53 protein-coding genes and 1 pseudogene (1 of these 54 running past the window's edge) are annotated in these 57,428 nt (G+C 65.7%); 23 read left to right on the top strand and 31 right to left on the bottom strand.

The window, feature by feature from the left end; translation table 11 throughout:
* Both DAT37_RS21425 and DAT37_RS21420 read right to left on the bottom strand, forming a co-directional pair.
* A protein-coding gene (locus tag DAT37_RS21425; RefSeq protein ID WP_109526617.1) for an SDR family NAD(P)-dependent oxidoreductase crosses the window boundary here: on the bottom strand, positions 1 to 182 show its 5' portion. Its footprint begins 565 nt before the window's first position; 182 of the gene's 747 nt are visible here — the first part of the coding sequence; the start codon lies at positions 180 to 182; the stop codon falls past the left edge of the window.
* A 109-nt stretch (positions 183 to 291) separates the two neighbouring features.
* Entirely contained in the window at positions 292 to 1,518 is a 1,227-nt protein-coding gene (locus DAT37_RS21420) for an ABC transporter substrate-binding protein (protein WP_109526616.1), read from the bottom strand.
* 326 nt (positions 1,519 to 1,844) lie between these two features.
* On the opposite strand from DAT37_RS21420, the gene DAT37_RS21415 reads away from it, so the two are divergent.
* Both DAT37_RS21415 and DAT37_RS21410 read left to right on the top strand, forming a co-directional pair.
* Complete coding sequence (locus DAT37_RS21415; protein ID WP_109526615.1) at positions 1,845 to 4,592, top strand: ABC transporter permease subunit; 2,748 nt, start codon at positions 1,845 to 1,847, stop codon at positions 4,590 to 4,592.
* Positions 4,589 to 5,317 (top strand): ABC transporter ATP-binding protein, encoded by a 729-nt coding sequence (locus tag DAT37_RS21410; protein ID WP_109526614.1) that lies wholly within the window; start codon positions 4,589 to 4,591, stop codon positions 5,315 to 5,317. Before DAT37_RS21415 ends, DAT37_RS21410 begins: the two co-directional genes overlap by 4 nt.
* A gap of 131 nt (positions 5,318 to 5,448) precedes the next feature.
* On the opposite strand, the gene DAT37_RS21405 is transcribed toward DAT37_RS21410, so the two are convergent.
* The 4 genes and pseudogenes from DAT37_RS21405 to DAT37_RS46440 all read right to left on the bottom strand — a co-directional run.
* Positions 5,449 to 5,964 (bottom strand): ferredoxin--NADP reductase domain-containing protein, encoded by a 516-nt coding sequence (locus tag DAT37_RS21405; protein WP_109526613.1) that lies wholly within the window; start codon positions 5,962 to 5,964, stop codon positions 5,449 to 5,451.
* A 510-nt stretch (positions 5,965 to 6,474) separates the two neighbouring features.
* Entirely contained in the window at positions 6,475 to 7,239 is a 765-nt protein-coding gene (locus DAT37_RS21400) for a FadR/GntR family transcriptional regulator (RefSeq protein WP_109526612.1), read from the bottom strand.
* Between the two features lie 43 nt (positions 7,240 to 7,282).
* Complete coding sequence (locus DAT37_RS21395) at positions 7,283 to 7,993, bottom strand: TetR/AcrR family transcriptional regulator (RefSeq protein WP_109526611.1); 711 nt, start codon at positions 7,991 to 7,993, stop codon at positions 7,283 to 7,285.
* A gap of 316 nt (positions 7,994 to 8,309) precedes the next feature.
* Positions 8,310 to 8,545: pseudogene (locus DAT37_RS46440) on the bottom strand (protein kinase); the annotation flags it as partial.
* Between the two features lie 230 nt (positions 8,546 to 8,775).
* Between DAT37_RS46440 and DAT37_RS21390 the strand changes: the two are divergent.
* Positions 8,776 to 9,957, top strand: coding sequence for a cytochrome P450 (locus tag DAT37_RS21390; RefSeq protein WP_232839911.1), 1,182 nt, complete (start codon positions 8,776 to 8,778; stop codon positions 9,955 to 9,957).
* A 496-nt stretch (positions 9,958 to 10,453) separates the two neighbouring features.
* Here the strand turns inward: DAT37_RS21390 and DAT37_RS21385 are convergent, their stop codons facing one another.
* Positions 10,454 to 11,590, bottom strand: a complete 1,137-nt coding sequence (locus DAT37_RS21385) for an acyl-CoA dehydrogenase family protein (RefSeq protein ID WP_109526609.1) — start codon at positions 11,588 to 11,590, stop codon at positions 10,454 to 10,456.
* A 102-nt stretch (positions 11,591 to 11,692) separates the two neighbouring features.
* Here DAT37_RS21385 and DAT37_RS21380 point away from each other — a divergent pair, with 102 nt between their 5' ends.
* Positions 11,693 to 12,277 carry a TetR/AcrR family transcriptional regulator gene (locus tag DAT37_RS21380; RefSeq protein WP_109526608.1) on the top strand — a complete coding sequence of 195 codons (585 nt, stop codon included), beginning with the start codon at positions 11,693 to 11,695 and terminating at the stop codon, positions 12,275 to 12,277.
* Positions 12,278 to 12,306: 29 nt separating this feature from the next.
* Here the strand turns inward: DAT37_RS21380 and DAT37_RS21375 are convergent, their stop codons facing one another.
* Positions 12,307 to 12,918, bottom strand: a complete 612-nt coding sequence (locus DAT37_RS21375) for a TetR/AcrR family transcriptional regulator (RefSeq protein ID WP_157978601.1) — start codon at positions 12,916 to 12,918, stop codon at positions 12,307 to 12,309.
* Positions 12,919 to 13,064: 146 nt separating this feature from the next.
* On the opposite strand from DAT37_RS21375, the gene DAT37_RS21370 reads away from it, so the two are divergent.
* Entirely contained in the window at positions 13,065 to 13,724 is a 660-nt protein-coding gene (locus DAT37_RS21370; protein WP_109526606.1) for a hypothetical protein, read from the top strand.
* 70 nt (positions 13,725 to 13,794) lie between these two features.
* On the opposite strand, the gene DAT37_RS21365 is transcribed toward DAT37_RS21370, so the two are convergent.
* On the bottom strand, positions 13,795 to 14,250 hold the full coding sequence (locus tag DAT37_RS21365) for a MaoC family dehydratase (RefSeq protein WP_109526605.1): 456 nt from the start codon (positions 14,248 to 14,250) through the stop codon (positions 13,795 to 13,797).
* An 88-nt stretch (positions 14,251 to 14,338) separates the two neighbouring features.
* On the bottom strand, positions 14,339 to 15,553 hold the full coding sequence (locus tag DAT37_RS21360) for an amidohydrolase family protein (protein WP_109526604.1): 1,215 nt from the start codon (positions 15,551 to 15,553) through the stop codon (positions 14,339 to 14,341).
* Between the two features lie 274 nt (positions 15,554 to 15,827).
* Here DAT37_RS21360 and DAT37_RS21355 point away from each other — a divergent pair, with 274 nt between their 5' ends.
* The 5 genes from DAT37_RS21355 to DAT37_RS21335 are packed head-to-tail and all read left to right on the top strand — an operon-like array spanning position 15,828 to position 19,814.
* Positions 15,828 to 16,508: an SDR family oxidoreductase gene (locus DAT37_RS21355; protein ID WP_109526603.1), complete on the top strand. Its 681-nt coding sequence runs from the start codon at positions 15,828 to 15,830 to the stop codon at positions 16,506 to 16,508.
* Positions 16,509 to 16,563: 55 nt separating this feature from the next.
* A complete protein-coding gene (locus tag DAT37_RS21350; RefSeq protein ID WP_109526602.1) occupies positions 16,564 to 17,349 on the top strand; it encodes an enoyl-CoA hydratase/isomerase family protein in 786 nt (261 codons plus the stop codon).
* A complete protein-coding gene (locus DAT37_RS45585; protein WP_109526601.1) occupies positions 17,346 to 17,753 on the top strand; it encodes a Zn-ribbon domain-containing OB-fold protein in 408 nt (135 codons plus the stop codon). The genes DAT37_RS21350 and DAT37_RS45585 overlap by 4 nt, the downstream gene beginning before the upstream one ends.
* The gene (locus DAT37_RS21340) at positions 17,750 to 18,940 is read left to right on the top strand and encodes a thiolase family protein (RefSeq protein WP_109526600.1); all 1,191 of its coding nucleotides are present in this window, start codon (positions 17,750 to 17,752) and stop codon (positions 18,938 to 18,940) included. The genes DAT37_RS45585 and DAT37_RS21340 overlap by 4 nt, the downstream gene beginning before the upstream one ends.
* A gap of 37 nt (positions 18,941 to 18,977) precedes the next feature.
* Positions 18,978 to 19,814 (top strand): mycofactocin-coupled SDR family oxidoreductase, encoded by an 837-nt coding sequence (locus tag DAT37_RS21335; protein ID WP_109526599.1) that lies wholly within the window; start codon positions 18,978 to 18,980, stop codon positions 19,812 to 19,814.
* A gap of 66 nt (positions 19,815 to 19,880) precedes the next feature.
* On the opposite strand, the gene DAT37_RS21330 is transcribed toward DAT37_RS21335, so the two are convergent.
* Genes DAT37_RS21330 through DAT37_RS21320 form a run of 3 tightly spaced genes read right to left on the bottom strand, consistent with a single transcriptional unit; the run spans position 19,881 to position 22,379 of the window.
* Positions 19,881 to 20,186, bottom strand: a complete 306-nt coding sequence (locus DAT37_RS21330) for a hypothetical protein (RefSeq protein WP_109526598.1) — start codon at positions 20,184 to 20,186, stop codon at positions 19,881 to 19,883.
* A 35-nt stretch (positions 20,187 to 20,221) separates the two neighbouring features.
* The gene (locus DAT37_RS21325) at positions 20,222 to 21,364 is read right to left on the bottom strand and encodes an acyl-CoA dehydrogenase family protein (protein WP_109526597.1); all 1,143 of its coding nucleotides are present in this window, start codon (positions 21,362 to 21,364) and stop codon (positions 20,222 to 20,224) included.
* A 46-nt stretch (positions 21,365 to 21,410) separates the two neighbouring features.
* Positions 21,411 to 22,379 carry a VOC family protein gene (locus DAT37_RS21320; protein WP_109526596.1) on the bottom strand — a complete coding sequence of 323 codons (969 nt, stop codon included), beginning with the start codon at positions 22,377 to 22,379 and terminating at the stop codon, positions 21,411 to 21,413.
* A 166-nt stretch (positions 22,380 to 22,545) separates the two neighbouring features.
* Here DAT37_RS21320 and DAT37_RS21315 point away from each other — a divergent pair, with 166 nt between their 5' ends.
* Positions 22,546 to 23,721, top strand: coding sequence for a thiolase family protein (locus DAT37_RS21315; protein WP_109526595.1), 1,176 nt, complete (start codon positions 22,546 to 22,548; stop codon positions 23,719 to 23,721).
* A 91-nt stretch (positions 23,722 to 23,812) separates the two neighbouring features.
* On the opposite strand, the gene DAT37_RS21310 is transcribed toward DAT37_RS21315, so the two are convergent.
* On the bottom strand, positions 23,813 to 24,592 hold the full coding sequence (locus DAT37_RS21310; RefSeq protein WP_109526594.1) for a FadR/GntR family transcriptional regulator: 780 nt from the start codon (positions 24,590 to 24,592) through the stop codon (positions 23,813 to 23,815).
* A gap of 112 nt (positions 24,593 to 24,704) precedes the next feature.
* Between DAT37_RS21310 and DAT37_RS21305 the strand changes: the two genes are divergently transcribed.
* From DAT37_RS21305 to DAT37_RS21290, 4 genes are all read left to right on the top strand, one after another.
* Positions 24,705 to 25,901, top strand: coding sequence for an OB-fold domain-containing protein (locus tag DAT37_RS21305; protein WP_109526593.1), 1,197 nt, complete (start codon positions 24,705 to 24,707; stop codon positions 25,899 to 25,901).
* On the top strand, positions 25,898 to 27,058 hold the full coding sequence (locus tag DAT37_RS21300; RefSeq protein ID WP_109526592.1) for a thiolase C-terminal domain-containing protein: 1,161 nt from the start codon (positions 25,898 to 25,900) through the stop codon (positions 27,056 to 27,058). Before DAT37_RS21305 ends, DAT37_RS21300 begins: the two co-directional genes overlap by 4 nt.
* On the top strand, positions 27,051 to 27,926 hold the full coding sequence (locus tag DAT37_RS21295; RefSeq protein WP_109526591.1) for an acyl-CoA thioesterase: 876 nt from the start codon (positions 27,051 to 27,053) through the stop codon (positions 27,924 to 27,926). Before DAT37_RS21300 ends, DAT37_RS21295 begins: the two co-directional genes overlap by 8 nt.
* A 162-nt stretch (positions 27,927 to 28,088) precedes the next feature.
* The gene (locus tag DAT37_RS21290; RefSeq protein ID WP_109526590.1) at positions 28,089 to 29,300 is read left to right on the top strand and encodes a CaiB/BaiF CoA transferase family protein; all 1,212 of its coding nucleotides are present in this window, start codon (positions 28,089 to 28,091) and stop codon (positions 29,298 to 29,300) included.
* Positions 29,301 to 29,353: 53 nt separating this feature from the next.
* Here DAT37_RS21290 and DAT37_RS21285 read toward each other — a convergent pair whose 3' ends face one another.
* The 7 genes from DAT37_RS21285 to DAT37_RS21255 form a co-directional block, all read right to left on the bottom strand.
* Positions 29,354 to 29,974, bottom strand: coding sequence for a cysteine hydrolase (locus DAT37_RS21285; protein WP_109526589.1), 621 nt, complete (start codon positions 29,972 to 29,974; stop codon positions 29,354 to 29,356).
* Between the two features lie 3 nt (positions 29,975 to 29,977).
* A complete protein-coding gene (locus tag DAT37_RS21280; protein WP_109526588.1) occupies positions 29,978 to 31,165 on the bottom strand; it encodes an acetyl-CoA hydrolase/transferase C-terminal domain-containing protein in 1,188 nt (395 codons plus the stop codon).
* Positions 31,166 to 31,168: 3 nt separating this feature from the next.
* The gene (locus DAT37_RS21275) at positions 31,169 to 32,350 is read right to left on the bottom strand and encodes an acyl-CoA dehydrogenase family protein (protein WP_109526587.1); all 1,182 of its coding nucleotides are present in this window, start codon (positions 32,348 to 32,350) and stop codon (positions 31,169 to 31,171) included.
* Positions 32,335 to 33,087: an enoyl-CoA hydratase-related protein gene (locus DAT37_RS21270; protein ID WP_109526586.1), complete on the bottom strand. Its 753-nt coding sequence runs from the start codon at positions 33,085 to 33,087 to the stop codon at positions 32,335 to 32,337. Before DAT37_RS21270 ends, DAT37_RS21275 begins: the two co-directional genes overlap by 16 nt.
* The gene (locus DAT37_RS21265) at positions 33,084 to 33,383 is read right to left on the bottom strand and encodes a hypothetical protein (RefSeq protein ID WP_198654378.1); all 300 of its coding nucleotides are present in this window, start codon (positions 33,381 to 33,383) and stop codon (positions 33,084 to 33,086) included. Before DAT37_RS21265 ends, DAT37_RS21270 begins: the two co-directional genes overlap by 4 nt.
* A 3-nt stretch (positions 33,384 to 33,386) precedes the next feature.
* Positions 33,387 to 34,568 (bottom strand): amidohydrolase family protein, encoded by a 1,182-nt coding sequence (locus DAT37_RS21260; RefSeq protein WP_109526585.1) that lies wholly within the window; start codon positions 34,566 to 34,568, stop codon positions 33,387 to 33,389.
* 98 nt (positions 34,569 to 34,666) lie between these two features.
* Complete coding sequence (locus DAT37_RS21255; RefSeq protein ID WP_109526584.1) at positions 34,667 to 36,175, bottom strand: class I adenylate-forming enzyme family protein; 1,509 nt, start codon at positions 36,173 to 36,175, stop codon at positions 34,667 to 34,669.
* Positions 36,176 to 36,298: 123 nt separating this feature from the next.
* Between DAT37_RS21255 and DAT37_RS21250 the strand changes: the two genes are divergently transcribed.
* On the top strand, positions 36,299 to 37,468 hold the full coding sequence (locus DAT37_RS21250) for an acyl-CoA dehydrogenase family protein (RefSeq protein WP_109526583.1): 1,170 nt from the start codon (positions 36,299 to 36,301) through the stop codon (positions 37,466 to 37,468).
* Positions 37,468 to 38,442, top strand: coding sequence for an acyl-CoA dehydrogenase family protein (locus tag DAT37_RS21245; RefSeq protein WP_109526582.1), 975 nt, complete (start codon positions 37,468 to 37,470; stop codon positions 38,440 to 38,442). The genes DAT37_RS21250 and DAT37_RS21245 overlap by 1 nt, the downstream gene beginning before the upstream one ends.
* 73 nt (positions 38,443 to 38,515) lie before the next feature.
* On the opposite strand, the gene DAT37_RS21240 is transcribed toward DAT37_RS21245, so the two are convergent.
* From DAT37_RS21240 to DAT37_RS21230, 3 genes are all read right to left on the bottom strand, one after another.
* Entirely contained in the window at positions 38,516 to 39,658 is a 1,143-nt protein-coding gene (locus DAT37_RS21240) for a thiolase family protein (protein WP_232839910.1), read from the bottom strand.
* A 23-nt stretch (positions 39,659 to 39,681) separates the two neighbouring features.
* The gene (locus DAT37_RS21235; RefSeq protein ID WP_109526581.1) at positions 39,682 to 40,110 is read right to left on the bottom strand and encodes a Zn-ribbon domain-containing OB-fold protein; all 429 of its coding nucleotides are present in this window, start codon (positions 40,108 to 40,110) and stop codon (positions 39,682 to 39,684) included.
* Positions 40,111 to 40,182: 72 nt separating this feature from the next.
* The gene (locus tag DAT37_RS21230; protein ID WP_109526580.1) at positions 40,183 to 41,310 is read right to left on the bottom strand and encodes an acyl-CoA dehydrogenase family protein; all 1,128 of its coding nucleotides are present in this window, start codon (positions 41,308 to 41,310) and stop codon (positions 40,183 to 40,185) included.
* 352 nt (positions 41,311 to 41,662) lie between these two features.
* On the opposite strand from DAT37_RS21230, the gene DAT37_RS21225 reads away from it, so the two are divergent.
* On the top strand, positions 41,663 to 43,966 hold the full coding sequence (locus DAT37_RS21225) for an ATP-binding protein (RefSeq protein ID WP_109526579.1): 2,304 nt from the start codon (positions 41,663 to 41,665) through the stop codon (positions 43,964 to 43,966).
* Between the two features lie 57 nt (positions 43,967 to 44,023).
* Here DAT37_RS21225 and DAT37_RS21220 read toward each other — a convergent pair whose 3' ends face one another.
* Together DAT37_RS21220 and DAT37_RS21215 are read right to left on the bottom strand one after the other, a co-directional pair.
* The gene (locus DAT37_RS21220) at positions 44,024 to 45,088 is read right to left on the bottom strand and encodes an acyl-CoA dehydrogenase family protein (protein ID WP_109526578.1); all 1,065 of its coding nucleotides are present in this window, start codon (positions 45,086 to 45,088) and stop codon (positions 44,024 to 44,026) included.
* Entirely contained in the window at positions 45,085 to 46,245 is a 1,161-nt protein-coding gene (locus DAT37_RS21215; RefSeq protein ID WP_232839909.1) for an acyl-CoA dehydrogenase family protein, read from the bottom strand. Before DAT37_RS21215 ends, DAT37_RS21220 begins: the two co-directional genes overlap by 4 nt.
* A 127-nt stretch (positions 46,246 to 46,372) precedes the next feature.
* On the opposite strand from DAT37_RS21215, the gene DAT37_RS21210 reads away from it, so the two are divergent.
* Together DAT37_RS21210 and DAT37_RS21205 are read left to right on the top strand one after the other, a co-directional pair.
* Complete coding sequence (locus DAT37_RS21210) at positions 46,373 to 46,858, top strand: MaoC family dehydratase (protein WP_109526576.1); 486 nt, start codon at positions 46,373 to 46,375, stop codon at positions 46,856 to 46,858.
* A 111-nt stretch (positions 46,859 to 46,969) separates the two neighbouring features.
* Entirely contained in the window at positions 46,970 to 49,228 is a 2,259-nt protein-coding gene (locus tag DAT37_RS21205) for an acyl-CoA dehydrogenase (RefSeq protein WP_109526575.1), read from the top strand.
* A 79-nt stretch (positions 49,229 to 49,307) separates the two neighbouring features.
* On the opposite strand, the gene DAT37_RS21200 is transcribed toward DAT37_RS21205, so the two are convergent.
* The 4 genes from DAT37_RS21200 to DAT37_RS21185 all read right to left on the bottom strand — a co-directional run bounded on the left by DAT37_RS21200 (position 49,308) and on the right by DAT37_RS21185 (position 53,034).
* On the bottom strand, positions 49,308 to 50,093 hold the full coding sequence (locus DAT37_RS21200) for an SDR family oxidoreductase (RefSeq protein WP_109526574.1): 786 nt from the start codon (positions 50,091 to 50,093) through the stop codon (positions 49,308 to 49,310).
* Between the two features lie 70 nt (positions 50,094 to 50,163).
* On the bottom strand, positions 50,164 to 50,925 hold the full coding sequence (locus DAT37_RS21195) for a FadR/GntR family transcriptional regulator (protein WP_109526573.1): 762 nt from the start codon (positions 50,923 to 50,925) through the stop codon (positions 50,164 to 50,166).
* Between the two features lie 157 nt (positions 50,926 to 51,082).
* The gene (locus DAT37_RS21190) at positions 51,083 to 52,018 is read right to left on the bottom strand and encodes an SDR family NAD(P)-dependent oxidoreductase (protein ID WP_109526572.1); all 936 of its coding nucleotides are present in this window, start codon (positions 52,016 to 52,018) and stop codon (positions 51,083 to 51,085) included.
* 95 nt (positions 52,019 to 52,113) lie between these two features.
* A complete protein-coding gene (locus DAT37_RS21185) occupies positions 52,114 to 53,034 on the bottom strand; it encodes a TIGR03619 family F420-dependent LLM class oxidoreductase (RefSeq protein WP_109526571.1) in 921 nt (306 codons plus the stop codon).
* A 151-nt stretch (positions 53,035 to 53,185) separates the two neighbouring features.
* On the opposite strand from DAT37_RS21185, the gene DAT37_RS21180 reads away from it, so the two are divergent.
* Positions 53,186 to 54,046, top strand: coding sequence for an acyl-CoA thioesterase (locus DAT37_RS21180; RefSeq protein WP_157978600.1), 861 nt, complete (start codon positions 53,186 to 53,188; stop codon positions 54,044 to 54,046).
* Between the two features lie 88 nt (positions 54,047 to 54,134).
* Here DAT37_RS21180 and DAT37_RS21175 read toward each other — a convergent pair whose 3' ends face one another.
* Positions 54,135 to 55,703 carry a class I adenylate-forming enzyme family protein gene (locus DAT37_RS21175; RefSeq protein WP_232839908.1) on the bottom strand — a complete coding sequence of 523 codons (1,569 nt, stop codon included), beginning with the start codon at positions 55,701 to 55,703 and terminating at the stop codon, positions 54,135 to 54,137.
* Positions 55,704 to 55,822: 119 nt separating this feature from the next.
* Here DAT37_RS21175 and DAT37_RS21170 point away from each other — a divergent pair, with 119 nt between their 5' ends.
* Complete coding sequence (locus DAT37_RS21170) at positions 55,823 to 56,407, top strand: DoxX family protein (protein ID WP_109526568.1); 585 nt, start codon at positions 55,823 to 55,825, stop codon at positions 56,405 to 56,407.
* A 600-nt stretch (positions 56,408 to 57,007) separates the two neighbouring features.
* Positions 57,008 to 57,256 carry a hypothetical protein gene (locus DAT37_RS21160; RefSeq protein WP_157978599.1) on the top strand — a complete coding sequence of 83 codons (249 nt, stop codon included), beginning with the start codon at positions 57,008 to 57,010 and terminating at the stop codon, positions 57,254 to 57,256.
* Positions 57,257 to 57,428 lie beyond the last annotated feature (172 nt).

Genomic DNA, 57,428 nt, shown 5'->3' with positions numbered 1-57,428 from the left:
GCGTGCTGGAAGGTCGCGATCCCGCCGGTCTCGACGATCTCGTCGACGACACGCCGACCTCCATCGTCGGCGACGTCGGCGACCACGACCTTCGCCCCTTCCGCCGCGAGTTTCTTCGCGGTCGCCGCGCCGATGCCCGAGCCCGCGCCGGTGACGATGGCGACTTTTTCCTTCAGGAGCATCTGCTACCTCCTTCGATGCAGTGCCGCGAACATGTGGGCCGCCCGCGACAACGGCCGACCCATATGTCACAGTTCATCTTTCTGGCGAATGCGATTCGAGACGCGCGTCTTACCGACTCGGCAGGTACAGCGCCGGGTCGTACGGGATCCGCTGGAAATTCGTCAGCGTTCCGTCTTCGGTGGCCTCGGCGATCAGACCGTCCGGGTTGCACACCGCGGGCGCGATCGGGATCTGCTTGCCGTTGCATTGCATTTTCGCGCCGGCAGACAGTGGGTGGTCGACCGGGGGCGCGCTCTGCAGTCCTACCAGAACCGCCGCGGGAGTGGTCTCGGTGATGGCTGCCGCGTTCAGCGCTCGCACCAGTCCGAGCATCGGGGCATAGCCCGACGCTGCGGTCGCACCATACTTCGCGCCGTCACCGTACTTGTCGAGAACCGCGGCGAAGAGTCGGCCGTCGGGAGCGTCCTCGGTCAGGTCGGTGCCGGTCACGACCGTAGTACCCGCGTAGCCACCCGGAATGGACCTGGCGCTGCCGGGCGCGATGCAGCGATCGATGATCATCAACGCCGCCTTGGGATTCACCGTCTTGATGGCCTTCAGCGCACTGGTGCAGAAGGTCTCGTCGCCGAACGCGTAGTAGAGTCCCGGTTTCTTCGTGTCGGCCGCGCTGATCTGCGGGGTCATATCGGCCACCCCGGGCGGGATGGGTACGACCTCCAACTCGATCCCCGACTGTCCGAAGACGAGCCCTCCCATCTGACGAGCGGGCCCTTCGGCTCCCGGCACACCGATGACGACGAGCGCCGCCCGCTGGATGCCCTTCTTCTTGGCCTCGACGGCCGCCGAGCCGAAGTAGGCCATCGCGTTGCCCATCGAGAACACCCCTGGCGTGGTCAGGGTCGCCGGCGTGCTGCCACCCAGCATGAACAGCGGAATCTTCGCCTGCGAGAGGACCGCGACGGTCTGATCGGCCCCGCCGAGCAGGCCTTCGACCACAGCGGACACATTCGCCTGGACCATCTGGTTCGCACAATCGGTGGTCTTGGCCGGATTCGCCTGCGCTTCACAGACTTTCAGTGCGATCGGGTGACCCGCGATACCTCCGAGATATTCGTTGGCATAGTCGGCGGCCGCCCGGATCCCCTTGATCTCGTCGGTCGCATCGATCGCGGCGGACTTCCCTTCGCTGATGACACCGATCGTTATCGGTGTGCCGGTCGCCTTGTTCGAGGCGCCGAGCACCGCGGTGTCGACAACCTCGGATGGCTCGTCGGAAGACGAACTACAGCCGACCAGCGCGGCCGCCACCGCGCCGACCACTCCGACGAGTGCCATCGACCTGACCGTTGTCCCGGTCACTCCACTACTTCGATACCGCACCGTAACTCCTTCGGTTCTGGACGCTTGGTCACCACATGCCCACCGCACCTCCGACGCCCCGGCCCCACCTGCCGGTGATGTCTTGCGCACATGACAAAACGGCCGCGATTCGAGTCCGAGCGTTGGGCCGACCCCCGAAGTCCGGAGGTTCAGGACGTGATAGGAGGTCGATGGTGCGGAAAGTGTGACAGATAGCACTTAAGCTGTCTAGAGTGACTCACACCCGCCCCTGGCGACGAACGATTTCAGCTCGACCCCCGTGAGAACGAGGATCCAACCGCATGACCCAACACCCAGCTTTTCTACTTCTCGGCCTCGGCAACGGAGCGGTATTCGGCGCTCTGGCACTGGCGGTAGTCCTGACATACCGCAGTTCCGGCGTGGTCAATTTCGCCAGCGGCTCGATCGCGCTCTATGGCGCCTACACCTACGCATTCCTCCGCCAAGGCAAATTCCTGGTGCTCGTGCCCGGCCTGCCGACGAGCCTGGATCTCGGCGGCGAACTGGCGATGTGGCCAGCGGTGATCGCCGCGACGGCTATCTCGGCGCTACTGGGCCTCGCGCTCTACGTCGTCGTTTTCAGACCGTTGCGTACCGCGCCGGCGGTGGCGAAAGCCGTTGCGGCTCTGGGAATATCTCTCGTAATTACCGGACTGGTTGCACTACGGCTCGGCACCTCGCCCGTGAATGTCGATCCGATATTCTCCACCACCGTCTGGCAAGCGGGCGGTGTGAATATCTCATCCGATCGCGTGTATTTCGCGGCGACTGTTCTGACAATCGCGATCGCGATCGCGCTGATATTCCGCTACACACGATTCGGATTGGCCACCAGGGCCGCCGCCGAGACCGAACAAGGCGCCTACGTCAGCGGTATCTCCCCCGACCGGATCGCGGCCTACAACTGGATGCTCAGTTCCGCGGCGGCAGGACTCGCCGGCGTTCTGATCGCGACCATCGTGCCGCTGGTGCCTGTCGCCTACACCCTGTTCATCGTGCCCGCGCTGGCCGCGGCCATCGTGGCACGATTCGAGTCGGTCGTGGTGGCCGTCGTGGCCGGAATCGTCATCGGCGCACTGCAATCCGAAGCCGGATATCTTCAGTTGACTTCCGACTGGCTCCCTTCGGCGGGCCTTCCGGAGCTCGTTCCGCTGATCCTCATCCTGGTCGTTCTACTCATCCGCGCGCGACCGCTTCCGAACCGCGGGGCGATCATCCTGCGCAGCCTCGGCCGGGCGCCACGCCCGAATCACGTCGCCCTTACTACCGCGGTGACCACTCTCGCCATGGTCGCCGCGATCCTCGCGACGCACGATCGCTACCGCAACGGTCTCATCACCACCATGATCATGGCGATCATCGCCCTATCGATCGTCGTGGTGACCGGCTACGCGGGTCAGGTGTCGTTGGCGCAGTCGACCATCGCGGGCGTCGCCGCCTTCAGTGTCGGCCCGATCACCACATCCTGGCACTTGCCGTTCCCGCTGGCGCCGATCGTGGCGGCGCTGCTGGCCACCGCGCTCGGCGTGGTGATCGGACTGCCCGCCCTCAGGATTCGCGGCCTGACGGTCGCGGTGGTCACCCTCGCCATGGCATACGCGCTGGAGGCGCTCTGGTTCCGCAATCTGGACCTGGTGGGCACTTCCGGCGTTTCGACACCTGCGCCGACCCTCTTCGGCTGGGACCTGGGTATCGGTGCGGGCCATGACTACCCTCGACCGCAGTTCGCACTGCTGTGCCTGGCGGTACTGATCGCAACCGCGGTCGCCGTGGCATTGTTGCGGCGCAGCGGACTCGGCTCACAGATGCTCGCGGTGCGCGCCAACGAACGTTCGGCCGCCGCGGCCGGTGTCAACGTCGTCTCGGTCAAGATCCTCGCCTTCGCGATAGCCGCGTTCATCGCCGGCCTCGGTGGCGCGCTGTTGGCCTACCAACAGCAAACGGTCACCGCCAGCGGGTTCGGCGCACTGGACGGTTTGATCTTCTTCGGCACCGTCTACCTGGCAGGGGTCACCTCCATCTCCGGCGGAACGGTGGCGGGCATCACCGCGACCGGCGGCATCCTGTACATCGCCATCGATGAGGTGGTCGCGGTGGACAGTTGGTACACGGTGATCGCCAGCCTTCTGCTCGTACTGACGGTCATCGTGAATCCGGAGGGAATCGTCGGGCCAGTACACGCGGCGCTCGCCGGACGCCGAGCCCACGGCATCGCGGAGGTGGGACGCTCCAGCGATACCGGAGTCTCCCCGGTTTCGTCTTCGAGCGCGGTGATCGACTCGGCGACGCCGACAGCACTGGCCCTGGGGAAGGTCGGAGTCCACTACGGCGGCGTCGTCGCCGTGGACAACGCCGACGTGGCTGTACCCGAGGGTGCCATCGTCGGGATAATCGGACCGAACGGCGCGGGCAAGACCACCCTCATCGACGCGATCACCGGGTTCGCCACACACAGTGGCGAGGTCACCCTGTTCGGTGACCACATCGCGAAACTAGCGCCCCATCAGCGAGTACGCGCCGGGCTCGGCCGCACCTTCCAAGCGACCGAACTCTATGACGACCTCAGCGTCAGTGAGAACATCAAGGTCGGGCTCACCGCTCGCGGATCCGGTCATCCCGAGCCCGCAGCGGAACACCTCGACACGCTGTTGCGCCTGCTCACCCTGGACTCGGTCCGCAACCGTACCGCGGGCGAATTGTCGCAGGGGCAACGACAGCTCGTCTCCATCGCGCGGGCGCTGGCAGGCTCACCTCGGGTACTGCTGCTCGACGAACCCGCGGGCGGGCTCGACACCCACGAGAGTCAGTGGCTGGGCACGCAGCTTCGCGGAATCCGGGACAGCGGTGTCACCATCGCGATCGTCGACCACGACACGCACCTGCTGTTCGGGCTCTGCGATCTGATCTACGTACTCGACTTCGGCCGGGTGATCGCCTCGGGCACTCCCGTCGAAATCCGGAACAATCCCGTCGTCGCGGCCGCCTATCTCGGCTCCGTCGCGGCGGACGCGACACTCAGCAAAGGATGAACGCGGTGACGACCACCTCCGCACTGCAATGCACCGGCCTCGACGCCGGATACGGCTCCGTCACGGTCACCAGAGGGATCGACCTGGCCGTGGCGCCCGGGTCGGTGCTGGCCGTTCTCGGACCGAACGGAGCGGGCAAGACCACTCTGATGCTGACTCTGGCCGGGCTGCTGCCACGATTGGCCGGTGATGTCCGTGTGCACGGAACGGCCCTGCGCGACGCCAGACCCGCGGCGGCGAACAAGGCGGGGGTGATCCTGGTCCCCGACAGCAGGGCGCTGTTCACGACGCTGACCGTCCGGGAGAATCTGAAAGTCGCTCGGAGATCCGACAGCATGAGCGTCGATGACGCCATGGACTTGTTCCCCGCGCTACGCAAGCGGCTCGACGTCACCGCGGGCGCGCTCTCCGGTGGCGAGCAACAGATGCTCGCCGTCGCGCGCGGCCTGGTGCAGCGCCCACGAGTGCTACTGATCGACGAGATGAGTATGGGACTGGCACCGGTCATCGTCGAGGAACTGGTTCCGGTTGTCCGCCGGATCGCCGACGAGAGTGGCGCTGCCGTCGTCATCGTCGAACAGCACGTCGGTCTCGCCATCGAACTCGCGGACGAAGCGGTAGTGCTCGTCCACGGCGAGGTGACACTGCGTGGCCGCTCGACCGAACTGGCGGGCGACCGCGGCAGGCTCGAATCGGCGTATCTCGGTGCGGTCCCGGCGAATTGAATCCGATGCCTGATACCACGAGCGTGGTATCAGGCATCGCCTCAGTCGACGGCTGTCCGCGCCCGCCCTCCGTACCCGGCGACGGCGAGCATTCGTCGATCGAGACGTTTGACTCGCGGAGGGCCGGCTGCTCACCGCGCGCGCGTTCGGCAGAGTCGATGGCCAGCCCCTTCGAAGGGAATACATGCGGCCGCCAGGTTCGCGAGCAGCTCATCGATCGCGTGGGCGTCCTCGATGACGCGCCCCGCTCCGCCAGCGGCGAGGTCGTCGAGTAGAGCTGCGAAGGTCTCCGCCGCGCAGGGCCGATTGGTGCCGATCACACCGTTGGGTCCACGTTTCGCCCAGCCGGTGACATACCACGCCGCCGATCGGTCTGCCCTCGCATCGATGACCCGGCCGTTCTCAGCGGGCACGATTCCCCGGTCCGTGTCGAACGCGACACCTGGAATCTCCGAGCACCGACAACCGACCGAACGGAGTACCAGGCCGGTCTCGACGAACTCGCCGACCGACGCCCCGGAGACGATCGGGATGCCCTCGACTCGTTCCTCGCCGACGACTTCGACCGGAGACTGCAGGTAGCGGAAGACGATTCGCTTGTTCGACGCCTTGCGCGGACGTCGCGCGTAGTCCCGCGCCAGCTGCAAATTTCTCCGACACCGGGGCGTCGGCGACAGAACCCGGCCTGAGTTCGGATCTTCACCCGGGATTCCCAGCCGTCGACTCCGCGACGCTCCCACCGCGTACACGACGGCATGGAAGTGCCGCATCAGATGCTCGTGGGTCACCGTCGTGCCGATCTCGACGTGAGGTGACAGCGGAACCGATCCGACTCGATACGCTCGGTGAAGGATCCCACGATCGACGTCGTCGCCTGGTGGTCCGGGCGACCGCCGCCCGAATCAGCCCGAACGGCGTCGGCAGGCGTTCGAACATATCGATCACGACATCATCGTGGTCGAGCAATTCGCCCCCGCGTAACACGCTGCGGTCCCGATCCACGACGGCGACCCGGACGGCATCGGCGTACCGCGACCGCGACCCTATCGATTCTCCGACAGGTGAAGGTGGAACAGGAACAAGGAAATGTCACGGTCGGATCCGAAACATCGATGCGCTCAGGATCACCTGTTTGCCGCATTCTCGGGAAAATACTCCTACAGAAGAACGTCCAGCACCGACTCTCCGGGATCCTGGATCACGAAATTCTTGATCTGCGTCAAATGCTTCCGCCAGAAGACAACGGCCTTGTCGGCATCTTTGTCCCGAATGAGCTGCACCAGTTTCACATGCGCGCGTTGCGCGGCGGCAGCGGTGGACTCCAGGGCCGCATCGCCTCGATTCTCACCGATGAACTTCTCGACGTGACTTTCGACGACGGCGAACAGGATGTCGAGCAGCATGATCATCGTCTGATTGCCGGCGAGGCGCATCAGAAGTCGATGGAACTCCGGCTTGTGCTGCCGGCCGAACGTGATCGGATCATCACCCACCAACTCACCCGCGGCGACCATTTCGTCGAGCGCCCGCAGGTCCGCCGTCGTCCGCTTCTTGGCCAGCACAGCGACCGCCGCCGACTCCAACTGCGCCCTCGCCTCGTGTACGTCGGCGAGTGTAGTCTTACGGAACTGCAGCAGGGTGCCCGCATAGCGAGCAACAGCCTCGACGTCGGGCATGACCACCCGGGCACCGCCGCGCGCTCCCCGCCTGATCCGAATGACCTGCTCCGACTCGAGCACCCGGAATGCCTCGCGCAGTGTCGGGCGCGAAACCCCGAAATGCTCCATGAGCTCGACCTCGGAGGGCAGCGCGTCACCCTCACGCAGCTGACCGGTCACGATCTGTCGACGCAGTTGTGCCGCGACCATTTCACCAGCCTTGGGCACACGGACGACGGCTGACTGCTGCGACGTCGCGGACATGCGCGCTCCCTATCATCGAATCGATCGATACTATTAGTACCACCTATTCAGTCATTCGATTCCCATCGTCGTGCACGGCACGGTCGCGAAACATCGCGCGCTGCAGGTCCTCAGGATCCGGCGCGGGCGGAAGCAACGACGAACCCTCGCGATCGCGAGTTTCGAACGCCTGGATCATGTAGGCGACCAGGCGCCGCCACGCGTCGGGAGCGCTGTCGTGGGTCACCGCGATCACCCCCGCATTGGCCATCAGCAGTACGACGAGATCCTGCGAGGTGAAGTCGGGGCGCAGGCGGCCGGTGGCCTTGGCTCGTTCGACGAGTTCCAAGAAACCGTGGTAGGCGTGACTCCGTTGGCATTCCAAATCCCGCGCGCCCGGAAAGGTCATCGTCAGGACGTCGGCGAAACCGCGATCGGCGGCCTGCATCGAACAGACCTCCTGCACGAATCTCCGGAAACCACCCCAGGGATCGGTGTCGGACAGCGCGTCGAGTACGGCAGCCGTGTACGCGTCCATGCGGTCGGCGAAAACCGCGGCGATCAAATCGTCCCGTGTGGGAAATCGCCGAAACAAGGTAGCAATCCCAACCCCGGCCTCCCGAGCGACGGAGGCCATCGAAGCACTCAGACCTTCTCGGGCGAAGGTCCTACGGGCCGCCTCCACCACCCGTTCCCGATTGCGTTCGGCGTCCTTGCGCAACGACGACGCGCCTGCCTGTGCGGGGCGGGATGGGGCGCGCTCGAACTCGGCCATCGGCCATCGGCCCAGCCTACCGAGACGGAGCAGGCGACCGCCCCTATGCCGTACCGTGTGCTGTCCACCACGACGGCAACCGTCAACGGCCGTACGGAAACTGCTCTCGGCCACCTCGATATCTAGCTGCTCATTCGCGGCCACCCCCGTCGAAACAGTGCCCATACATCACAGTGAACGGTCCCGCCATTCGGAGATGGCCCATGGCCTCGACGAGATGCGCCGGAAACCAGACGATATGTTGTCGTCGCGGTTCACGCTGATCCAAGCGACCTGAACTCCGTCTGCGACTGTGCCTCACGCCACTGTTGGCCCCTGCCCTTTCAACACCCTCCGAAGCGGTGAAGGCGGGCGAACGGTGTGACACCGGTACAAGTGACGAAGCCGCCGGAGATATTGGCGATTTCGAAATGTCAGCTCCGGTTAGTCGTAGTCGGTCATCAGGATATTCCGAGTTTCACATCCCGGTGCAGCACGCCCGCGCGGTGGACCGCCTCCATCGCGCCCGCCACCTTCACCCCCGACCCGCACCGCCTCGCTCCACAACAGCGGGTATCCAGCGCGGGTTGTTCGCAGCGGTACACCACGCCCGCAACGAACGCCAATCACCATTCCGGCAGATGATCATCCGATTTCTACGCGATCGCTACACCTTCGGGGATGCGTCAGCGACACGTCTTGTCTAGAGTCGGCCTGTGACAACGCCACCGGCTTCGCCGTCACACCGGTATTCACCTCCGGTCTCGCAGCAATCCTCCCCGATCGCCGCCGAGGGACCACGCGTGCCGCTACATACTTCGGAGTTCGCGACCGACCCCGACCGGGTCTGCCGGGCGATGCGCGATCGCTACGGCGCGTTGGCACCTGTCGAACTGGCACCGGACGTCCCCGCGACACTGGTGATCGGCTACCGTGAGGCGCTGCGCATCCTGGACGACGCGGCACACTACGCTTCCGATCCACGAATCTGGCAACAGCAGGCTCCTGCTGACTGCCCTGTACTACCCCTGCTGCGATGGCGTCCCGTCGCGCCGCGTAGCGACGACGCGGAACACACCCGATTCCGGGGTGCGTGCACCGCGGGCCTCGACCGGGTCGACCTGCACTCGCTGCGTTCCGTCGTCGAACGCACCGCCATTCCGATGATCAACGCGTTCTGCGAATCCGGATCGGCCGACCTGCTCGGCCAGTACGCGTTCCCACTCACCTTCCGAGTGCTCAACGAACTTCTTGGGCTCCCGCCCGAGAAGGGACAGCAGGCACTCGTCGGCATGATCGCCGTTCTCAACGCCGCCGATTCCGAATCCGCTCGGCGCGGCAACGAAATATTCGAATCGATTCTGCTGGAGTTCGTTGAGCAAAAGCGATGCGATCCCGGCGACGATCTCACCTCATGGCTGATGGCGGACGTCGCGGATCTCGATGACCTGGAAATGGTCAACCAAACGGCACTGTTGTACGCAGCGGGCACAGAACCCACCTGCGGACTGATCCTGAATACACTGCTGCTCATGCTGACCGACAACCGATTCGGCGACAATGTGATCGGCGGCTCCATATCGACCCGCGACGCGATCGATGAGGTCCTGTTCACAGATCCACCGTGGGCGAATTTCAGCGTGAGATATCCTCGCCAACCGCAACTGTTCGACGATATGTGGCTGCCCGCGCACCAACCGGTCGTCATCAGCTCGGCCGCCTGCAACAACGACCCGGCGATCGCGGGCGACCGTACCGGAAACCGCGCACATCTCGCATGGGGAGCGGGACCACACACCTGCCCGGCTCAGCCACTCGCGATGATCATCGCCCACGAGGCGATCGACCAACTCCTGGATGCCCTCCCGGAGATCACGCTGGCTCAGCCGGTCGACACCCTGACCTGGCGATCAGGGCCGTTACACCGAATGCTCAACGCCCTGCCGGTCACGTTCCCCGCTTCCGCGCCGCTGCACCCGGCGTGACACGAGAATCCGGACGCCTCATACGCCACCGCTATCAGAATACTCGTCGAGGGCGTCGTCGAGTGGCTGCCTTCGTTCAGGGATTCCCGCGTCCGCGTGCCGAATTCGAGGATCTCACTCGGATATCGAGCCCCGGACGGGATATGCGAACCCCGCTCTGCGGCGCAAGCACACTGGCAGGCACGTCGGGGGGCGATCGGTGACAGTCTCGAGGATCGAAATCGGCCGCGTCAGCTGGAATTCCAGCGCTACATCGTTGAACCGGTACAGTCCAGGGCTGGTTTTGAGCGCCAAAGTCGACAGTCATGGTCAGCACCAGGTCGAGCAGTTGGTGAACCTGGTGGCCCGCATCAGGTGTCAGCAAGCTCGATTCCGTGCTCACGCGCCATCGCCGAAGTACGGGACCCATTCAGCAATGATGTAGCTGTCACAGCGCGATGTCACGCCGCCGAACGACGAACCTCCCGAATGCGGCTCCGCCGTCCGCGCGCGATCGTCAGGCCAAGGACCGGCTGATGACGAGACGTTGAATCTGGTTGGTACCTTCGAATATCTGGGTGATCTTGGCTTCTCGCATGTAACGCTCCACTCGGAAGTCGCGGGTGTAGCCGTAGCCGCCCAGCACCTGGACGGCATCGGTGGTGACTTTCATTGCCGCGTCGGTTGCCACGAGTTTCGCCACAGACGCGTGCCGTGAATACGGCAGCCCGGCGTCACGTCGACGTGCGGCGTCGAGATAAGTGGCCCGCGCGGAGTCGATCGCCGCGGCCATATCGGCGAGCAGGAATCCCAAGCCCTGATGGTCGATGATCTTCCTCCCGAAGGCCGCGCGCTCGCGCGCGTAGGCGACGGCCTCATCGAGTGCGGCCTGCCCCAGTCCGACGGCGACGGCGGCGATACCGAGGCGACCGGAATCCAGCGCGCTGAACGCGATCGGCAATCCCTGCCCCTCGGCCCCGATCCGCCGATCCTCCGGAATGAACGCGTTGTCATAATGCGCGGAGGTCGTCGGTACGGCATGCAGACCCATCTTGGCCTCCGGTTTGCCGAACGACAGGCCATCGAGATCCTTGGGCACGAGGAAGCAGGTTATGCCGCGGCTTCCGTCACCGGTGCGCGCGAAGAGATTGTAGAAGTCGGCGATGCCACCGTGAGTGATCCACGCTTTCGCCCCGTGGACTCGGTAGCCGCCGTCGGTCGCCGTGGCTTTGCACGTAAGCGCCGCGGCGTCGGAGCCCGCCTGCGGTTCGGACAGACTGTAGGCACCGATCATGTTGCCGCCCAACATCTCCGGAAGCCATCGCTGCTTCTGCTCTTCGGTGCCGAACGCCAGCAGCGGGTGACACGCGAGGCTGTGGACGCTGACGGCCACGGCAACCGCCGCCCACCGCGCCGCGATCTCCTCCAGCACTTGCAGATAAACCTCGTAGGGCTGGCCTCCGCCGCCCCATTCCTGCGGATAAGGCAGGCTGAGCAGCCCCGCTTCGCCCAATGTGGCGAACACCCCCTCGGGATAGCTCTCCGACTTCTCGCATTCGTCCACGGCCGGATCGAGAACCTTGTCGGCGATGTCGCGTGTCAGACCGATCAGGTCACGGGCTTCTTCGGTGGGCAGCAGGCGTTCAACAGCCATGGAGATCTCCTCGACTAGCTACCAGAGACAGTACTTAATTACTCAGCTCAGTACTGCGACCGTAAACAGTACTGCATGGCAGCCTCCAGTACTATTCGCGCCATGGAGCAGCCCACTCGTTCCGGCTTCGCCACCCGACGCCGTGGCGAACTCTTCGACGCGCTGCTCGAACTGTTTCTCGTGGAAGGCTTCGCCCATCTGACACTCGATGACATCGCTCGCACCCTTCGATGCTCGAAATCGACCCTCTACACACTCGCGGGCAGCAAGGAGCAACTCGTGCGCGCGGCGACCGTGTACTTCTTCCGCCGTGCCGCCGAGGACGTCGAGACCCACATCGACGCGAGAGCCGGGGCGCGCGAACGGATCACCGCCTATCTCTCGGCCGTCGGAATCACTCTGGCCACCGCTTCCGATCAATTCATGATCGACCTCGACGCCTTCGCTCCTGCCCGCGAGATCTATGAGAAGAACACCAGGATCGCGGCTCGGCGTGTGCGGCAGCTCATCGATGAAGGCGTCGCCCGGGGCGAGTTCCGCGATGTCCATGCGGCCTTCGCCGCCGACCTCGTCGCGACAATGATGGTCAGAATCCAGCAACGCGGCGTCCGCGCCAGCACCGGCCTGGACGATGCCCTCGCCTATCGGGAGCTGGCCGCCATCCTCACCGCCGGTATCAGCGCATAGGGCATAGGGCCCCGACTCTCACACGAGCATCAGACCTCGGCCGCAAACCGTGGGGGCCCACCACCGACCAGCCGTGGCCCGTGGATCATCGTCCACAGGCGGCGAGCGGTCGCGGTGACGGACTCGGGCGGTTCGATAAGGTCCGAACGCAGCCAGTAGGACAGAAAACCCAGAATTCCGCCTGCCGTGAATTGGGCGAACTCCTCGGCGTCGGGCCCGGCGACACGCCACTGCACCAACCGATCGGCAAGATGGCTCGCGACCTTCTCACGCGCGATGCCCGCCACGCTGCGTGCGCCGACCAGCCTGCGATAGACGACCCGATGCTCGTTCACCTCGTGAAGGAAATCGAGGAGGGTGCCCGGCACACCGGCCGAGTCCAGCGCCACGCCCGCGGCTGCCGACGCGCGAATCCGCTCGATCAGGGCGTCGGCGGCCAACTCGTCCAACGACGCGTAATGCAGATAGAACGTCGGCCTGCTGACCTGCGCACGCTTGGTGACATCAGTAACCGACACCTCGTTCCAGTCGAATTCCGCCACCAGGTCGAGCGCGGCGGCACGCAGGCTCTCGCGGGTCCGTACGACGCGCGCGTCGACACGTCCCATCACCTGATCGGGCCTCTTCGACAGGACAGTCACCTTTCCACCAGACCATCGGCTCGAACCGCGCCGCCGCGCTCTCCCGGACGGCAAATACGTAGGTACGTACGTAGGTCTCCCGACGACGCACACTATGTGCCAGATCACAGTGATGTGTGACATAGCTGTCGATGACGGAGGTTGCAGTGAGCACGGAGACCCTGGTGTACCGCACGATGCTCGACCATCGGCCGATCACTCCCGCGGACGGAATACTTCGATTTCCCACAATCGCCTGCGCCGGGAACACTTCGTTCTGCTCTCAGTGCCGGAACTGCGCCGACGACTGCGCGAACTGCGCAGCGTGCCGGTACGACGAATGCGATGCCTGCGCCGCGCCCGACCTCACCCCGAGAACCGCGATGATGCTCGTGATCGCGGGCACGATTCTCGTCGAGCAAGTACGCGGCGAATCGTCACATGGGTGTACGCCGGTGTTCCACCACCATGTGACCCGTACCTTCGAGCAGCTCGTCGAGGCCCTCGATCGCGGGCACCGACCACAGTCACGCAATCTGGCCGATCAACTGTGTATACATCTGATGATCACGCAAGCACGCGAACTGGCATGTGAGGCAGGTGAGGTGTACGTAGAGGGACTGCCGATCAGTGACTACGACTACGGCTTCCACGAACTGTACGACACGCTGCTGCCCGACGACGAGCACGACTACCTGGTCGAGTTGGGCACGGCACTGGCGGCCCCCGGGACGAGGTTCAGTTTCACGGCCTTGGCCGATCTCATGACCCGCGACGCCATGAACACCTTTTTCGAACCCTTCCACACCGATGAGTGTGAGGTCTAGGAGGGACCACACGGCACCGGTGGCGGCCGGGTCGAACGAACCACCACGACCCGGCCGCACCCGATCCGGATCAGAAGTAGTAGCGGGCTACGAGATCGGCTACACAGCCGGGCTTTTCGCTCTCATCGACATCGACGGTGGTCCTGGTCAGCAACTGGACACCGTCGGCGCCGATACGCTCACATCCGACCAGGGTGCTACGGGCACGGATTCGGCTACCGGCACGGACCGGCGCCGGGAAACGGACCCTGTCCAGCCCGTAGTTGACCCCCATGCGCACGCCCTCGATCCTGCGCAATTGGTTCAGGAAATACGGCAGCAGCGAGACGGTCAGGAATCCGTGCGCCACCGTCGCCCCGAACGGACCGGACGCCGCGCGCTCGGTGTCGACGTGAATCCACTGATGATCCTCGGTGTCGTCGGCGAATCCGTCGATTCGCTTCTGCTCCACGGCGAACCATGCGGTCGGCCCCAATTCCTTGCCGACCGCTGCTTCGAGGTCATCGATTCCGCGATAGATCTCCATTGCTCACCTTCCGCCGGCTCGATCGAGCCTCGGCTGTTCCGAGCGACGGCTCGATGCCGTCACATCCATCCGCGGGACGACTCGGCCGTCAGACCGCTACCGGCGCGTGATCCCCCGCAGGGTTGCGTACCGGCAAACCGAGGAATCGACGGGCATTGTCGCCCATGAAATCCCGTGTCCTCTTCTCATCCATGCCCTCGGCGTAGTGCCAGAAGCCCTTCGGCTCGGAGAGACCCTCCGGATGTGGGTAGTCGGAGCCGAACATGACCCTGTCCCAGCCCACCGTCTCCACGACGTCGGCCACCGAGCCCTCCCAGAACGGGCTGACCCAGATGTTGCGACGAAACACATCCAGCGGATGTTCCTCGAAGTTCTGGGGCATCTTGGCGTATAGGGCCTCGAAGTCGTCGAACAACGGCCTGATCCACGCGCTGCCGTTTTCCACACTGGCGATCCGCAGCTTCGGGAACCTCGTCAGAGTGCCGTGGCAGATCAGACTGCCCAGCATGTCGGCGACTTCGCGGTGGCCAAGCGCGAGCCAGCGGAATGCACTCATCGCGGTGAAGTTGTTGGTGTCCGGCGGCTCCCACATGTTGATGTAGCTGTCCAACGGCGGCTGACTGGCATGCAGTACCACCGGAACGCCCGCATCCTCCACGTCCTTCCAGAGCGGATCGAATTCGGGCAACGCCGGAGAACGCCAGCCTTTGTAACCGCGAACCGGCGCCGGCTTCATCAATACCGCCTTCGCCCCGTTCGCCAGCACGAATTCCAGTTCCCGGCGCGCCTCGTCGACGAGTCCGCACGTAATCACCGGCGTCATGAACAACCGGTTCTCGTGGGTGAATCCCCAGGTCTCGAGCATCCACTGATTCAGCGCGTGGATCATGGCCACCACCAGGTCCGGATCCTCGGCGGCGGAGTGTTCCACGAGATTGGCCAGCGTCGGGTAGACGAGCGCTTCCGCGACGCCCTGCTCGTCGAGCGCCTCGATACGCGGTTCTGGCGCACGGAACGCCGGGAGCGAGTCGATCGGCGTGGTCATCTCACGCAACGTCAACCCCTCCTTGTTCCGACCCGAGAAGAATTTCTCGTACGAGCCCGGCGCCGCGACCCGCTCGAAGGTCGGGTTCGGGATGTACTCGGTGATCTTGCCGAGAATCGCGATCCGTGTCGCTCTGCCGACCTGCACGAACTGCACGGCGCGATGGAACTTCTCAGGCAGGTGCCTGGTCAACGCTTCCGGTGTTTCGTACATGTGAGTATCGGCGTCGAAGATCGGCGCGTCTTTGAACTGTCCCATGACCAGGGGCCTCCTCTGTGCGGCACGGGCGGGATAACTCACGATAGCGACATTCTGCTTAAATAGTCAAATGATTAAGCTATGTTCGGACGACGGGATCGGCCGGACAGCGATCGATGAATCCCGTCGACAACAGTCGATCGAAGGAGTGCCCGATCGACACCTGTTGCGACCGCGATCCCGCTGGCGCACACCACCCGAGAACCACTGGCACGGGTTCCACATATAGATATATGATTCTATTTAATACTCGATTAATGACAGAAGGTGACGGATGCGGATCCTGGTGATCGGCGCGGCGGGCGACGTCGGCAGGGGGGTCGTCGCGGCCTGCCTGGAACGCGGCTGGGAGACAGTGGCAGCGGGCCGAACGGAATCGACGCTCGCCGATGTCGTGTCGCGACACGACAACTCCGCGCTGTCCGCCATCACGGGCAGCTTGGACACCGAGCGGTCGGCGAGAGAACTCGCGGACGCTGTGGACCTCGCCACGGTCTCCGGTGTCGTCGTCACCGTCAGCGCTCCATGGAAATCCACGCCGGTCGCCGAATGCGGCTGGGACACCATCTCGACCGCCTTCGAGACGCTGCTGCGTCCACACGTCAACGCCGCCGGGGTGCTGATCCCGCGCCTGCCCGACGGCGCGATCTATCTCGCCGTCGGCGGCGGTATGGCCGACGGTGTCTTCCCTGGCATGGCGCCGGTCTCGATGGTCCAGGCCGCCCAGCGCAACCTCATCCGAGCGTGGCACAGGGAAAGCCGTAGCGGAGCGGTGAATATCCGAGAACTCATGATCGCGGCCATGGTCAACGGCCACAGCACCAGGGACACGGCTGGTCCGGATTGGCTGACCGATCTCGAGATCGGCGCACGCGTGGCCGAGATTCTGGCAGATCCGGAGTCCGATCCCGGTCCGGTACTGACCTTCTCGACCAGGGATCGAGCCGCGCGCTGAGCGGGTCGCGTACCGATACGAACACATCCATCCGAACAACCCCCGGGAGAATCCTGTGAGTTCGACTTTCGAACCCGAACTGCTGATCGAGGCGCGCGGCGCCGTACGCATCGTGACGCTCAACCGACCGGAGGCCCTCAACGCGGCCAACGAGGCACTGCACGACGCCGTGGTCGGGGTCTGGCGTCATATCGCCGCGGACACCGAGGCACGCGCGGTCGTGCTCACCGGAGCTGGACGCGCGTTCAGCGCAGGCGGCGACATGAACCACCTGCGCGCGGTGCGTCTCGACCGCGCGAAACGACGGTCGGAGATCGATGGCGCTCGTGCGCTGGTCACCGAGATGGTGGACTTCGCGCTTCCTGTCGTCGCCGCCGTGAACGGTCCCGCGGTCGGACTCGGCTGCAACCTCGCGGTCCTCAGCGATGTCGTCTTGATCGCGGAGAGCGCCTATATGGCCGATCCACATGTCGGGGTCGGCCTCACCGCGGCCGACGGCGGCGCGCCGACCTGGCCGCTGCTGATGGGACTGCTGCGGGCCAAGGAGTACCTGTTCAGCAGCGAACGAATTCCGGCCCAACAGGCCGTCGCACTCGGCCTGGCCAACCGTGTGGTGCCCGACGCCGAATTGCTGGACGAGGCCATCGCCTTGGCGACAAAGTTCGCCGCACAACCCCCCCAAGCCATCCAATCCACCAAGCGGACACTGAATCTGCACGTCAAACGGGCGATCGCCGGAGTACTCGAATACGCTCTCGCGGAGGAATTCCAGTCATTCGACACACCCGAGCACCAGGCGATCGTCGACCGCTTCCTCAGCAAGAGCGGCGCCGGGGCATGACGGTTCCGCTGCCCTCGCTCGGCTTCGAGAACACCGCGTTCTGGACCGGCGGCGAACGGGGTGAACTGCTGATCCATCGCTGTCGTGATTGCACCCGATGGCTGCATCCGGCGGCACCGATTTGTCGCTACTGCTACAGCCGCGCGATCGGACCCGAGAAGACCCGCGGCAGCGGCACCGTGTACTCCTACACGATCAATCGACAGCCGTGGCTGTCAACGCTCCCGGTGCCCTACGCCATCGCGGTCATCCAACTCGATGAGGATCCGAGCCTGCGTCTGACTACCAGACTGGTCGATGTCGCCCCGGACGCGGTGCGCATCGGCCTGCGGGTCGTGGTGTGCTTCGAACAGATCGAGGACGTCTGGCTGCCACTGTTCGCCCCGGAAGGAGCTACCGCGTGAGCACGCGTGATGTGGTGATCAGCGGAATCGGTCAGTCCGATGTGGGCAGACGACTCGGCCGATCCCCATTGACACTGACCGTCGATGCCGCGCTGGAAGCGATCGCGGACGCCGGGCTGTCGGTCTCGGATATCGATGGCGTCGCCACCTGGCCGGGCAATACCGAAGCGACGCCGGGATTCTCGGGCGTCGGGGTGTGGGACATCAAGGATGCCCTCGGACTTTCGCTGAATTGGTTCTGCGGCGGGATCGAGGGACCCGCTCAGATCGGCTCGATCATCCAGGCGTATGCGGCGGTGAAGGCCGGGCTCGCCGATCACGTCCTCTGTTTCCGCACCCTGTGGGAGAGCACGGCCCAGACCGCGGGTCGACGAGCGTCGGTTCCCGGCGCGGGGAGCGACCGCATCACCGGCGACGCGATGCACATGCAGTATCTGCTTCCATTCGGTGCGGTGTCGGCGACCAATTGGGCAGGGCTGATCGCGCGGCGGCATTTCCACACCTACGGTACGACCCGCGAACAACTCGGCGCGCTCTCGGTCAACACCCGGGCAAATGCCGCGCTCAATCCGAAAGCGGTACTGCGTGATCCGCTGACGGTCTCGGACTACATGGCGGCACGGATGATCTCCGACCCGCTGTGTCTGTTCGATTGTGACATCCCGATCGACGGCAGCACCGCGGTTATCGTGTCCAGGGCCGATGCGGCACCCGATCTGCGAACCGCACCGCTGCGCATCGCCGCGACCAGTTCGGCGATGCGGGATCGGCCGCAGTGGGACCAACACGGCGACCTGACGTCGATGACCGCATCGGAGGTGGGCGCGGATCTGTGGCGCAAGACCGACCTGACACCTGCGGATGTCGATGTGGCTGCGATATACGACGGTTTCACCATCCTGACCCTGCTGTGGCTCGAGGCGCTCGGCCTGTGCGGCAGGGGCGAGTCGGGACCGTTCGTCGCGGACGCGGCGAACATCGCGCTCGACGGGAAGCTACCGCTGAACACCGGAGGCGGGCAGCTCTCGGCAGGCAGACTGCACGGATACGGGCACCTGTACGAGGCCTGCGTGCAGTTGCGTGGCGCGGGTGGTGAGCGTCAGGTGCCGGGCACCCCGGAAGTCGCCGTCGTGGCGACCGGAGGCGGTCCCCTGGCGGGCGCGCTGCTGCTCACCCGTGACCGATAGTGAGCATCGACCACCCCATCGAACGACGGAGGACACAGTGGGTGCATTGAACGGACGGGTCGTCTTCATCACCGGCGCGGCACGAGGTCAGGGCCGGTCGCACGCAATCCGATTCGCCGAGGAAGGCGCAGATATCGTCGGCGTCGACATCTGCCGCGACATCGATATCGTCCCGTATCCGCTCGCAACGTCGGAGGATCTGGCCGAGACCAAACGATTGGTCGAGGAGACGGGCAAGCGTATGCTCGCCGAGCCGGCCGACGTCAGGGATCAGGCACGCCTCCAGGCAGTCTTCGATGACGGAGTCGAGCGCTTCGGCCACATCGACACCGTGATCGCGAACGCGGGCATAGTCATGAGCAATACCAGAGAGCGCGACGCGGCCGAGGCCTGGCGGCTGGGAATCGACGTCATGCTCACCGGGGTGTGGAACACCTTCCGGGTAGCGCTGCCCCACCTCATCGAGCGCGGCGAAGCGGGCTACGAGGGAAATATCGTCGCCACCAGTTCGATGGCGGCACTGCTGAGCCTCGGTAACGGCAAAGGCGGAGACGATGCCTACGCCGTCGCGAAATTGGGTGTGACCGGACTGGTCAAGTCGTACGCGAATTATTTGGCGCAGTACAACATCCGAGTCAACGGGGTCGCTCCCACCAACTGCGCCACGCCGATGGTCACCGAGAACCCGGAACTGTTCGCCGTCATCGCGGCCTACCCCAACCTCGTCAACGCGATGCAGACTCTTCTGCCGAAGTACCCGGTGATCCAGGCCGCCGATGTCACCAACGCCATCCTGTTCCTCATCTCGGAACAGGGCCGCGTATTCACCGGGAGCACACTGAATGTCGACGCGGGCATGGCGATTCGCCGATAGCACGCACCGACGAGAAAGGCGCCGACCGCGTGGTCGGCGCCTTTCTCGTCTCCGGTTCGCCGGATATCAGTCACTGGCGGGCAGCGGTTTGGCCTCTTTGAGCGTCAAGACGACGCCGTCGACGGCCAGGTCGGCACTGCCAGGTTTCGTCACGAGCAGTTCTATACCTGTCTCGTCGGCCGTGTACCGCTTGCCCATCAGCGTTCCCGCGGACCCTGGGGCGATCGCCAGTCCGGTCCCCGGCGCCGCCGCTGGATCGATCATCGGGTGCCCTCCGCAGGAGACCACCGCCTCGCCCGTAGGCGCGCGCACGACGATGACTTCGGTGGCGTCGACCTGACTCCGCAGCCTCGCGCCTGCCTTCAGATGCATGTCCGTATTCCTTCCTGCTCGTTGTCGACCGGGGCTCAGAAGCCCATCGACCGGCCGATGAGGTCTTTCATGATCTCGGTTGTTCCGCCGTAGAGGCGCTGTACGCGGGAGTCACGCCAGAGCCGGGCGATCTCGTACTCGTTGATGTAGCCGTACCCGCCGTGCAGTTGCAGGCAGCGATCCAAGATTTCCCACTGGACCTCCGAGGTCCACCACTTCAACCCCGCGGCCTCCTCGGCGGTGAGTTCGCCGGCGTTCGCCGCGAGCACACACTGGTCCAGGTAGGATTGCGCTACGTCGATCTTAGTCGTCATTTCAGCCAGGAAATGCCGGTTGACCTGGAATTTCCCGATCTGTGTCCCGAAGGCTTTTCGATCGGTCGCATATCCGAGTGTCAATTCGAGAGCACGCCGCGCCATCGGCAGCGCGTAGGTGGCGATGCCGAGCCTCTCGTACGGGAGATTGGCCACGAGATGATAGAAGCCTCGATTCTCCTCGCCCACCAGGTTCTCGATCGGCACTCGCACATCGTCGAAGAACAATTCAGCGGTATCGGTCGCCCGCTGACCGATCTTGTCCAATTTGCGGCCCCTGGTGAAGCCGGGTGTACCCGACTCCACCACGATCAGGCTGATACCGCGATGTCCCGCGGTCGAGTCGGTCTTGACTGCGACCAACACCAGATCGGCCAGGATCCCGTTGCTGATGAACGTCTTCTGACCGTTGATCACCCACTCGTCGCCGTCGCGGCGAGCCGTGGTCTTGATGCCGGCGAGATCGGAGCCCGCGGAGGGTTCGGACATCCCGACGGCTGTGATGGTCTCGCCACGAACATAGCCGGGCAGCCACCGCTTCTTCTGCTCGTCGGTGGTCAGGCCGACCATGTAGGAGGCCATGATGTCGTTCTGGATACCGAGACCGATCCCGACCGAGCCGGTCGCGAACATCTCCTCGCTGACGATCTGGTTGAAACGGAAGTCGCGCAGACCGAGGCCACCGTACTCCTCCGATACCTCCCAGCCGATCAGTCCGAGTTCACCGGCACGACGCCATGCGTGCCTGCTGACCTTCCCCTCTGCTTCCCATTCTTCCGCGTTCGGCGCGCATTCGGTCTCGAAGAAGGCTTTCGCGGTCGCGCGGAACTGGTCGTGTTCAGGCTCGAAGATGCTACGGCGCATCGGCAGTGTCCTCCGTATTGCAGATTGAATTAATTATATAATACAACTATATAATCGCCGAGCGGGAGTGATCTCTACCAGTCATCGCACTGCGCGGCCTTCCGACGAGTTCGATGACGACACCATCCGGATCGCGCAGGAACAGCACGGTCACTCCCCCGATCTTGGTTCCGGGCAATTCGACGAACTGCGGCTGCGGAATCTCCGGCCAGCTACGCACGAGCTCTTCGCGATCCGCGATGACGTCATCGACCCCGAGGGCGAGCCGATACAGCCCGCGATGATTCGCCACCACGGGAGTGCCACCGACGAAGAACGGACGCTCCCACCAGGTCAACTCCAGCGTCACGGAGGGATCGTCCGGAATCGTCAGTGCGACGACAAGCAACGAGACCTCGCCGAGACCCAGTCCGGTCGCGTCCAACTCGACTCGCCGCGGCGTGGCGAGCGGTCGAAACCCCAACCTCGCGTACCAGTCGATCGATGACTGCAGATGCGAACAGTTGAGCCGGATGTGCGAGAACTGCGGCGCGTCATCGACGCACGCACCGGCCACCAGTTCTACCGGAACGCCATCCGGGCCGACCACACGCAGCGCTCGCCGATCCCTACCACCGACCGACCACGAGTCGAACAGGACCGGAGCGTATCCGGAATCACTCAGACGGCGACGCGTCGCGTCCAGATCCGGCACCGCATAGCCGACCGCGGCCAAGCCGAGATGGTGCGGGTCGCTCGGAAACTCGCCGACCGTAGGCGGAGTCTCCCACTCCAACACCTCGAGCGCGGGCGCGCAACGCGGCCCGCGCTGGTCGTAGAGGAACCAGGTCTCCGAAACCGGCATACCGTCGATACCGAGCGCCCGGCCGTCCGCGGGCCCGCGTGTCGTCTTCATCCCCGGAGCGAGTTGGAACGTATCACCGTAAAAGGCCACCGCCGCCCCCAGGTCCGCGGTGTTCAAGTTCGCGTGCAGCAGGCTGTGCACCCGCACCGCCCGCCGATCCGAAGGAAGCATCCGACATCTCCGTCCTAATACATCAATTGATTATAAAAGTTTAACTGATTGTGCGACCGACATCGACCCTGGTACTACTGGGAGCGAAGCATCCTCCGCGGCGGCCCAGCCGAGTGAGCCCGGCCGCCGACGCCGAAATCCGCCATGCCAGACCTGGGAGTCGACCGTGCCAGAAGCCGTAATCGTCAGCGCCTGCCGTACCGCCATCGGAACCGCCTTCAAGGGAAGCCTCGTCGCGACATCGGCGTTCGATCTCGCCGAAGCCGTGGTAGCCGAGTCGGTCGTGCGCTCGGGAATCGCCCCGGCGCGGTTCGACGAAGTGATACTCGGCGAGTCCCTGGCGGGCGGCGGAAACATCGCCAGACACACCGCGGTCCGAGTCGGACTCACCGCGGCACCCGGGCTCGCGCAGAATCGACACTGCGCCAGTGGACTAGCTGCCGTACAGACGGCAGCCGCGGGTATCCGCGCGGGCGTCGAGCACGCGATCATCGCAGGCGGCGTGGAGTCGGCATCCACCATGCCGGTCATGCGCGTGCGCGTCCCCGGCAACGAGGAATGGCTCGACAAGTGGTTGCCGCCGTCACATCCGGACTCCGCGCAAGCGCCCAACCGCGACATGTCGATCACGGTGGGCTGGAACACCGCCCGGGCTCTCGGGTTGAGTCGAGAGGACATGGACGCCTGGGCCCTCCGGTCACACGAGCGCGCGATCGACGCGATCGACGCCGGGCATTTCGCCGATGAGATCGTGCCGGTGAAGGTCACCCTCGCCAACGGCACAGAGGTCGTCTTCGACACCGACGAGCACCCGCGCCGTGGCACTACCGCGGAACGCCTGGCGGCATTGAAGCCGCTGCACCCGGAGATCGATGGCTTCAGCATCACCGCGGGCAATTCCTCCGGCATCAACGACGCCGCCGCCGCGGTCGTGGTCACCTCCCGCGAGTTCGCCGAACACAACGACCTGACGCCACTGGCCGTCGTGCGATCCTGGGCCAATGTCGGCGTGGATCCGACCCGCACCGGCCTGGCTCCGAGCGAGGCCATACCCAAGGCCCTGGAGCGCGGCGGCCTGACCGTCGACGACGTCTCCCTTTTCGAGGTCAACGAGGCATTCGCGGCGGTTCCGCTCGCGACCGCGCGACTGCTCGATCTCGACCCCGAGATCATGAACGTCAGCGGCAGCGGATGCAGCCTGGGCCATCCGGTGGCGGCGACCGGGGCGCGCATGGTCGCCACCATGCTCGGAGACCTCCGCAGGCGCGGCGGCGGGATCGGAGTCGTCTCGATGTGCGCGGGTGGCGGCATGGGCGCCGCCATGGTCATCGAAAGCTGCTGAACCGGCACGAACACGCCTCGATATCTCGGGCGGCGGCGGGATCGGTCCGGCCGCCGCCCTACTCACTGTCGGAATCGCGAATCCCGACAGATCAGAGCAGAAGGTCGACGACGGACTTGCCTTCCTGACCGAACAGGACATAGTCCTCCGAGTCGATCAGGTGCCTGCGCCACAATCGCTGCGCGCGCTCGGCATCCCCCTTGGCGATGAGCCCCACCACACGGCGGTGAACATCGGCGGTCCGGTGGATGACCTTGTCAGCTTCGACCGACCCGCGTTTCGCGTCGACGGTGCTCAGGTTGGCCTCGGCGATGATGTGTTCGAGCAACTCGGACAGCATGGTCATGGTCTGATTGCCGGCAAGGCGGACCAGCAGGCCGTGGAATTCGGTATGCGCCCGAACGGATTCCGCGATATCGGAATCCGGCGACTCGGCCCGCGTCACCGCCTCGCGCAGCGCGGCGATGTCGGCGTCGGTGTGCGACCGGGCCAGCACGGCGGCGCAGGGTGCCTCGAGTTCGACCCTGGCGGCATAGACGTCGGCCAGTTCGACGCCTCCGCACTGCAGGATCAGGCCGGCGTATCGGGCGGCCACGGCACGATCCGGTGCCAGCACCGTGCCGCCTCCGTGCGCACCGCGTCGCACCGCGATCAGCGACTCCGATTCGAGCACCCGGAAGGCTTCACGCAGCGTCGGCCTCGACACGCCGAACTGTCGGACCAGAGCAGCCTCCGACGGCAGCGAATCCCCCTCCGCCAGTTCACCGGTGATGATGCTGCGCCGCAACTGCGTGGCGACCAACTCCGCGACTTTGGGCGCGCGCACATATTTTCCCAATGATCCACTCACCGACTGCCGTACCTCGCTCATGTGACGGCCACCTCGATAGTGCCCGATTCCATAGAGAACTATAATATAAATAGTTATCTAAGTAAGCTGTTAAAGAACCGAGATCACAGGGATCACGGAGCGAGGGTGTCCGATGAGTTTCGTCAGTTCACTGGGGACGTACCTGCCACCATGGGGTACGGCGCACGGGCGAGTACCCGGCGCGGATGAGGATACGGTGACGTTGGCCGTGGAAGCCGGGCGTTGCGCGCGGACCGGCAACCCACCGGTAGAGCGAGTCGTGTTGGTAACCAACGATATTCCACTATTGGAGGGCGGCATCGCGGCCGTCCTCCTCGCGGGGCTGGATCTGGATCCCGAGATCGAAGTGGTACAGCGGCTCGGTGGTGCGCCCGCGGCGCTCGACGCGGTCGCCACCGCCCCGCCACGAACGCTGGTGATCGGCGTCGACCTCGCACCGGTCGGAGCCGCGGCCGCGGTGATAGGCGAATCCGGTGTCGGCACTCGTACGATCGCACGGCTCGCGCGCAGTCTGCCGGTCCGGACCCGCGATGCCATGGGCACGGTGTACGACTACGGCGACCCGCGATTGCTCCGCGAACGCGGCGTGTTGGAGTCCCTGCGCGTCGCCATGGCGACGGACAAGCCACGGGTGCTGGCAGGCGCGGACCACAAACTGGCGACGACACTGTGCACGGGCCCGGTCCCGACACTGCCGACCACCGGGGCGAGTGCCGCATTGTTCGCACTGGCGTGGATGGTGGAGAACGCTGTCGTCGGCCCCCTCGTCGGTGTCGAGCAGGCGACGGTGACCGGACTGTCGATCGAGGCCGGGCAGGTACCGGTCCATCGCGGCGAACCCGCGCCCCGCCCGTTACCACGGACGCAGCAGGCACCAGGGTCCGACATCCCCATTTCGCTGGCGGCCTACGATCGCGCGTTCCCGGCCAAACTCCGCTGGCAGGCATCCCACGACCCCGCCAGCGGCCAACTCGACTTCCCTCCACGGCTGCGTGTCGACGACCGGGGCGGCCTGACCGAGCCGGATGCCCTCGTCGCGCTGCCGCGGACCGGCACGATCTATACCGCGGTCACCGTGCGGGTTCCGGTTCCCGGTGTACCGACGCCGTACTCGCTGGCGATCGTGGAACTCGATGATGTGGGGGTCCGGGCGCTGGTCAAGGTCACCGGAGTCGAGCCGGGGGCGGTGGCCATCGGAGACCGAGGCCGACTGGTATTGCGCCGGGTCGCGATCCGATCCGGCGTGACCGACTACGGCTACGCCTTCCAGCCCGACATCGTGAACGACACAGAGGAGAATGTCGCATGAGGAGAGTCGCCATCGTCGGCGCGGGGATGACCGCCTTCGGGGAACATTTCGATCGCGGCATCAAGGATCTACTGCCGATGGCCTTGAGCGAATGTCTCGAGAGCGTCGACAAGGGCATGTCCCGTTCGGACATACAGGCCGCATGGTTCGGCGAACTGTCCACCACCGACGGATTCCCTTCCGGCATCCTCGCCGACAGTTGCGGATTGATCGATGTTCCCGTCACCCGCGTCGAGAACGCCTGCGCCACCGGCAACGATGCGGTCCGCAACGCTGTGTACGGGATCGCCTCCGGCGCATTCGATGTCGCGCTCGTCATGGGTGGCGACAAGGTCCGCGAGTCGGCGAGCAAGGATACGTTCTGGGAATGGGCGGGCATGACCCGCGACATGGCGTGGGACTATCCGTTGGCGCTGATCGCACCGGCCAATTTCGCCCTGCACGTCGCACGGTACCTGCACGAGACTCCCGCCACGCGGGAGCACATGGCCATGGTGGCGGTGAAGAACCATCGCCACGGCGTGGCCAATCCCAAGGCACAACTGCGCTACGAGATCACCGTCGAGCAGGTGCTCGCGGCGCCGCTGGTGGTCGAGCCGTTCGGGCTGCTCGACTGCACGCCGCAGAGTGACGGCGCCGCCGCGTTGATCCTGGTCGCCGAGGAGATGGTGGATCGCTACACCGACCGGCCGGTATGGGTGCGTGGCGTCGGACTCGGCCTCGATCGGGTCATGCACCAGCACAAGATCGACATGACCACCTTCCCCGCCACGATGCGCGCAGCGCGACATGCCTATGCGATGGCGGGGCTGGCTCCGCAGGACATCGACGTGGCCGAGGTGCACGACTGCTTCACCGGCGTCGAGCTCATCAGCTACGAGGACCTCGGATTCGCGCAGCGGCACGAGGCATACAAGTTGATCGAGACGGAGGCGACCTCGGTCGGCGGTCGCATCCCTGTCAATGCCAGCGGCGGCCTCAAGTCCAAGGGGCACCCGCCGGGCGCCACCGGCGTCTCGCAATGCGTCGAACTCTTCGAGCAACTTCGCGGCACCGCGGCCAACCAGGTCGACGGGGCGCGAACCGGACTGGCGCACAACATCGGCGGGCCCACCGCGGTATCGGCCGTGACCATCCTCGGCGTCGATCGTGACTGAGCGGACGGCGGTCGATGACGATCGCCGCAACGGTCTCGACCTCGCCGCGCCGTGCTACCGCGGCGAGGTCGGCGACCTCGCCGCACTACTGGATCTCGAGAAGATCGACCTCAATCTGTTCCGCGGACGCAACGCCGACCACGGGCACCCTCGGAGTCTGCTCTACGGGGGCCAGGTCGCCGCCCAGGCGTTGCGCGCGGCGGGCTACACGGTGCCGCGTGCGCGGATGCCGCATTCGCTGCACGGCTATTTCCTGCGTCCGGGCCGACCCGATCTTCCCGTGCTGTACGAAGTGCGCCGGGATCGTGACGGTCGATCGTTCTCGGCCCGCCACGTCAGCGCGATACAGGACGGCCGGATCATCTTCTCGATGCTGGCCTCCTTCCACGTCGACGAAACCGGCGGCGCGCACGACGGGCTATCGCGCCGCGCAGCACCCGAGCCCGAACAGGTCGCTCCGCACGACACCACCTACCGCGACCAACTGGTGGATGTCCGGGAGATCACCCGGACATCGGACGCGCAAGACCTGGTGTCGGATCTGATGTGGATCCGATCGGCGGCCCCGCTGCCGGACGACCCACTGGTGCACGCGTGCGCCCTGACCTACGCCTCCGACCTCGGCACCGGGTACGGGCAGCTTCGAGATCCCGAAATCCCCAGCGGTGGACCGAGCATCGACCACGCGCTGTGGTTTCACAACCCGGTACGGCTCGACGACTGGGTGCTGCTCGATCTGTGGCCTGCCATGGCGGGCGGCTCGCGCGGCTTGTATCACGGCAGTATCCGGACTCGGACCGGGCGACTCGGCGCCACCGTGAACCAGGAGATGCTGCTGAGGTCTCGGCCGCCGACACCGCCGATCTAATCAGTTAAATAATCTCTCGATTTATTCTACGTTGACCATTAGAATCGGCCCGAGCGGCGAGAGACGCCGGTCACACCACCGGTGGCGTTCTGCCCGGTGAACGAGCGCCGCGCCGCCGCCGAGCGGATCGGGGCAGGCGCATGGATAGAGAGGAACAAGCTTATGGAGCCGATTCTGAACGGCATTCGCGTTGTGGAACTCGCGGCATGGACGTTCGTTCCAGCCGCAGGCGCGGTGCTGGCGGACTGGGGCGCCGATGTCATCAAGATCGAGCATCCGGTCACCGGCGACCCGCAACGTGGTCTGATCAATTCCGGCGTCGTCGCGGGCGCGGGCGGGGTCAACCACTTCGTCGAGCAGCCCAACCGCGGCAAGCGCAGTATCGGCATCGATGTCTCCTCTCCGCAGGGACGTGAGGTCACGCTGAAGCTGATCGAGAAAGCCGACGTGTTCGTCACCAACCTGCTGCCCGGCTCGCGTCGCCGCCTCGGCCTCGACGTCGAGGATGTCCGCGCCCGCAACCCGAAGATCATCTACGCCCGGGGGCACGGTTACGGCGCGAGAGGCGAGCAAGCCGACCGTGGCGGGTTCGACCTGGCGGCCTACTGGGCGCGCGGCGGCATCGGCGACGCCGTCGCCGCGGGCGACGGCAGCTACCCGCCCATCCAACGACCCGCGTTCGGCGACGTCATGGCCGGTTTCGCCATCGCGGGCGGGATCGCGGGCGCGCTGTTGCGCCGTGAACGTACGGGCGAACCCGCGGTGCTCGACGTTTCCCTGCTCGGCACCGCGTTGTGGAACCTGGGGCCGGATGTGGTCGGCTCCAAGGTCATCGGCAGGAACATCCCGAAATTCGACCTCTCGGATATGCCGAATCCGGTAGCCAGCGTCTATCGCACTCAGGACAACAGGTTCATCGCCTTCGTGCTGTTGCAGGCCGACCGCTTCTGGGCGGATCTGTGCACCCGCCTCGGCAGACCGGACCTGGCCACCGACGCGCGATTCGCCGACGCGCGAGTGCGGTTCGCCAACCGAAAGGACTGCATCGCTGAGTTGCGCGACACATTCGGAACACGCCCATTGGAGTACTGGACCAAGCAACTGGCCGATTTCGACGGCGTCTGGGATGTGTTCCAGAGCGCGCTCGAGACGCACGACGACCCACAGGTGATCGCCAACGGCTATCTCCCCGAGGTCACCGACGAGAACGGCAACAGCTTCCATCTGGCCGCCAACCCCGTGCAGTTCGACGAGACCGCACCTGCTCTGAAGTCGGCGCCCGGACACGGTCAGCACACCGAGGAGTTGCTGCTCGAACTCGGCCTGACGTGGGACGAGATCGCAGATCTCAAGACCGCTGACGCGATTATGTGAGGAGACGACAAGGGGCCGTCGGGATCTCGTCCCGACGGCCCCTTGTCGATACACTATCGGTGCCCGACCGTCCAGGCCGCGGCGATCTCCTCCGATGATGTGACGGTGGCGACCATGGGAAGGGTGTAGCGCAGCACCTGCTTCCCGTAGTCGGCCGGCGTGCCTGCGACCGCGTCGGCGGGCACGACCACCCAGAAACCTTCGTTGACCGCATCGACTGCCGCCGACGGAATCGCGATATTGAGCGAAACCCCGGCGACGACGACGGTGTCGACACCGAGGTTGCGTAGCACCGTGAGAAGTTCGGTGCCCTGTGTCGGCGAAATTCCCTGATGCCGGGGAATAACCAGATCACCTGGTTCACAACCGATTTCCGACACAACTCGAACCGGTTCGCTCCCGGCGTGCCAATCGGCGAGCTGGGGCCGCATGATCTGCATGACCCGGTTGTTCGCCAGAGCCGCACGACCGCCCGCCGCGCCTTCGAAAGTCGCGTGCACCACCGTGACGCCGGCAGCCCGAGCCGAAGCCGCCAACTTGCCGAGTGTGGGAAGCATGACCGCCGCCTCCACGGCCAGCGCCGACAGCGCCGAGTCCTTTCCCACCACCCCGTTCTGGCATTCCACGATGACGAGCGCGGTCTTGCTCGGATCGAGACTCAATGCTGCTGCCATGATCTACTCCTCTTCTCGGTCTGCCCGGACGCCTGCGGAACCCCATGCCGCACGAAGGGTTTCGGCGCGCTCCGCGCGGTCCAGACCGCGCAGATCCGCGACACCGTGTTCGGTCACGACGACGTCCACATCGTGAGCCGGGGTGCTGACAGGCCGAGAGAGTCCGGCGACCAGGGTCGACCGGCCGTGGTGGGTGGTGGTCACCGCGATGATGCTCAGCCCACCGACCGACCGCGAGGCGGCGGCCGCGTAGTCGGGGTGACCGCCGATCCCGCCGACCACGGCCCGCTCGGTCCCCTCGACGTTGACCTGCCCGTGAATGTCGATCTCGACCGCGGTGTTCACCGCGAAGAGGGGCGACGCGGACAACCGCCCCGGATCGTGGGTGAACTCGATGGGATGCAACACCTCTCGACCCGAGACCCAGTCCCGCAACCGCGAACCACCGGCCAGGTAGGTCGCTATCGGTGTGCCGATGAGCAGGCCCCGCTCATCGAGATCGACCACCGAGTCGGGAAGCAGACCGGAGTCGACGCGGACCGGGACCTCGAGTCTCCGGAGCACGGTCGCGCCGAGCGCGCCGGGCCCGACCTGCAGCCGAGCTCCCGCCGGAATGTAGCCGAGAAGACGCTCGACCATCCGCTCGATCTCCGGTGATGGCGGGTCGTCGGGCATATCCAGCGGCGCCCGGTCCGTTTCCCCGACCACGGTCACCTGCTGCGCAGGCAGGGCGGGCCCCGCCGCGCATACCGGAGCACCCCGCGACACCACCGCCGCTACCCGCGCACCGGCCGCGACCGCCGCGCGCTGCCAGGAGATCTCGTTGCCGAACCGCAAGCCCGTAGCGGTCTCCACCACGGTGGCCAGCAGAACGTCGGGTCGCAGTGGTCCGTGTAGCAGCGCGGGTGTTGTCGACAATCGAACGGGCAGGAATCGGACCTCTCCGCGCGCGACCGCCGAACGCAATCCCCAGCCGGGCATGAAGGTGCGGGCATCGGCGAACGCCGCCGGGTCGAGACCGGGATCGGAGATGGGCAGCCAGCCCAGGATCAGCCGCAGGTCGGCGTGCTCGTCCGCGATCGCGGACAACTGCTTCGACAGCGTTCGCGGCGCGCCGAACCCGTCACCGATCGCCACGGTGGCGCCGGGCCGGATCAAGGAGACGAGCGCCGCCGTTTCGGGCAGTGACATCGTTCAGGTCTTCTTCCGGGCAGAGTCGCGCGGCAGCCCGAGCACTCGCTCGGCGAGAATATTGCGCTGGATTTCGCTCGTTCCGCCGAGAATGGTCTGCGCTCGTGCGACGAGCATCCCGTGCACGATCGGGTTGTCGCGCGGATCCTCTGTGACATCGAGGCCGAGGGCGTCGACGGCCAGGTCTGCGAGATCACGATGGGTTTCCGAACTCATCATCTTGAGCACTGAGAAGGTCGGCGATGTCAACGAGGAGTCCGCGTGCACCGCGCGCAGCCACGTCGCGCGCAGCAGCCAGATACGGGTCCAGATCGAGACGATCTCCTCACCGAGGCGTGGGGTGAGCCGATGACGTTCGGCAGCGGCCGCGGCGATGTCGTCGAGCGCGGCGAACATCGACACCGACTGGGTGCCGAGCGAGAGTCGTTCGGTACCCAAGGTCGCGGTGGCCACCTGCCACCCCTGCCCGATGTCCCCGAGCCGATCCTCGTCTCGAAGGCGCACTCCGGCGAGGAAGACTTCGTTGAATTTGCTCTCGCCATCCATCTGCTCGAGCGGGCGCACCGTGATGCCGGGGGTGGTCATCTCGACGATGAAGGCGGTCATTCCGTCGTAGCGGCCGGGACCGGTTCGCGCGATCAGCAGACCGTAGTCGGCGGACGCGGCGGCACTGGTCCATACCTTCTGTCCGTCGATCACCCACTCGTCGCCCTCGGCGACCGCTCTCGTACGCAGCGAGGCCAAGTCCGATCCCGCCTCCGGCTCGGAGAACAGCTGGCACCACAGATGTGCACCGATCCTGATCGGTTCCAGATACTGTGCTCGCTGCTCGTCGGTGCCGAATTGCATGATCACCGGCGCAGCCAGGGCAGGACCGACGATTCCCAACTGTCTGGGGACATCCGCTCGCGCGGTCTCCTCGGCGAAAACCGCCTGTTCCATCGTGCTCGAACCACGGCCGCCGTACTCCACCGGCCAGGACAGGCACGCGTATCCGGCGTCGGCCAGCGTGCGCTGCCATACCCGGCCCGCGGGCACGTCGTCCACCGTCGGAGTCGGACCGTAGTCCCTCAGCCCCGCCGGTCTCGGCACCGATTCCAGCCAGGCACGCAACTGCTCGCGGAACGCCGCGGTCTCGTCGGGTGTCTGCTCGGCCGCACGGTGTTCGGTCAGCGGCCCTGCCATACCGGCTCCCGCTTCTCGGCGAAGGCCCGTGCGCCTTCCAGCGCGTCCGCACTGGCGAACACACCGCGCGAGGCTTCCTCGATCGCCTTGCCATCGAGGCCCTTGACCTCCGCCCACATCAGTTCCTTGGTGACCTTCAGCGCCAACGGGCCGTTGCGTGCGATGCCCTGTGCCAGCGCGAGCGCTTCGGTCCGCAGGCGGTCACCTGGGACAACCCGGTTCACCAGCCCGAGTTCCAGTGCTCGCTGCGGCCCGAAGGTCTCGCCGGTCAGCCCAAGCTCCAGCGCCACTGCCAGCGGAATTCGGCGTGGGAGCCGCGTTCCGCCGCCCGCGGCCACCAAGCCTCTCTTGACCTCGGGCAGCCCGAATTTCACATGGTCGGCGGCGATAACGAGATCACACGCCAGCACGAGTTCGAATCCGCCCGCGACCGCAGCACCGTTCACCGCGGCGATGACCGGTTTCGGGAAGATCCGCTGCGTGAAAACCTCCAGCCCCGGCCGCGACTCATCGATGATCGCACCGCCTTCGGCGAACGCGTGCAGATCCATGCCCGCGCAGAATGCCCGGTCACCCGCACCGGTGAGCATCACCGCCCGTACCTCGGGGTTCCACTCGGCCGCGGCGAATGCCTCGCCGATGCCCGCCATCGTTTCCGCGTCGAGCGCGTTGCGCGCCTCGGGACGGTTGATCGTCACCACCGTGACCGCGTCGAGCTGTTCCACCAGCACCGTCATGGCTTCCCTCCTTGTCGTCCGTTCGGTCCAATCACGTATCCCCCGGTCGAATTCGCTGCGGCCCGAGTGGCTCGGTCGGGCCGGTCGGCCAGGTGGGCGCGTACTTTCCGCATTGCGTCGATGCGTCTGGTCAGCAGTTCGACGGCGGCGGCATCCGGCGCTGACGCCACCCGCAATATCTCGAGTTCGCGGGTAGCGACCGCGATCTCCTGATCGAGCCGCTCACCTGCCTCGGCGCGGGTGAGCAGGTCGGTGTCGGTCCAGTCGTCCTTCGAGATCCCCTCGACCGGATCCATCGGTCAACTCTCCGTCTGTGCCGGGGACGAATCCATCGACGGGAAGTTGTACAGCCGGCGCGCGTTCAACTCGACCATCCGGTGGACTTCGTCATCCGGAATGTTCGCGAAGACCTCGATGGCGCGCTTGCGGCTGGCGGGCCAGTACGAATCGGAGTGCGGGTAATCGCATTCCCAGGTGATCCGATCGATACCGATGACGTCCCGATTGGCCAATCCGAATTCGTCCTCGATGAAACACCCGTGGAAATGCTTGCGGAACAACTCCGAGGGCTTCACGTCCTTGTTGATGTTCTGGTAGAAGCGGTGCTTTTCCCAGGTGATGTCGGCGCGCTCGATGAGATAGGGCAACCAGCCGATGCCGCCCTCGGACAGACCGATCTTCAGGTTCGGATGCTTGTGCAGTGCCGGGGAGAACATCCAGTCCGACAGCGCCTGCATGCTGTTCATTCCCATCAGCGTGATCATCACCGCGAACTGCCCGTCGGGGGCGAGGTTCGGCATCGACTTCTCACCACCGCTGCCGAAGTGCTGGCACAGCACCAGGCCGGTCTCCTCGGCGGCGCTGAACACCGGATCCCAATGGGCGTTGTGCAACGAGGGCAGCCCGAGCGCGTGCGGCAGGTCGGGGAACGAAATCGCCTTGGCGCCTTTGGCTACCGTGCGGTGGATCTCGGCCACAGAGGCCTGCGCGTCCCACAGCGGCAGGATGACGACGGGAATGAAGCGGTCGGGCGCAGCCGCGCACCACTCGTCGAGAACGAAGTCGTTGTACGCTTGGACGCACGCTTTCGCGAGTTCCTTGTCCTGTCCCTCGAGAAATACTGTCCCGCAGAAGCGCGGGAACGACGGGAAACAGGTCATCGCCTCGACGCCGTCGATGTCCATGTCGGCGACCCTGGCCTTCGGGTCGTAGCAGCCGGGGATCATGTCCTCGTACCGGGTGGGTTCGAGGCCGTACTCCTCCGGCTTCTTCCCCGCCACCGCGTTCAGTCCGATGTAGGGATAGATCCGATCCTCGTACAGCCACACCTGCGCGGGCGGCCGGCCCGGAATCAGCTCTCGCTCGACGATTCGCGGGCCGACCGGCTTCCACTTCTCCGGCAGCCGATCCTGCCACACCATCGGATGTTCGATCAGATGATCGTCGACCGAGACCAGTTTCATCCACGGCTGCAGCGGCATGGGTGTCCTCCAGAAACCTAAGGGCTGAATTAGATAGTTAATTAAACTCTATTATAGGGCGAGTAGCCAAGATCACAACATAGACGGAAAGCGGGCCGTCAGGACCGGACCGACGCCCGCACCAGCGCGGGCAGCTCACGCCGGATGAGCTTTCCGGTAGGCGTATGCGGCAGCTCGGAAACGAAGGCAACGTCATCGGGAGTACGCGAGCCACGCAGTCGCGCCCGTGCATAGGTTTTCACCTCATCGGCGCTCACCGTTGCTCCCGGCTGCCGCACTACGACGGCGAGGATGCGCGCACCCCACTCGTCGTCGGGCACACCGACAACCGCGACCTCTTTGACGCCCGGCTGACATACCAGCACATCCTCGATCTCGGCGGGCGCGATATTCTCGCCGCCACGAATGATCGTGTCGTCGGAACGCCCGACGATGTAGAGATAACCGTCCGGGTCGATCCACGCCTGGTCACGAGTGTGGAACCAGCCATCGCTGTCCAGCAACGGCGCGTCCCCCAGATATTCTCCGGCGACCTGCTCGCCGCGCACCCACAACTGGCCGGGCTCGCCCGCGGGCAGCTCGGCGCCGGAGTCGGCGCGAATCCGCCCCTCGATCCCCGGCAACAGCCTGCCGACAGACCCGAGCCGAGCCCGCACTTTCTCGTCCACCGAGATCAGCGCCTCGCGGTGGTCCTCGGGGCCGAGAATCGCGATGGTGGAGCTGGTTTCGGTCAACCCATACGCATTGGCGAAGGCGACCTTGGGCATCGCGCGCAGTGCGGCTTCCAATACCGGCCGCGGCATCCGCGCGCCACCGTAAGCGAGAGACCGCAGACACGGCACCTCGGCCTCGGCTCCGCCGAGATGCTCCGCGATCCGCGCGAGCATCGTCGGAACCAGCATCGCCTGCGTGATCGCCTCCTCGCGAACGGTGTCCAGCCAACCCCCGGGGGTGAACGACGGCAGATACATCAGCCGCCTCCCGGCGAAGATATTCGTCAGCACGGTGCCGACTCCCGCGACGTGATAAGGCGGCACGCTGATCAGCGCGGCGTCGGTGGCCGCCGCCGACGCGAATTCCACCGTCTGGAGCACATAGGAGGTGAGATGCCGATGCCGCAGCACCGCCCCTTTGGGCTTCGCGGTCGTCCCGCTGGTGTAGAGGACCACCGCGGGCGCGTCGTCGTCCACTTCCACAGCAGGCGGGCCGGCACTCGCGGCTCCGGCCAGGAGTGCGAGCCACTCCCCCGTGCTGTAGGTCAGGACGTCGAGATACTTCACCACATCGGCGTATTCGTCGTCGACGATCAGCATCGGCCGCGCGCCCAGACACGTCGCGAGTTCGGCCAACCGGTCGGCCGGAAGCCGATAGTTCATCGGAGTGAAGGCGACCCCGGCGAGCGCCGAGGCGAACAGCGCGGTCGGGAACGCGGGTCCACCGATCCCGATGAATCCCACCGCGTCGACCTCTGCACCGACGACGACATGGGCGCCCGCGCACGCCGCGGCCGCCACCGCCGACGCGTCCGTCCGCTCCGGACCCGCACCTATCAGTACGCGGTCCGGCAGCGCCGAGGCCACCGAATCCAACAACATTGCGATGCTCATCGCACCTCCGAGCCATCCTGGCGAGTTCACCGAACCGAAGCGTCGGCCACGGTCACCCTAGTCGAAAATCAGGTTTAATAGTATAACTATTTAGTAGATTCGACACGACCACGCGAGGAATGAATGAGCGCACCGACGACATCATCGCTGAGCACCGACCTGCGGGCCTACCGCCGGAAGCTTCGAGAGTTCCTCGACAGCGCGGAAACCGACCGCTGGCGAAACGCGCACTACGACACGGTGCCCGACGAGCTCGCCGCACACGCCGAGCTCGTGGCACTGCTCTACGAGCACGGCTGGAATCGGTACGGGTGGCCCGGGTACGCGAGTGGTCTCGGCGGCGACGAACGCCACCGTGCCGTCCTCTACGACGAACTGGCGGCCGCGGATCTTCCCCTCCCCGGGCAGCATCTGGTGCTGGAGACCATGGGCCCACCGACGGTGCACTTCTCCGAGGAGATCTCCGCGACACTGCTGCCCCGATTCCTCAGCGGCAAGGAGTGGTGGGGCCAGGGCTTTTCCGAACCCGAGGCGGGCAGCGACTTGGCGGCACTGCGCTGTCGCGCCCATCGCGAAGGTGAGGACTATGTCGTCGACGGACAGAAGATCTGGACCAGTTACGGCGCCACCGCCGCACGGTTCATGTGCCTGGTCCGCACCGGCACCGCGGAGAGCAGGCATCGCGGTCTCAGCATGCTGCTGATCGACGCCGACGTACCGGGGGTGACGGCACGACCGATCGCATTGGCCAGTGGCCGCGAGGAATTGGCCGAGGTCTTCTTCGACCGGGTCAGGGTGCCCGCCACCCGGCTCATCGGCGGCCACGATCAGGGCTGGGCGACCGCGATGTATCTGCTGCAGTTCGAACGCGGCATGTACGCGTGGGCCGTCTCGACCGTACTCGGCCGCCAACTGCGCACCCTGCGCGATCAGCTCACGTCGGCCGGACGGCTGCCCGACGGCGCGGCGACCAAACTCGGCACGGTCGCCATGGACATCCTGGCGCTGCGCGCACGCTCCGGACGCACCGTGGCACGGCTCGCCCGCGGCGAGGCGATCGGTCCCGAGGCCAGCACGGACAAGATCCTGCTCGCCACAGCGGAGCAGGGTCTCTTCGACGCCGCGCGGGAATTGCTCGGCGCGCGAATGGATCTCGAACCCGACAGCGATGCCGAACGATGGCGCGCGCACTGGTGGTACAGCCGCGCGGCCACCATCATGGGCGGCTCCGCCGAAGTACAGCGCGGCATCCTCGCCGACCATGTCCTACGACTGCCTGGAGACAAGAACTGATGGACACCACCACCGCGGAACTACTCACCGCGTCGATACGCGAGCTACTCGCCGACGCTCCCTCCGACCTCACCGGCGCGCTCGATCAGCTCGGCTGGGACGAGGTCGTCGCCGACAGCCCGGCCGAGGCGACCGCGCTGCTGTTCGGTGAGCACGGCCGAGCGCTGGCGTGCTCACATGCGCTCGACGACGTCGTACTCGCCGAACTCGCCACGATCCTGCCCCCGGCGTCGACCCGGCGCGCGGTGCTCTATCCGGATCCGATCGATGGCGATCTCCTCGCCCCGGCGGGGGCCACCGTCGATGGGGTGCTGCTGTCGGCTCCCGACGACGTCGACGAGTTCGTGGTGCCGATCACGGTCGATCGGTCGATCGCGCTGCTCGTGCTGCCCGCTGCCGTGCTCGCCACGTCACCGCTGCACGGGATCGACGCCGATCTGCGATGGCACCGGGTCCGCCTCGCCGCGGAAACCGCGGCGCCGATCGCGGCGGACGCCGAGTGGCAGTCGGCGCTGGCCGCGGCCCGCCGTGCCCTTGCCGCCGAGATCATCGGTGCGCTGCAGGTGGCGCTGCGGCTCGCCGTCGACCACACCACCGCGCGCGTCCAGTTCGGCAAGCCGATCGCCGCCTTCCAAGCGGTCCGCCACCGGCTGGCCGAAACACACGTCGCGCTCACCGCGGCGGTCGATCTACTCGACACCGCGTGGAATGCGCACGGCGACGAGACTCCCGTCGCCGCCGCCGTCGCCAAGGCCGCCGCGGGCCGGGCCCAGAGCCACGCCAACCGCAATCTGCTACAGGTCTGCGGGGCGGTCGGGCTCACCATGGAGCACGACCTCCATCGGTACCTCGTGCGTGCCGCCGCGCTCGATCATCTGCTTTCGTCGCACCGTATGCTCACCACGGAACTAGGTCGGTCGCTGCTCGACGGCGCCGCGCCCGCGCGACTGTTCGAGATGGACACCGCGGTATAGGCACCCCAGACAGCGATTCGCCGTGACCGCATCGGTCACGGCGAATCTGTTTGCCGTACAGGTCGTTCGCTCGTCAGCGCGACAGGATGGTCACGCCTGCGGTTCCCGGCGAACCGTACAGTTGGGCATAGCCGACCCTCGGGTCTCCGGGGACTTGACGATCACCCGCCCGTCCCCGCAACTGCGTCACCAATTCGTAGATCTGGCGCAAGCCGGAAGCGCCGACCGGTTCACCGTTCGCCAGCAGGCCGCCGTCGGTATTGATCGGGATCCGACCGCCGATTTCCGTCGCGCCCTCGGCCAGAAGTCTTTCCTGCTCACCATCCTTACAGAAGCCGTTCTCGGCCATGTGGATGATCTCCGACCCCGCGTCGGTGTCCTGGAGTTGCGCGATGTCGATGTCCTCGGGCCCGATTCCGGACTTCTCGTAGGCTTCGCGCGAAGCGTCCACGGTCGGGCTCGGCACCGAATCCGTCGGCAGCGAGGGGCTCAGCAATTCGAAGGCGCCCAGCCGTCGGCTACGCAGCGCGCAAGCACGGATGTAGACGGGGGTACCGGCGTACTTGTGGGCCTGGTCCGCGCGACAGACTATGGCCGCGGCCGCGCCTTCGTCCGGTGCGCAGTACATGTACTGCGTCAGTGGATAATTCAGGATCTGGGAGTTCAGGATATCGTCTTCCGAGATCGCCTTGCGTCGCCAGGCCAGCGGGTTGGCCGCACCGTTGCGGAACGCTTTCGCCGCGGTCCTGGCCAGTGTTCGATGACTGATCCCGTGGTCGTGCATGTACCTGTTGATCTTCATGCCGAAGAAATGCGTGGTCAGGAAAAGACCGGCCTCGCCGTACCAACCCGGCAACCCGGCCACGGAGGGATCCGCGGCGAACGCACCGCGTGGATGCTTGTCCAGTCCGATCGCGACGGCCACATCGTGCTCCCCGGTGGCGACGGCGTTCGCCGCCATCGCCAGCGACGTCGCGCCGGTGGCGCAACCGTTGAGCACCGCACGTGCCGGGATGCCGGTCAGTCCGAGCAATCCGACGACTGCCTCGGGATTGGTGATCTCCATACTGCCCGCGTAGGCAACCCCGACATCTTTCCATTCCGCGCCCGCGTCGACGAGGGCCGCGCGCACGCTGTCGGCGCCCATCTGCAATGCCGACTTGCCCTCGTAGCGGCCGAACGGGTGTAGGCCGACGCCTACGATCGCGACGTCCAATGCACTCTCCTTCAGCACGGTCCTCAGCCCACCGGCCGGAACGCGTAGATCATCGTTTCGGTGTCGTCGTCGCCGATCCCGAACGGGACGACGACCAGTTCCATCTCCTGGCCGATGGTCAGGTTCTGGTGATCCGGCTCGGTGAGCCTGGCCTCGACCAGGATCTCCCCGCCGAGATCGATATATCCGACATTGAACGGCTCGAAGGTCGCCGCGGTGTCGGCACCGGCATACGGCGGGGCCGGGGGACGGAAGCGCTGCGTGGTGAAAGTCCACAGCTTTCCTCGACGCGGCAGCTCGTATCGCTGCGTGCCGCCGGTGAAACACCGGAGGCAGTGCTCCTTGCGCGGGAAGTCGACGAATCCGCACTTCTCACATTTCCCGGCGATCAGCACCGGTTTCTCCGCTGGCCAGGTGAACAGGCCGTCAGCGAGCGGCACCTGCTTCGACATGACGATTCAGCCTCTCCTCGTTCAGGTTCGATCAGTAGTCGATCCTAGCAGACAAAGAGTATAAATATCTATCTATTTATACCTTCTGAGCACATCGATGAGATCCGCCGACCGTTCGCGGTGATAACTCGGCGACCCGAAGTGCACCTCACTGCTCTTGGCCCGCTTGTAATACAGGTGCGCAGAGTGCTCCCAGGTGAAGCCGATGCCGCCGTGAATCTGAATACTGTCCCTCGCACAGCGACTGAAGGCCTCCGAGCAGACGCTCTTGGCGATCGCGGCCGACAACTCCCGCTCGGGCCCATCCGCGGCGACCGCGTCGGCCGCGCATCGCGCCGCCGAGCGAGCCGACTCCACCGCGACCAGCATGTCGGCACACTTGTGTTTGACCGCCTGGAAAGAGCCGATGGGGCGATCGAACTGGTGACGGGTCTTGGCGTAGTCGACGGCCATCTCCAGCACCCGCTCGGCCCCACCTACCTGCTCGCACGCCAAAGCCACGGCGGCGAGGTCGAGAATCCGTCGCAGCAGCGGCCATCCACAACCGGGGGCAGTGAGTGATCGCGCGGGCGTTTCGTCGAAATCGAGCGTGGCCTGTTTGCGGGTTCGATCCAGCGTCGGCACCGGGGTTCGCCGAAGACCCAGCTCGGTATCGACCACGAACAGACCGACCCCATCCGTCGACCGCGCGGCGACCACGATCACGTCGGCGAGCGCGCCGTCGAGCACATGGCGCTTGCGACCACTCAACAGGAAGCGATCGCCGTCACGACGTGCGGCGAGCTGGATAGACGACTCATCCCAGCCCTCCCGATCCTCGGATATCGCCACGGTGCCGACGACGCGGCCCGCGGCGATATCCGGCAGCCAGGTCCGGCAGGCATCGTCATCGCCGGCCTCGAGCAGCGCGTTCGCGAACAGAACCACACTGCTGAAGAACGGGCCGCACAGCAGCGCTCTCCCCATCTCCTCCAGCACCACACTCAACTCGACGAATCCGAACCCCGCGCCGCCGTATTCCTCCGGAATGGCCAGACCGTGCAAGCCCACCTGCTCGGCCATGACTCGCCCCAATTCTCGGTCATACCCCTCCGGGGTGTCCATGGTGGCGCGAACAGCGACCTCCGAGGACTTCTCCCGCAGCAACTTTCGAACCGTGGCGGCCAGCTCCCGCTGTTCCGCGCTACGTACGCCGTACATGCCCGCTCCGACCCGTGAAGTCTCTAATAACTAAATGATTTAACAGTATAAGGATCGCATTCGTCCACAGCCAGACACGGCAACCTACGGCCCACGGAACCGACAATGTCCGATTCGCTCGATTCCTCGACACGCCTCGGTAAGCTGGCATTCAGTTACCGTGCCGTGTCGGCCTCCAACCGGCCATCGCCCGGCCGACCGATGTATGCCACCATCGGCGACCGGCCACGGCGGGATCGAGAAAGGTCAGTGAGAATGTGGTGGATCCCGGGCCGAACGCCCGAGTGGGATATCCCCTCGAACCGCGATATCCCCCCGAACTCGGCGCCGACGATCGGGTAGCGACGCTTCGATGACCACGACGTTGCCGCCGCACGGCTCACCCGGAAATCTGCCCGCGGATCTGACCAGCTTCGTCGGGCGGCGAGCCGAACGAACCGAGATCAAACAGCTGCTCTCGAACACGCGACTGGTGACACTGACCGGATTCGGCGGAGTCGGCAAGACCAGACTCGCCCTGCGCGCCGGTACGGACCTGCGCCGGGCCTTTCGCGACGGCGTGTGGTTCGCCGATCTCGCCGCGCTGACGAACCCCGCCCTGCTCACGGACACGGTCGCCAAGGTGTTCGGTCTGCACACTCAGGCGGCCCGAAGCGCGCTGGAATCGCTGACCGACCACCTCACCTCGCGCAACGTCCTCATCCTGCTGGACAACTGCGAGCATCTGATCGACTCGTGCGCGGAACTGGCAGATGTGTTGTTGCGCGCCTGCGCCGGTGTGCACATCCTGGCGACCAGCCGCGAACCCCTCGGCATAGCCGGAGAGACAGCGCTGCCGGTCGCGCCGCTGCGATTTCCTCCGGCGAGGCCTGTCGGTTCGGCCGCCGAGGCGGAATACGAAGCGATCACGCTGTTCAGAGATCGGGCTGTCGCGGTCGCGCCCCGCTTCCGGATCGAAGCCGGCAATCGCGACGACGTCGCCGCGATATGCCGACGTCTGGAAGGCATCCCGCTCGCACTCGAACTTGCCGCGGTACGGCTGCGCGGGCTTTCGGCCGCGCAGCTCCTGGAACAACTCGATGACCGGCTGCAACTGCTGAACGCAGGCAGCAGAGTCGCACCGGACCGCCAACGCACGCTGCGGGGATGCATCGAGTGGAGCTACGACCTGTGCACGGCGCGCGAGCGCGAGCTGTGGGCGAGCGCCGCGGTGTTCTCGGGCGGATTCGAACTGGACGCGGCGCACGCCGTCTGCGGCGGTGCCGGACATCGACCGGCGGAGCTGCTCGATACGGTGTTGTCGCTGGTCGACAAGTCGATCCTGATCACTGAGGATGTCGGCGGGCGGATGCGGTACCGGATGCTGGAGGTGATCCGGCAGTACGGCGAGCAACGACTGCGCTCCCATGACAGCGAGCGCGCGATCCGGCTGCGCCACAGCGACTTCTACGCGGAACTGGCCGAACAGGCCAACCGGGAATGGCTCAGCCCGCGACAAGGCGCGTGGATGGACCGGCTCCGACGTGAGCACGCCAACTTTCAGCGCGCCCTCGCGTTCAGCCTCACCCAACCGGAGGCGAGCACGGCAGGGCTTCGCATCGCCGGGGTACTGCACGAGCATTGGATCGCGCTCGGCGCGGTCGGCGAGGGCAGACACTGGTGCGAACGGCTGCTCGCGGGCGAGCGGGGCGCACCGGAGATCTACGCCGGTGTGGTGAGCACAGCGGCGTGGATTGCGATCGTGCAGGGCAATCTCGCCGCCGCCGACAAGCTGATCACCACGGGAGCCACCATGGAGGGGCTGGGCGACATCACGCGCACCTCGTTCGACAACCTGGCCGGACTGCACGCGATCTACGACGGCCGCGACCTCGACAACGCGATCGCATCGAACGAACGGGCGCTGGCCGTGGTCCGCGACGCCGGGGACGTCCGGCGCGAGATCACCACGCTGACCCTCCTGCAGTTCGCGCACTGCTACGGGGGCAGGCACGCACAGGCGTTGCGTTACCACGAGATGTGCATGCGGTTGTGCGCCGACGTCGGCGACTCCTGGTACGCCTCCTACAGTCTGTGGAACGCCGGGGTCGTGCACTGGTTCGACGCGGACTCCGGATCCGCACTCACCACCTTGCGTCGCAGTCTGCGACTCAAACAGCGCGTTCGTGACGAGTTCGGCGTCGCCATCGTTCTCGAGGCATTGGCTTGGGCGACGCCCGAGCCCGAACGCGCCGCGACCTTGCTCGGCATCGCCGCCACGCGATGGGAGGCGATGGGCATCCAGGCGAGCAAGGTCCCGGCGACGGCCCACTGGCACAACGCCTGCGAAGACCGGCTGCGGATGGCAATCGGAGAAGACGGCTTGGCGCGAGCGCTGGCGGAATCCGCGAACTTCGACGCCGTCGCGCTGGAATACGCACTCGACGACAGCGCCAAACCTGCCGACACCGCACGGCCGCATACGGCGACACCGCTGACCCGCCGTGAGCACGAGGTCGCGGCGTTGGTCTCCCGTGGCCTGTCGAACCGCGAGATCGCAGGTGCCTTGGTGATCGCCCAACGTACCGCGGAGACTCATGTCGAGCACATCCTCACCAAATTGGGATTCACCTCGCGCGTCCAGATCGCCGCCTGGATGGCCGACCGGCAACGCTGACGATCGGTTCTTCTCCGACCCTCGTCGCGCACAACCATCGCGGCGCGCCCGATCCGATCACGGCATCCGGGCAGCGGCGCTGCCGCCGGTGATCAACGGCCACAGACGATCCGGACCACCTGCGACGACCTCGTCTCCAATCTCGCGGGCCCACCGGGCACCGTCGCCGTACTCACGCGACCACGCCCACAGCCTGCGGGTCAGGTGATGCAGTGGGTACTCCCGGGTCGCTCCCATCGCGCCGTGCGCCTGATGCGCTGCCCGGGTGGCGATCCGTGCGACATCATCGGCGACCGTCTTCGCCGCCGACACCTCGAATCGTCCGCCACCGCGTTCCACCTCGCGTCCGGCGATCTCGGCGGCCATCGCGGCGACCGCGGCCTGTTGCGCCAGATGCACCAGATGCTGTTGCACGGCTTGGAATTCGCCGATGGCACGCCCGAACTGCTTGCGTTCCCCGGTGTAGCGAAGCGTGATCTCCAGGACTCGCTCGACCGCGCCCGCCATCAGCGTGACGCGGCTCAACGCCCCGCGCACCGCGAGCGTATCCGGGTCGACGCCGGCGGGGGCCGGATGGACTTCGATCGGCACGACCTGGTCCATATACACGGTGTCGCGCGGTTCACCGGCGAGGTTGGCCTGCTCGTCGACGCGCACTCGCGCGCGCGCCAGCACCGCGACCGACCAGCCATCCCCTTGCGGAACAAGCAGCACGACGCGCTCTGCCGTGCGCGCCCACGGCACTCGATGCACGACACCGGTCACACGCCTGCCATCCCAGCTCACACTGTCTTCCGATCGCGCGGGAACCACGGTGATCGGTCCATCGCCGACGGTTGCCCCGGCCGCGGAGAGCAGCCAGCCACCGAGCATTCCCGTCTCGGCGAGGGGCAACGGCACCGCGTGACGTCCGGCGACCTGGAGCACCGCCAGCGCGTCGCCGAGCGACCCCCCTTGTCCGCCTGCGCTTTCCGGGACCGATATCCACGGCAAGCCTGCGTCGGCGACGATATTCCAGGCATCGGGGGCCCAGCCGGAGTGTTCAGCGACCAGACGCTCCTGTTCTGTACACGCCTTCGCGAAGATCGATTCCGCGACCTCGACCAGTAATGGGTCGCTCATCGTGCCAGCCCCTTCGCCACCACGGACCGTAGGACCTCGATGGTCCCGCCACGAATCGTGAATACCGGACCGGTCAGCACGGCCGCGCACAGCAATCGTTCGAACGATGACGGCGAATCGGTCGCAGGCTCGCGGTCGAGAAGGTCCTGCAAGGCCTCGACCAGGTCCTGTTCGAATCGGGTTCCCAACTCTTTGATCAGTGCGGCCTGCTGAACCGGTGATTCCCCGGCGTCCACCGCGCGCGCCAGCGCCAAAGTCGAGTTGCGCAGTACCCACCAGGTCGCGGTGACCCGGCCGAGCAGGATCCGGGTTCGCTCACCCAACCGATCTACGGTCGCTTCACGCAGGAAGGCCGTGACGACCGGATAGGTCGACAGGAACCGGTCCGGTCCCCCGCGCTCGAACGCCAACTCGGCCGTGGTCTGCCGCCAGCCGCACCCGACATCGCCGAGTACCAGCTCGTCGGGCACGAAGACATCGCGCAATTCCACCTCGTTGAAATCCACACTCCCGTCCAGCAAGGGGATCGGGCTCACCCGCACACCCGTGGACCCCAGGTCCACCAAGAACTGAGTCAGACCGGCGTGCCGGTCCGGCTCGTCGCTGGTGCGACACAACGCGATCATCCATTGGTTCCGATGCGCGCCAGTGGTCCAGACCTTGGTTCCCGACAGCGACCAGCCACCTTCGACCTTCGTCGCCCTCGTCCGCACCGCTGCGAGGTCGCTGCCCGCGTCCGGTTCGCTCATTCCGATGGAGAACCCCAGTTCACCCCGGCAGATGCCGGGCAGCAAACGCCGCTTCTGCTCGCTCGTGCCGAACTTGTCGATCACAGCGCCACTCTGCCGATCGGCGACCCAATGGTGCCCGACAGGAGCACCGACTGCCAGGAGTTCCTCGGTCACGATGAAGCGATCGACTGCTCCGCGCTCGGACCCACCGTATTCCTTGGGCAGAGCCATACCGAGCCAGCCCCGCTCGCCCAGTTTGCGCGAGAAATCCGGGTCCGCGGCGGCGCCCATGCCGAGACCGGGCTCGAATCCGGCATCGCGCAACTCCTCGACGAGGAACTCGCGCACCTCCTGTTGCAGCGATATCTCCTCCTGCGTGAGCTCGGTCGCGCGGAAACGCACACCCGATCCTCGATCCTTCACCATGCGCACTCCAGCTTCTCCTCGCGCACGCGGCAATACGTCGCCCCGCCTGCTGCCCCACAACGAACCTATCTCGATTACGGTAAATAATATAGCTAATTATTCCCCGAGCCTACGGAAGGCGTACCGAATGAGCGACGACGAGAACATCGACCCCTGGTCGATCACCCCCATCCCGCAGGGCCAGGGATACCAAGGCATGCTGCCCGGCAGCCGATTTCGGACCGGCAGCCGCACGATCACCGAATCCGATCTGATCGCCTTCGTCACCCTCGCCGGGTTGAACGAGCCACTCTTCCTGGACGAGCGAGGCTCCCTCGAAGCGGGCCATTCCGGTCGAATCGTTCCCGGCACACTCACCTTCGCTTATGCCGAGGGCCTCGTCCTACAGACCGGCGTCCTGCACGGCACCGGCATAGCCTTCCTGCGTTCCGAACTGAGCATCAAGGCTCCGGTCGTGGTCGGTGACACCATCACCGTGCTGATCGAGATCCTGGAATCCAGACCTACCGGCAACGGCACCAGAGGCGTGGTCACAACCAAGAATTCCGTCATCACGCGGGACGGAACCGTCGCGCTCGAGTACCAACCGGTACGCCTGGTCCGAGGTCGATGACGCTCGAACGTCGACGACCGAAGGTATATAGATATATCATTGTACTTTTAAACCCTGTTTTCGACTCGCGCGGGCCATACACTTGCCCTGCTGAGAAAGGATCGTGACCGGATGACCCCGATCGTGGCGGCTGCCGACACCGAGGAGCAACAGTCCCTTGCCGAGGCCCTGACGCAGTTGTTGGAACGGGACTGGAACGAAGGGCGTGCACACAAGGCAGTCGCCGAACCGCACACCGTCAGCGAGCGTCCGCTGTGGTCGGAGATGGCAGCACTCGGCGTCGCCGGTTTGCCGATACCGCAGCTTCAGGGCGGATCGGGCGGTCGATGGTCCGATCTCGCAGTGGCCCTCGAGATCTGCGGAGCGGCGATCGCGCCGACTCCGGCGGTGGCCGCGGCAGGCGCGATCGGCGCGCTCGGCATCCTCGATACCGATACAGCGGCACGACCGCTGGCCGACATCGCGGTCGGCGACACGGTGATCACAGTCGCCTGGACCCCACACGACAAGATGTGGGGCGCACCGGGAGGATTTCTCGCCACCGGCGACAGCGGTACCGTCTCGGTGACCGGCTCTGCCGCGCTCGTGCTCTCACCGGAGGCCGACACCGCGCTGGTGCTGGCCGAACATTCATCCGGGCCGGTCCTCGTAGCGGTTCCCCTCAGCGGAAGGGGAGCCCGGATGCGGCGAGCAGCGGGGCTGGACCTGCTGCGTCCGCTGGGCGAACTGCGCCTGGACCGGGTCGACGGCATCGTCCTGGCACGCGGCGATGTCGCGCTGCGAGCTATCCGCCGTAGTCTGGTGACCGCGAGTACCGCACTGTCGGCCGAACTCGTGGGTCTGGCGGCGCACTGCCTCCAGGGGGCGGTCGCCCACGCCCGACAACGCGAACAGTTCGGCCGGGTGATCGGATCGTTCCAAGCCATCAAACACAAGCTCGCCGATATGCTGGCCGGGGTGGAACTCGCCCGTACCACGACCAGGAATGTGGCCGAATTACTGGATTCGACCGCCTCCGACGACGCGCTGGACGACGCGGCGGCGCTGGCATTGCTGGAGTCGATCGCGGTCGCCAAGCAGGTGAGCGCCGATTACATCCAAATCCTCGGGGGCGTCGGCTACACCTGGGAACACGAGGCACATCTCTATTATCGTCGCGCGGGCGCGGCAGCCCCGCTGTTCGGCGGTCTCGGTACGCACCGCGACCGACTGGACCCAACGACACATCCCGCACAACAACACGATTCGACAGACACGACGTGGCAGGAAGGCAGCGCCGCCGCCGAACTCACCGCCCGTGTTCGCGACCTGCAACCGACCTACAAGGAAAAGTGGGGCGAGGACGACTCGTTCGAAGCGCGGCTCGACTGGCAACGGCGGCTACACGAGGCCGGTTGGATCGCGCCGCAATGGCCCGCCGAGTTCGGCGGCCGCGGGCTCGACATCATCGATCAGGTCGCCTGTGACCGGGTACTGGCCCAGCTGCGCACTCCCATGCTGGCCGGAATACTCGGTGTCAACAATGTCGCGCCGACCCTGATGCGTTACGGCACGCCGCAACAGCAGCGGCATCTGCGTGCCATCCAGTCCGGTGCGGAGATCTGGTGCCAGGGCTTCTCCGAACCCGGCGCGGGCAGTGACCTCGCGGGGCTGCGAACCAAAGCCGTCCTGGACGGCGACGAGTTCGTGATCACCGGGCAGAAGATCTGGACCTCGGAGGGCATGGAGGCTACCCACTGCCTACTGCTTGTCCGTACCGACCCGCACGCTCCGCCGCACAAGGGCATATCGGCGCTGCTGGTTCCGATGGACACACCGGGAATCACCCGGCGTCCGATCACCCAGATCACCGGTGAGGGCGGATTCGCCGAGGTGTTCTTCGACGGTGTGCGGGTTCCTCACGACGCACTGCTCGGACCACTGCACGAGGGATGGAAAGTCACGATGACCACGCTGGGCTTCGAACGCGCAGGCGTCATCGTGCTGGCAGCGGGCTTGGAGCAGAGCGTTCACGATGTGGTCGCCGCACTCGCGGGGCGCGAACTCGACACCGGTACGCGGGCCGCGCTGACCGACCGGCTCGTCGAAGCCCGCGCGCTGGGCTTGCTGGGCAAACGCGCGCTGGGCAAGATCGCCAACGGTGGAGCCCCCGGCGCCGAACATTCGGTCATCAAGCTGGTCTGGAGTCTCACGATGCAGGCCATCGGGGACACCCATCTGTCCGCGTTGGGGCTCGAGGGCATCACCAAATCGAAAGGCATTGCCGCTCAACGTGATTATCTCAGCTCACGAGCGGCGACGATCGCGGGAGGGACTACCGAGGTGATGCGCAATATTCTGGCCGAGCGTGTACTCGGACTGCCCAAGTAGTCGATCAGGACCCGACGACGAACGTGGCCCCGGTAAAAACCACCGGGGCCACGTTGTCGCGAGGCGACGCGACGACGGACTATCGCGGACCGAAGCGTTGCGCGCCGTCGATCCGGATGGTCTCACCGTTGAGGTACGGATTCTCCAGGATGTGTTGCACCAGAGCGCCGTATTCGTCCGGCTTGCCGAGGCGGCGCGGATTGGGGATGTTGGCCGCGAACGCCTTCAGCGCCTCCTCGCCGACCGACTCCATGATCGGCGTGCGCATAGTTCCCGGCGCGACGGTGCACACCCGGATGCCGAGGGCTCCGAGATCGCGCGCGGCCACGATGGTCATCCCGACCACACCCGCTTTGGCGGCCGAGTAGGCGAGCTGGCCGATCTGCCCCTCGTACGCGGCGATGCTGGCGGTCATCACCACCGCGCCGCGCTGACCGTCCTCATCCAGGACGTTTTCGGCCATGGCTGCGGCCGCGAGCCGCAGCACGTTGTAGCTTCCGGTGAGATACAGATCGACCGTCTTGGTGAACCCGTCGAGACCCGAGGGCGATCCGTCACGGCCGACCACCTTCTCGGCAACGCCGAATCCGCCGTGCGCGATCACCGCGTGCCGCAACGTTCCCAACTCTGCGGCGGCCTCGACGGCGGCGCGGACACTCGCCTCGTCGGTCACATCGGTGCGCACGTACCCGACCTTCGAACCGAGTTCGTCGGCGAGTTTCTCGGCGCGGTCGTCGGCCAGATCCGCGATGACGACCGATCCGCCGGCATCGACGATCCTGCGCACGACGGCCTCACCCAATCCACCGGCACCGCCGGTCACCAGCGCCACACTGTTCGCCAGTCCCACATCTCCTCCAAACATCGCAATTAGTTACATAATTATGCTACTGCAATGAGAGGGGCTGTACCAGCGTGCCCGGTCGGCGGTTCCGCTACTGCAGTACATCGAGCACGGATTCCTCCGGATTCGTGATCATGAAGTCCTTGACCTGCGTCAGGTGCTTGCGCCAAAATGCGACCGCCTTGTCCGCATCCTTGTCCCGGATCAGCTGGGCCAGTTTGACGTGCGCTCGATGCGCCGCCAGAACCGTGGATTCGACCTCGACGTCACCACGGTGTTCGCGCAAGAATTTCTCGACGTGGCTGGCGACGATCGAGTAGAGGATGTCGAGGAGAACCATCATCGTCTGATTACCCGCGAGGCTCATCAGCAGACGATGGAATTCCAGGTCGTAACGCTGACTGAAGGCAACCGGATCGTCGAGTACCCGTTCACCCTCGGCCACCATCTCATCGAGTTTGCGAAGGTCGGCCACCGAACGTTTGCGGGCCAGGATCGCCACCGCGGCCGACTCCAGTTGAACTCGGGCTTCGTGCACATCGGCGAGGGTCGTCCTTCGGTACTGCAACAAGGTGCCCGCGTACCGCGCCGCCGCGTCGATATCCGGCAGCATGACGCGCGCCCCGCCACGAGCGCCGCGCCGGATCTGAATGACCTGCTCGGACTCCAGGATCCGAAAGGCCTCGCGCAGGGTGGGCCGGGAGACTCCGAACTGCTCCATGAGCTCGGTTTCCGGCTTCAAGGCGTCGCCCTCACGCAGCTCACCGGTCACGATCTGCCTACGCAGATGGGCGGCGACCATCTCGCCCGCCTTCGGCACTCGAACGACGGTCGACCTTGGCATGGCGGACATCGACTCCCCTTTGCGCTTTCGGTTAACTGATACCACTATTATCACCGATGGGATTCCGACCGCGCGCACCACAGCCTGTTGTCGGTGATACGTCGAAATGCCCTCCGATGACTACCGACCGTCGATCTGGAGACGTCGTCGCGTAGGGCGAATCAATTCAAGCGCCGGGGCGGATTCCCGACGCGCGTGTGCCGAAGAGATCGGTCTCAGCCCGCGGACCGAGAGAGACCGCGTCCCAGCGCTGCTGATCGTTGCCGATGCGGGCATGCTTGGTCCAGGATCGCATGATCGACAGTTCATCACCGATGACCCTGACCACCTGACCGCTGATGTGGCCCGCCCGCGGACCAGCCAGCCATGCCACCACGGGAGAGGATGTCGCCGGATCGTTGGGATCGAACGCACCATCCGGACGCTCGTCCGACTCCAACTCCGACTCCGGCGCCGTCGCGTCGCCGCTGATCGTGCCGAACAGCCGGGTGCTGCCGGTGGGACTCAACGCGTTGACGGTTACCCCGATCTTGGCCAGCTCCAGATTCAGCGTCTGCGTCAACCCGACGATCGCGGCCTTGGCCGTCGCGTAGTTGGTCTGCCCGAAATTCCCCCACAGGCCCGCGCCCGAGGTGGTGTTGATGATCCGCCCGTACACGGTGCCGCCGTTGCCCTTGGCGAGCTCACGCCAGCGCCGGGCGGCGGCGCGGCTGGTGAGCCATGTTCCCCGGACGTGCACGCGCATGACGAGATCGAAATCCTCGACGGTCATGTTCCAGATAGCCTTGTCACGCACGATCCCGGCATTGTTGACCAGTATGTCGAGCCTGCCGAACTCGTCGAACGCCCTCGCCACCATCGCCTCGACCTGCTGTTCGTCCCCGACATCGCCGTAATCAGCGATGGCGATGCCGCCACGGGCGGTGATGATGTCCACCACTTCGTCGGCGTCACGCCCCGCACCTTCTCCCGACACACTGGATCCCAGGTCGTTCACCACGACGGTGGCACCGTGGTCGGCGAGTTCGATCGCGTGCCCGCGGCCGATTCCATGGCCCGCACCGGTGACGAGCGCCACTTTGCCTTCGAGAAGACGTGTCATTTCGCGGATTCCTCGACTCTCATATCAATTATCTAACTTATTTAACTAATTATACTCATCCGGGAACGGATCCCCAGCCCTCACGTCCGCCCTGTTCACCGCCCCACAGGCGTCGAGATCAGCGTCTTGCCGAGAATCTCGACGTCCCGGCGGAACTCGTCCAGATTTCGGCTGACCGGCTCGATCACGATGGTGTCGATACCCGCCTCGACGTACGACGGGAGACGCGTGGCCACCAGGTCGGCATAGCGTTCGGCACCCTCGCGCAGCAGATCGGCCTCGAACGGGGTGAACGCGATGTGCAACGGCGGCCTGTCCGCTCGCTCACGCTGCTCTTGCATGACACGCACCTGCGCACCCAACTGGGCGACATTTTCCAACGGCGGGGTGCCGGTCATCGCGGCAATCTCTGTGGACACCCCCATCGGAATCCAGCCCTCGGCCGATGCGACAGCACGACGTCGCGCGGGTGCGCTGTTCCCGCCGATCCAGATCGGCGGGCCGCCCGCCCGCACCGGATCCGGAAGCATCCGGTGGCCGCGCGCGGGAAAGAACGGACCGTCGTGGTCACGACCGGACCAAGCGGCACGCATCGCTTCGACCGCCTCCTCCGCGATCGCGCCCCGGCGCACGAAATCCGCGCCCAGCGCTTCGAACTCGGGTCGCAGATAGCCCGCGCCGAGCCCGACGACGGCGCGTCCGCCGGACAGCACATCCAGCGACGCGATCGCTTTGGCCGCCAGGTAGGGGTTGCGATAGCCCGCGACCATCACGTAGGTCATCAGCTGTAGACGCCGCGTGGCCGCCCCGATGTAGGCCAGCGAAACGAACGGGTCGAAAGCGTGATGCCCGCCTTCGGCCAGCCAGTCATTCGAAGGAAACGGATGCTCGCTCATGGCGAAGCCGTCGAAGCCGGCGGATTCCACGATACGGCCGACCTCGGCGAGATCACCGCCGAGCCGCCACCGGTCGTAGTGCTTGACCGCCCGCATCGGAAACAGCACAGCGAAACGCATCGATCCTCCTCGACGACTGCGACGGCGTCCGGGCAAGGTGCCGCATCGAACAGTCATATAGGTAGATATTTAATCTGATAGTGTCCTTTTGGCAAGCACCGGCGTGTCCGCCGACCAGAGAGGGCCACCGACGATGAGCGACACGACCCGCGTGACAGATCCACTCTCATTGGCCGATATCCTGGCGATCCATCCGATCGGTGGAGCCGAATTCCTCGGTCCGGCACGCCCCGTGGCCGAACCGAGGGTGTTGGGAGGCGTCACCGCGGGGCAGGCGGTCCTGGCCGCGTGGGCCACCGTTCCCGGCGGCAGATCCGTCCACTCCCTACAGGGCACCTTTCTGCGCCCCGGCTACGGCGATCTCCCCGTCACCTATGGAGTGCATCCCAGTCATGACGGCGGCTCGTACACCACCCGGTCGATCAGCGCGAGGCAGCGAGATCACATCATCTTCACCGGCACGGTCTCGTTCCAGGAACCCGAGCAGGGGCCTACCTACCAACTGCCGCGATTGTCGGCTCCCGCACCGGAGAAGGTCCTCCCGGCCGACCGAATGTTCGGCGACGATCTCACTACTCTGGCCTGGTTGTCTGCCATCGAGCGAACAACCCTGCTGGAGTATCGCTTTCCCACCCCTCCGGTGAGGGTGGCAGGCGCGCGCGGCGCGGCGGTCGCACCGTGGCACCAGGTGTGGATACGCCCTCGCAGCCCCATCCCCGGCGACGACCCGATGCACGCGGCCGCACTCGCCTACCTGACCGACGTATTGCTGCTCTCCACGGCACTGGGCCCGCACCGCATCACAACAGAGGACCCCGATCTCCGGTTCGCCACGGTCAATCACAGCGTCTGGTTCCACACGCCGTGCAAGGTCGACGACTGGCTGCTCTACGAACAAGAGGGCACCTGGGCCGGATCAGGACGCGCACTGTGCCGCGGCTCGGTCTTCCATCGCGACGGCACCCTGGTCGCTACCGTCATGCAGGAAGGGATGATCCGAGTCGCCCCGTGATCACTCGGCTTTGCGAGTCGAGGGTCTCGGCCGCCGGGCTTCCGGTGAGTCCGCGGCAACGCCGGAACCCCCTGCGGCGCACACCGAATCAGTCGGACGAGATGGTGCGGCGGATCGCCTTCTTGTCCAGTTTTCCGATACCGGTCTTGGGCAGTTCGTCCAGCACCTCGAGTTGCTCGGGCACCTTCTGCGCCATCAGACCCGCCTGCCGTAGATACCCGGCGAGTTCGGCGAGTTCGGGAGCCGCCGCGCCGGGCCGCAAGGTGACCACGGCGCACACCCGCTCGCCCCGCTCCTCGTCGGGCAATCCGATCACCGCGACTTCCGCGATCGCCGCATGCCCGGCGATCAGCGACTCCACCTCGACCGGTCCGATGTTCTCGCCCTTGCGAATGATCACGTCCTTGAGCCTGCCCGTGACCTCGACGTGCCCGTCGGCGCGCACATGGCCGAGGTCGCCGGTGCGGAACCACCCGTCGGCGGTGAACGCCTCGGCCGTCTGCGCCGGATCGGTGTATCCGGCGAACAACGTGTCCCCTTCGAGTTGTATCTCGCCATCCCTGCCCACCACCGACCGGCCCGTATCGTCGACGACCCGCACCCGCAGACCCGGAACGGGCTTGCCTTCGGTATTCGCCAACTGCTCATCGCTGTCGTCCGGTGCGGCCACGCAGATCATCGGCGCCTCGGTCATGCCGTAATCGTGCGCGACGGTGACCCTCATCTCGTCGCGCACACCGGTGTACACGCTGGGCGGGCAGGGCGCGCCACCACCTTTGAGCAGACGCAGGCTCGGTACGAGCGATTCGCCGTCAGGCAGCTTCCGTTGCTCGGAGAGCAGGGCGTTGTAGAACACTGTGCTTCCGCCGGTGAACGTCACCTTGTGCTTGCGCCACAACGGCACGGCTGTTGCCGGATCGAACGCCTCTAGCAGCACCGAGGGGAATCCGGCCGACAACATCGACATCAGGTACACAACGCCGCCGACGTGTGCGATCGGAAAGGGAATCGAGCCGACCTCATCGGCCACATGCCCCAATTGCCCTTGTGTGGCGAATCCCCGCGCAGCGGCGAGCAGCGACCTGTCGGTGTGCCGCACTCCTTTGGGCAGCCCGGAGGAACCCGACGTGAAATAGATCCATCGGACCTCCTTCGCGACACCGGTCACCGGGGGCAGCGAGGACACGTCCGGAGACGCGGGTGCGTCCACGCCGATCGTGAGGATCCGCGGAGACCACGGCAGGCCTTCGGCCATCGCGACGTAATCGGTGCCGCGCCAGATCCCCGGAACCAGGATTACCTCGGCGGCCGACGAGGCGACCGCCGAGGACACCTCGCGTTCGCGGTAGATCGGGATGATCGGCGCCTGAACCGCGCCGAGCCTGGCCAACGCCGCCATCACCAGCGCCGTACTGATCCGGGTCGGCAACTGCCACGCGACCCGCGTGTCCCGGCCGATGCCCTGCGCGTGCAATGCCGCGGCGACCCGTTCTGCCTGATCCCGGAATTCGGCGAATGTCAGGGAGTGGTCCCGTTCATCGAAGAGGATCGGACGGTCACCGGACGATTCGGCGCGACGCGTTATCAGGTCCCAGAACCCTTGCACCGCATGAAGCTCGCCGGAGTCGATGAGATCGTGATCAGCACTTCCAGACACTTCGAGCCTTCCTTCACTCGACCAGGGACACCTCGGAACTATATAGTGAAATCATTTCACTGTTATTCGAACAGCGCTGCGATCAGCTAGCCTGCTCACCATCGACAAGGAGCACGCCCATGACCACTCGCTTCCGCCGAATCGGCGCCGATCGGTCGAGCGATCTCGCAGCGCTGGTGTTGCGCGCGACCCTCGGTCCGATGCTCGTGGCGCACGGCTGGAACAAGGTCGCCGGCCCCGGCGGCCTCGAAGGGACCATCCGCTGGTTCGACGGGCTCGGCCTGCGGCCCGCTCCGGCACACGCCAGGATGGCTGCGGCCACGGAGATCGCCGCGGGCATGGGACTCGCACTCGGACTCGCGAATCCGCTGCCCGCGGCGGCGACGGTCGGTCTGATGTCGGTCGCCGCGGTCACCGATCACCGAGGCAAGGGCTTCTTCGTCTTCAAAGGCGGCTGGGAGTACGTCGGTGTCGTCGCGGGTGCCGCCGTGGCACTCGCCGGTCTCGGCCACGGCGCGCTGTCGGTCGACCGGATGTTCGGCCGCACACGGTCCGGCGTCGGCCCCGCCGTCGCCGCGGCCGCTCTCGGCACGGCGGCCGCCGGGGTACTGATCAAGCTGTGCTACCGACCCGATTCCGCATCCGACGACAACGCGCAGGACCGGTCCGACGACCGAACACGCGAACCGAACGCCTCCAGTTGATCACCCTCTCGCGCACGTCCGAGCCCGGTTTCACCTCATACTCGGTGTGGTATTCGAACATCGGCCCATCGGAGAACCACACCACGCCCACCTCTGCGCTCGGCACTCGCAGCCGTCATCGTCGAGGATCCGTGGGACACCGATCAACGCCATACCGACCGCCCCTTTGTGCCGCGGCCGGGTCGCCGAGTCGACGACACAGAAGGCGATTCTCTCGCTAGCGTAGTACTCGTGCAGGATCGGCTCCCCCATTCGGTCATCGCTTCTTCAACACCGATCGGGCACGGCGCGGCGGCGTGCGCTGCCATCGACAGCGACTACAGGTCGACCGCCCGATCTGTTCCGGCAGTTCGAGCATTCGCACGAACATCGCAGGTACGAACTGCGCATGCGTGACACGATGGCGCTCAGCGCTTCCAGCGCGGGCCGCCGCGTCGAATTCGCCGCGCAACCACGACGGCACCACCACCGCGCCGAGTGCCAGCGACCAGCCGAGCGGAACCGCGTGATCCAGCGAGCCCGCACACGGGTACGCGGTCCGCGCCCCGCAATGTACTGCCCTCGACCCGGTTCCGGCGAATATCCGGCCACCGCGTGCGCGTGGTCCTGGAACCCGACGTGGTCACCGCCGCCCCGAGTATGCGCTTTCGGCGCTTTCGCGGTGACCCGCTGGGCCGGATCGCCCAGCTCGGCCGATGCGACAAGAACCATGGCGCCGCGATCGCGGACGATAGTTCGGCTTCATCGAAGTTGAGATGCCAGTTCACGGTCGCACAGGACAGCACGGACTGCGCTGCCGCCCAGTCTATTTCAAATATGCCGCTGTTGACCATCAGTATCGCGATGTGAACGCCGCGACGAAGACCGCGATCGGCCCGTCGACGGGCAAGCACCACAATAGATCGCTAATTCAAATAATAGATCTAAGACGATGTCTCACATGGTTGCTCGTGCCTTGGCGAGTTTCTTGAAGCCGGTCAGTGCCGCGGCAAGTGTCAGAAAACCCAGGAAATGAGTTCCC

The sequence above is a fragment of the Nocardia aurea genome (assembly GCF_003123685.1).
GTDB classification, from domain to species: domain Bacteria; phylum Actinomycetota; class Actinomycetes; order Mycobacteriales; family Mycobacteriaceae; genus Nocardia; species Nocardia aurea.
Note: the sequence above shows the minus strand (reverse complement) of the source record. Positions and strands in the feature narration are given on the sequence as shown.

Coding starts and splice junctions, on each gene's coding strand:
- DAT37_RS45585 (WP_109526601.1), top strand. CDS start 17,346: ATGACGGTTCCGCTGCCCTCGCTCGGCTTCGAGAACACCGCGTTCTGG.
- DAT37_RS21400 (WP_109526612.1), bottom strand. CDS start 7,239: ATGTCCGCGACGTCGCAGCAGTCAGCCGTCGTCCGTGTGCCCAAGGCT.
- DAT37_RS21245 (WP_109526582.1), top strand. CDS start 37,468: ATGGACACCACCACCGCGGAACTACTCACCGCGTCGATACGCGAGCTA.
- DAT37_RS21265 (WP_198654378.1), bottom strand. CDS start 33,383: ATGGATCCGGTCGAGGGGATCTCGAAGGACGACTGGACCGACACCGAC.
- DAT37_RS21305 (WP_109526593.1), top strand. CDS start 24,705: ATGAGTTTCGTCAGTTCACTGGGGACGTACCTGCCACCATGGGGTACG.
- DAT37_RS21230 (WP_109526580.1), bottom strand. CDS start 41,310: ATGTACGGCGTACGTAGCGCGGAACAGCGGGAGCTGGCCGCCACGGTT.
- DAT37_RS21270 (WP_109526586.1), bottom strand. CDS start 33,087: ATGACGGTGCTGGTGGAACAGCTCGACGCGGTCACGGTGGTGACGATC.
- DAT37_RS21395 (WP_109526611.1), bottom strand. CDS start 7,993: ATGGCCGAGTTCGAGCGCGCCCCATCCCGCCCCGCACAGGCAGGCGCG.
- DAT37_RS21225 (WP_109526579.1), top strand. CDS start 41,663: ATGACCACGACGTTGCCGCCGCACGGCTCACCCGGAAATCTGCCCGCG.
- DAT37_RS21185 (WP_109526571.1), bottom strand. CDS start 53,034: ATGCGTTTCGCTGTGCTGTTTCCGATGCGGGCGGTCAAGCACTACGAC.
- DAT37_RS21420 (WP_109526616.1), bottom strand. CDS start 1,518: ATGGCACTCGTCGGAGTGGTCGGCGCGGTGGCGGCCGCGCTGGTCGGC.
- DAT37_RS21280 (WP_109526588.1), bottom strand. CDS start 31,165: ATGTCACTGCCCGAAACGGCGGCGCTCGTCTCCTTGATCCGGCCCGGC.
- DAT37_RS21210 (WP_109526576.1), top strand. CDS start 46,373: ATGAGCGACGACGAGAACATCGACCCCTGGTCGATCACCCCCATCCCG.
- DAT37_RS21275 (WP_109526587.1), bottom strand. CDS start 32,350: ATGGCAGGGCCGCTGACCGAACACCGTGCGGCCGAGCAGACACCCGAC.
- DAT37_RS21385 (WP_109526609.1), bottom strand. CDS start 11,590: ATGGCTGTTGAACGCCTGCTGCCCACCGAAGAAGCCCGTGACCTGATC.
- DAT37_RS21415 (WP_109526615.1), top strand. CDS start 1,845: ATGACCCAACACCCAGCTTTTCTACTTCTCGGCCTCGGCAACGGAGCG.
- DAT37_RS21325 (WP_109526597.1), bottom strand. CDS start 21,364: ATGCGCCGTAGCATCTTCGAGCCTGAACACGACCAGTTCCGCGCGACC.
- DAT37_RS21255 (WP_109526584.1), bottom strand. CDS start 36,175: ATGAGCATCGCAATGTTGTTGGATTCGGTGGCCTCGGCGCTGCCGGAC.
- DAT37_RS21310 (WP_109526594.1), bottom strand. CDS start 24,592: ATGAGCGAGGTACGGCAGTCGGTGAGTGGATCATTGGGAAAATATGTG.
- DAT37_RS21200 (WP_109526574.1), bottom strand. CDS start 50,093: ATGTTTGGAGGAGATGTGGGACTGGCGAACAGTGTGGCGCTGGTGACC.
- DAT37_RS21190 (WP_109526572.1), bottom strand. CDS start 52,018: ATGACACGTCTTCTCGAAGGCAAAGTGGCGCTCGTCACCGGTGCGGGC.
- DAT37_RS21215 (WP_232839909.1), bottom strand. CDS start 46,245: ATGGTGAAGGATCGAGGATCGGGTGTGCGTTTCCGCGCGACCGAGCTC.
- DAT37_RS21410 (WP_109526614.1), top strand. CDS start 4,589: ATGAACGCGGTGACGACCACCTCCGCACTGCAATGCACCGGCCTCGAC.
- DAT37_RS21300 (WP_109526592.1), top strand. CDS start 25,898: ATGAGGAGAGTCGCCATCGTCGGCGCGGGGATGACCGCCTTCGGGGAA.
- DAT37_RS21260 (WP_109526585.1), bottom strand. CDS start 34,568: ATGCCGCTGCAGCCGTGGATGAAACTGGTCTCGGTCGACGATCATCTG.
- DAT37_RS21355 (WP_109526603.1), top strand. CDS start 15,828: ATGCGGATCCTGGTGATCGGCGCGGCGGGCGACGTCGGCAGGGGGGTC.
- DAT37_RS21285 (WP_109526589.1), bottom strand. CDS start 29,974: ATGGCAGCAGCATTGAGTCTCGATCCGAGCAAGACCGCGCTCGTCATC.
- DAT37_RS21290 (WP_109526590.1), top strand. CDS start 28,089: ATGGAGCCGATTCTGAACGGCATTCGCGTTGTGGAACTCGCGGCATGG.
- DAT37_RS21235 (WP_109526581.1), bottom strand. CDS start 40,110: ATGTCGAAGCAGGTGCCGCTCGCTGACGGCCTGTTCACCTGGCCAGCG.
- DAT37_RS21195 (WP_109526573.1), bottom strand. CDS start 50,925: ATGTCCGCCATGCCAAGGTCGACCGTCGTTCGAGTGCCGAAGGCGGGC.
- DAT37_RS21170 (WP_109526568.1), top strand. CDS start 55,823: ATGACCACTCGCTTCCGCCGAATCGGCGCCGATCGGTCGAGCGATCTC.
- DAT37_RS21205 (WP_109526575.1), top strand. CDS start 46,970: ATGACCCCGATCGTGGCGGCTGCCGACACCGAGGAGCAACAGTCCCTT.
- DAT37_RS21320 (WP_109526596.1), bottom strand. CDS start 22,379: ATGCTTCCTTCGGATCGGCGGGCGGTGCGGGTGCACAGCCTGCTGCAC.
- DAT37_RS21250 (WP_109526583.1), top strand. CDS start 36,299: ATGAGCGCACCGACGACATCATCGCTGAGCACCGACCTGCGGGCCTAC.
- DAT37_RS21360 (WP_109526604.1), bottom strand. CDS start 15,553: ATGGGACAGTTCAAAGACGCGCCGATCTTCGACGCCGATACTCACATG.
- DAT37_RS21330 (WP_109526598.1), bottom strand. CDS start 20,186: ATGCATCTGAAGGCAGGCGCGAGGCTGCGGAGTCAGGTCGACGCCACC.
- DAT37_RS21220 (WP_109526578.1), bottom strand. CDS start 45,088: ATGAGCGACCCATTACTGGTCGAGGTCGCGGAATCGATCTTCGCGAAG.
- DAT37_RS21380 (WP_109526608.1), top strand. CDS start 11,693: ATGGAGCAGCCCACTCGTTCCGGCTTCGCCACCCGACGCCGTGGCGAA.
- DAT37_RS21365 (WP_109526605.1), bottom strand. CDS start 14,250: ATGGAGATCTATCGCGGAATCGATGACCTCGAAGCAGCGGTCGGCAAG.